The organism is Parasphingomonas frigoris (assembly GCF_036663815.1).
Classification (GTDB): Bacteria; Pseudomonadota; Alphaproteobacteria; order Sphingomonadales; family Sphingomonadaceae; genus Sphingomonas.
On the sequence record NZ_JAXOJQ010000001.1, the window covers coordinates 399,686 to 455,508 of the forward strand.

Here is a 55,823-nt window from a genome sequence, read left to right on the forward strand (position 1 = left end):
CGCAGCAGCCCGCCGATCCCGCGATAGCGCACCGTCAGCGGCTCGACATCGGCGACGGGCAGCGCGAAGCCGGCGCGCATCAGCAGATCGCCGGCCGAGCGCACATCGACCTGCGGGTGGATCCGCGCCGCCGGCCGGTCGCCCTCTGCCTCGCGCAGCACGGCGCGCAGCGTCGACAGCGTCCCCATCCCGCAGAAGGCCGCTAGGAACAGTCCGTCGGGCCGCAGCGCGCGCCGCGCCAGCGTCAGCGCGCCGGGCAGGTCGTTGACGCTGTCGAGCACCCCCGCCGATATCACCAGATCGAAGCTTTCGGGCGCGAAGGGCAGGCGGTCCTCGTCGGCCTGCACCCCGCCTGCCTGCGCCGCGAACAGCGCGCCCGGGTCGCAGCGCGTGACACGCGCGCCGACGGGGACCGGCAAGGCCGCGTCGAAGCAGCCGAGGTCGAGCATGTCGCCGAAACGATGCGTGACGCTCGCCAGGCGCTCGGCGATCCCCTCGAGCATCGCGGCGCGCAGGAAATCATAGGCGGCGAAGTCGGGGGCGGCGCGGTCGCGGCGCTGGCGGCGCGCTTCGCGGTCGAAGATGTCGGGGACGCTCATGGCATGGGCTTGTGCCGCCGGGGCGCGCGCGCGACAAGGGTTGACGTGTCCGCCTGGCTCGCCCCGCTGCGCTATATCGCCGATGTCGCGCTGCCGCCGCGCTGTCCGGGGTGTGGCGCGGTGATCGGGGCGGACCACCGTTTTTGTGCCGGCTGCTGGGGGGCGCTGCGCTTTCTCGCGCCGCCGTGGTGCGCCGGGTGCAATGTGCCGTTCGCCTTCGATCGCGGGGCCGACGCGCGCTGCGCCGCCTGCCTCGCCGATCCGCCGCGCCATGCCGGGGTGCGCGCGGCGGTCGCCTATGGCGATGTCGCGCGCACCGTTGCGCTGCGGCTCAAATATGGTGGGCGGACCGCCTTTGCCGAGACGGTCGGACGGCAGATGGTGCGCTTGCTGCCCGAGGGCGCCGATCTGCTCGTTCCGGTGCCGCTGCATCGCTGGCGGCTATGGTCGCGCGGCTTCAACCAGGCGGCGCTGATCGCGGCATCGCTGACCCGCGCGAGCGGGGTGCCGGGCGATCCGTTGCTGTTGCGCCGGATCAAGCCGACGCCGCCGCTGCGATCGATGGGGGCGCTGGCGCGTGCGCGCACCGTCGCCGGGGCGTTCCGCGTGGTCGACCCGCAGCGGCGCCTGCATGGCAAATCGGTGGTGCTGGTCGACGACATCCATACCAGCGGCGCGACCACCGACGGGTGCACGCGCGTGCTGCTCCGCGCAGGGGCGGCGAAGGTCACCATCCTGTGCTGGGCGCGCGTGCTGGGCGACAGCGATTGAGCCCGCCAAGATTGACAAGCCGCATCCCCGCCCACATCTCTGCAGAATGCCAAAGATCGAAATCTACACCAAAGCCTTCTGTCCCTATTGTGCGCGTGCGATGAAGTTGCTCGCGGCGAAGGGCGCCACCCCCGAGGAATTCGACATCACGATGGGCGGGCCCAAGCGCGCCGAGATGATCGAGCGCGCGAACGGTGGCACCACCGTCCCGCAGATCTTCATCGACGGCAAGCATGTCGGCGGTTCGGATGATCTCGCCGCGCTCGAGCGGGCCGGCAAGCTGGACGCATTGCTCGCGGCATGAAGATCGCGCTGGCGCAATTGACGAGCGGGATCGATCCCGTCGCCAACGCCGGCACGATCGTGGCGGCGATTGCCGAGGCCGCCGCGGGCGGCGCGGCGATGCTGTTCACGCCCGAAATGTCGGGGCTGGTCGACCGGGATCGCGCGCGGGCCGCCGGGGTGCTGCGGAGCGAGGACGACGATGTCGTGCTCGGCGCGGCGCGGGCGGCTGCGGCCGAGCATCGCATCTGGGTATATCTCGGCTCGCTGGCGGTGCTCGGGCCCGACGGGCGGCTCGCCAATCGCGCCTTCGTCATCGATGATAGCGGCGTGATCCGGGCACGCTACGATAAGCTCCATCTGTTCGATGTCGATCTGCCAAGCGGCGAGAGCTGGCGAGAATCCGCCAGCTATGCACCGGGCGAGGGCGCGGTTGTGGTCGAGACTCCGGCCGGCGCCGTCGGCTTGTCGATCTGTTACGACCTGCGTTTCGCTAATCTCTACCGCGCGCTGAGCGATGCCGGTGCGAGCGTGCTCGCAGTGCCAGCCGCCTTTACTCAGCCGACCGGCGCGGCACACTGGCACGTGTTGCTGCGCGCCCGCGCGATCGAGGCGGGCGCCTATGTCGTCGCCGCCGCGCAGTCCGGGACGCATGAGGACGGTCGCGCGACTTATGGGCACTCGCTGGTGGTCGACCCGTGGGGCGAGGTCGTGCTCGACATGGGCGAGGCGGCGGGTGTTGGTTTCGCCGAAATCGACCCGGCGCGCGTCGCCGACGTCCGCGCGCGGATCCCGGTGCTCGCGCATCGGCGGGCGATCCCGGAGGTGATCACGGCGTGATCGTGTTCGATCTGCGCTGTGCACAGGCGCATGTCTTCGAGGCATGGTTCGGCTCGAGTGGTGCCTATGAGGAGCAGCGCGAGGGCGGTCTGCTGGCTTGCCCGGTCTGTGGAGACAGCGATATCGGCAAGGCCGTGATGGCGCCCAATGTCGGCACCAAGGGCAACAGCCGCAACCAGCCCGTTGCGCACGCCGCGTCCGACGCGCCGCCGAGCCCGCAGGCGATCAAGGCGGCGCTCCGGGCGCTCGCGACGGCGCAGGCGAAAGCGCTCGAAACGTCGCAATGGGTCGGCCGTGGCTTCGCCGATCAGGCGCGCGCGATGCATCTCGGCGAAACCGCCACGACGCCGATCCACGGCGAGACGACGCTTTCGGAGGCAAAGGCGCTCGTCGAGGAAGGCGTACCGATCCTGCCGCTGCCGCTGCCGGTGGTGCCGGCCGACACGATCAATTGAACAGGCCGAAGAGGTACTATCGTGCGTGATCCCTACGGCAAAGGGCGCGCGGCTCCGGTTGCCGATTGACCTCGGCGCCACACAAACCTAGGGAGACCACCGGAGCCCCCGTAGCTCAGGTGGATAGAGCGACGGTTTCCTAAACCGCAGGCCGGTGGTTCGAATCCACTCGGGGGCACCATCGTCATCCGGACGGATGTTGGAAGGTGCCGCCTCTGCCGACCGCTTGCCACACTCCTGTTCGAGCCTCACTCCAATGAGACGGGCGGATCGCCGCCTGCGGAATCGTAATATCCTATGACACCTAGCGAAACATACCGCGCCAACGCCGCTGCTCAGCGCGAAGCAGCGCAAAAGACCACGCTCGCCAATCGTCGCGAGATGCACGAGCGCTCTGCTTATGCGTGGGAAGCCATGGCGGAAGCGAATGAGGCGACCGCAGCGCGTGCGGTGGTCAACGCGGCGGCAAAGCTCGCCGGCTGAAGTGCTGCCGCATAGCGGCAGTCATCGGAGACGCGTCGGCTGCGGCCGGTAGCGCGATGCCGCGCGCCGAAGGCAGCGCTATGCTGCCTTTCACACGCATCAGCGGAATCGGGAGCAGTGCAGAATACAAGACACCGACGATCCGCGAGGATCGTCGGTGTCGTGGTGCAACTCTGTCCGGAACGGATCAGGCCTTCATGTGGCCTGCAAGATGCTTGTTCATTTCGAACATCGTGACCTTGTCCTTGCCGAAAATCTTCTTCAGCTTCTCGTCGGCGACGATCTCGCGCTTGTTCTCCGGGTTCTGGAGATCATGCTGCTTGATGTACGCCCAGACCTTGCTGATCACTTCGCTACGCGGCAGCTTGTCGGCACCAACGATTGCGGCGAGATCGGCCGAAGGGGTGATGGGCGCAAAGATGCCACCGGTCTTGGGGGCGTCGCTCTTTGCGGTGGGTGTCTTGGCCATGTGTAGTCCTTCCTGATGTGCCGTTAAAACCGACATCGGTTTCACGCCTTCGTTAGCGCTGCGCTCTTGTGCGCTGCCTTTCCACCATTGTCACTCCTAACAATGAATTCGGGATTCTCGGTTGACGCCGCGACCTTATGCCCCTTGATCGTGGTCGGGCTGGTCTGCTTTTTCTCGACCACGCCGTGGGCCGTGCCGCCGTGCGACTTCCAGCTGACATGATCGCCTTTCTTGGGTTCGGTCATCGCTATCCTCCTTGTCGATGGAGGAGGAGCGCATGGCGGGGGCATTCGGTTGCATCGCGCGGGTCCGGCCGCCCGGCCCGCGCGATACGATCAAAACGACTTGCGCAGCGTCAGGCCGTAGGTGCGCGGCTGATTGGGATAGCCGCTATAGCTGCCGTCCTGCGCCACCGTCGGGAAGGCCGCGATCAACTGGTCGTCCTGCGTCAGGTTGCGCACCCACAGCATCACGTCGAGCTTCGCCCGGTCGAAGGTGACGCCGAGGCTCGCATTGACGTTGTTCTGGCCATAGGTGTTGAGCGCCGGCGGGACGACATCGGTCAGCTGGACGTCGCTGGTGTAATCATATTCGCCGCGCAGATAAGCGCTGACGCTCGGGCTGAAGCTGTGCGAGATCACCGCCGAGACCGACGAGCTCCACTCGGGGATCCCGGCGGGCTTGGTGCCGCTGAGATTGCGGAAGTTGGGGATCAGCCCGGTCAACGGATTGATCGGGCATCGCGTGGTATCGTAGGAAACGCACGGCGCGCCGGTGAAGCTGTCATATTTCGGATCGAGATAGGTCACCGCCCCGTTGAGCGCGAGCCACGGCAGCGGGCGATAGGCCGCGTCGATCTCGAAGCCGCGGACCGACTGCTGGCCGGCGTTGACCAGACTGTAGCCAAGCCCGGTGAAGGCGTTCGACTGGAAGCCCTTGATCGTCTGCTTGAACACCGCGAGGTTGAAATAGCCGCCCTTGAATTTGGTCTTCAGGCCAGCCTCGTAGACCGTCACATTCTCGGGCGCGGCGGTGCGGCCGACGCCGTTGAGCGGCGGGCGGCTGTCCGACGACAGGTTGAACGCACCGGCCTTCCACCCGGTCGAGTAGCTGACATAGGCGTTGACCGGGCCGAAGTCGTAAGCGGCACGAGCCGCATAGGTGACCTTGTCGCCCTTCAGGATGCCCGATTCAGACGCATTCGGGAAATTTACCGGCGCGTGGTTGGCGGTGTTGCCATAGAAGAATTGCAGCGCGTTCAGGCCGAACGGATTGACCCCGGCGGGCGAGGCCGGGCACGGCGCGCTGCCCGGGCCGGGGAGCGACGATCCGAGCGAGGCGCCGAACAGGTTGACCGGCGCGCGTCCCCCCGTCGTCGCGGGATTGAACCCTTTCTGCAACAGGCAGCCCGAAAGCGATGCCGGCAGCGCCGCGAACGGCAATACGCCGAGTCCTGCGACATTTTCGAGGTTGAGCAGCGAGAAACGATCGTTGAGCTCGACATTCGAGGCTGCCGCCTTGCGATCGCTGAGATAGGCGAGGCCACCGGTGATCGTCAGCCGATCGGTGATTTTATAGTCGGCCTGGCCGAAGATCGAATAGCTGTCCTGCTTGAGCGAATAGCGGTCCGAAATTCCCTGGCCCTGCGTGAAATAATAGCTACCCGGAGTGATCGCGGGATTTGTGACGCGCTGCAGCGATTCCAGCGCGAAGATCAGCCCCTGCGGGCCGCCGGTCAGCCCGTTGACGAAGGTGCGGATGTCCTTGCCGAAGCGGATGTCGCGCCCGGTATCGACATTCTCATGCTGATAGAAGCCACCGAGCAGCCAGCTGAACGGACCTTCGCCGTTCGACGCGAGCCGGACCTCCTGGGTGAAGGTCTTGATCTTGTTGGCGGTGATGTTGTTCGAAACGTCGGCCCCGGTGAAATCGATGTCCTGGTTCGATTGATTGACCTGTTCGCGATAGGCAGTGATCGAGGTAAGCTTGGCAAAGCCGACGTTCCAGTCGATTTCACCGGATATTCCCTTGCCTTGCAGGCGGTTCTTGGGGTCGGTGTTGAAGATCACGTTGCGATCGAAGATCTTCGTCGTGTCGGAGATCGCAAACCCCGCCGCGCCGATCGCCAGCGTGCGCGGGCCGTTGAAGATCGAGGTGACGCCGCAGCACACTTCCTTGATCAGATTGTAATCGCCGATCACGCGCACCGAGAAATCGGACGACGGCTCGTACAGGATGTCGGCGCGCAGCGAGACGCGGTTGCGGTCGTTGATCTTCGCACCGGTCGTCAGGTTGCGGAAATAGCCGTCGCGCTGGTTGACCGAGCCAGACAGGCGGAAGGCGAGCGTGTCGGTGATCGGCCCGGTGATCGTCCCCTTGGGATTGATCAGCCCGTAATTGCCGAGGCTGACCTCGGCCTTGCCGCCCCAGTCGAACGACGGGCGCTTGGTGGTGATGCTGATCGCGCCGGCCGACACGTTCTTGCCGAACAGCGTCGATTGCGGGCCGCGCAGCACTTCGATCCGCTCGATCTCGGGCAGATCGTCGAGCGTCGAGGAAGTGCGCGAGCGATACACGCCGTCGATGAACACGCCGACCGAACTCTCGATCCCGTCATTGCCGTTGCCGTTGCCGAAGCCGCGGATGATAAAGTTGGTCTGGCCTGTGGCGTTGAGCTGCGGCACCTTGAGCGAGGGGACGACCGACTGGAGGTCGATCAGATCCTTGATCTGCGCGCGTTCGATCGTCGCGGCGCTGGTCACCGAAACCGAGATCGGCACGTCCTGCAGCGATTGCTCGCGCTTGGCCGCGGTGACGATGATGTCGTCGCTGTCCGACGGGCGGGCGCTGTCCGATTGCCGTGAGGCCGTCGTGCTTTGCGGAGCCGGCGCTGCCGCGCTAGTGTCTTGCGCTACGGCCGGGCAAGCGTAGAGCGAGACCAACGCCGACGCAGCGAGCAATTCGAATTTCTTCATGATGGCATCCCCTGTCTCCGCCGCCTCCAGTCTGTGCCGGATGACGGTTTTCGAAGATCAGGTTCGGCAAATGCCGGGGCATAGTCAATGGCCTAAATCACGTAGATCAGCCGGATTGCCGGTGCGGGACGACAATTAACAGTTGCAAATTAGGACCAATTCCATGTTGCAGTACGGCGAAATTCGAGTGCCGTAACGTCAGATGTGGGTTGTGGTATAAAGGATCCGATGTGGAATTTGAAAAAGACCAGGCAGCGCCGGCCGCGTCGAGCGCCGCCCCTGCCAAGCCGCCAGTGCCCGAAGACGTCGCAGAGGCGGTGCGCACGCTGATTCGCTGGGCGGGAGACGACCCCGCCCGTGAGGGGTTGCTCGATACGCCGGCGCGAGTCGCGCGCGCGTGGAAAGAATATTGCGCGGGGTATCGCGAAGATCCGGCACTCCATCTGTCGCGCGTGTTCGAGGAAGTCGGCGGGTATGACGAGATCGTGCTGCTCAAGGATATCCCGTTCCAGTCGCATTGCGAGCATCATATGGCGCCGATCATCGGCAAGGCGCATATTGCCTATCTGCCGGACAATATGGTCGTCGGCATCTCCAAATTGGCACGCGTGCTCCATGCCTACGCACGGCGGCTGCAGGTCCAGGAGCGGCTGACCGCGGAGGTCGCCGACTGCATCTGGAACAATCTCAAGCCGCTTGGCGTGGCGGTTGTGATCGAGGCGAGCCACGCCTGCATGACGGCACGCGGCGTGCGGACGCCCGGCGTCACGATGGTGACGAGCCGGATGATGGGCGTATTCCGCGACGATGAGCGCAGCCGCAAGGAAGTGCTCGCGCTGATCGGGCACAGATGAGCGCGGCGCGTACCGTTCTGGTTACCGGCGCGGCGCGGCGGCTCGGCGCGACGATCGCACGGCAGCTGGCGGCGGACGGGTGGCGGGTGGCGATCCACCACCACCATTCGGCCGAGGATGCCGAGGCGCTCGCGGCCGAATTGCCGGGCGCGATCGTCCTGTCGGGTGATCTGGCCGATCCCGGGACGCCGCAGGCGTTGCTCGCCGCGGCGCGGGCGGGGTTCGGTGCGCCGCTGATGGCGCTGGTCAACAGCGCCTCGCTGTTCGACTATGACACGCCTCCGCGGATCAATGCCGCCGGGCTGAAGGCGCATGCGGCGGTCAATCTCGATGCGCCGGTGCTGCTCGCCAGCGCGCTTGCCGCGCAGGACGACCTTTCGCGCGGTGCGGTGGTCAATATCCTCGACCAGAAGGTCGCCAACCTCAATCCCGATTTCTTCTCGTACAGTTGCGGCAAGATCGCGCTGACCGGCGCGACCGCGATGCTCGCTCAGGCGCTCGGCCCGCGCATCCGCGTCAACGCGGTGTCGCCGGGGCTCTCGCTGCCAAGCGCCGACCAGACCGAGGCGGAGTTCGTCGCGGCGGCTTCGAAGAACCTGCTGCAACGTCCTGTTGACCCAAGCGATATTGCCGGCGCTGTCGCGTACCTGTTGGGCGCCGCGGGCGTGCAGGGACAGAATATCTTCGTCGATTGCGGCCAGCATTTCCTGCCGCGGACCCGCGACGTGATGTTCGAGGGGCGGGCATGAGCGTGCGCTTCACCACTTTGCTCGACGGGCTCGAAGTGGTGATGGGGCTCGGCATCCATCCGCACGAACTGGCGGCGCGGCAGCGCGTGATCGTCTCGGTGCGGATGGAGGTGGTCTATCCCGCGCCGCCGGCCGACGACCGGATCGACGCGGTCCTCGACTATGATTTCGTGCGATCCGGCGTCCAGGCGCTGGTCGCCGAGCGCCATTTTCACCTGCAGGAAACGCTATGCGAGGCGATCGCGGCGCTGTGCCTCGGCGATCCGCGGGTGGAACGGGTGACGGTGCGGACGTCGAAGCCCGACGTCTATCCCGATGCGGCGGTCGGCTGCGAGATCGTTCGGGAGCGGAGAGAGGCCTAATCCCCCCGGCACGGGGAGGTGGCTCCAAAGGCGACGGAGGGGGCATGCCACGAACGCTGCGCCCGCGGTGGCCCTCTCCGTAACGCTTCGCGTCCCACCTCCCAGTTCCGGGGAGAATCTCTAAGCCCGGTTCGCCGCGCTGAGCACCGCACGCACCGACGCGGTCGCGATGTCGGCGTCGATCCCCACGCCGAAGATCGTCCGCCCATCGGCGGTGCGGCATTCGACATAGGCGGCGGCCTGCGCATCGGCGCCGTGGCCGATCGCATGCTCGCTATAATCGACCACGTCGAGCTGCGGCCCGGTCGTATCGCCAAGCGCGGCGATGACGCCCGAGATCAGGCCGTTGCCGCGGCCCGAGATCGAGCGCTCCTCGCCATCGACCGCGACATGGCCGACGAACAGCCGATCGCCAACGCTGCCGCTCTCGTTGTAATCGAGCAGCCGGAAGCGATCCTCGCCGCGCGCGAGATAGGTTGCCTCGAACAGGCCCCAGATGTCGCTGGCATTCATCTCTCGGCTGGTTTCGTCGGCGAGTCGCTGGACGTGGCGGCTGAAGTCGGCCTGCAGTCGCTTGGGCAGCTTGAGCCCCTTGTCCTGCTCTATCACCCAGGCGACGCCACCCTTGCCCGACTGCGAGTTGACGCGGATCACCGCCTCGTAGCTGCGCCCGAGGTCGGCCGGGTCGATTGGCAGATAGGGCACTTCCCACAGTGGGTCGTTCTTGGCTTCCTGCGCGGCGAAGCCCTTCTTGATCGCGTCCTGGTGGCTGCCCGAGAAAGCGGTGAAGACGAGATCGCCGGCATAAGGCGTGCGCGGGTGGACCGGCAGCTGGGTGCAATAGTTCACCGTATTGACGATCTCGTCGATGTCCGAGAAATCGAGTTTCGGATCAAGGCCTTGCGTGTACATATTGAGCGCGACTGTCACCAGGTCGCAATTGCCGGTACGCTCGCCATTGCCGAGCAGGCAGCCCTCGACGCGGTCGGCGCCGGCCATCAGGCCGAGCTCGGCGGCAGCGACGCCGGTTCCGCGGTCGTTGTGCGGATGCAGGCTGAGCGCGACCGTATCGCGGTTGCGGATATTGCGGCTGAACCATTCGATCTGGTCGGCATAGACGTTGGGCGTCGCGCACTCGACCGTCGCGGGCAGGTTGAGGATCAATTTGTGGTCGGCAGTCGGGCGCAGCACGTCCATCACCGCCTCGCAAACCTCGAGGCTGAAATCGAGCTCGGCGGTCGAGAAGGTCTCGGGGCTGTATTCGAAATACCAGTCGGTGTCGGGCTGGGCGGCGGCCTGGTCGCGCAGGATCATCGCGCCGTCGATGGCGATCTGCTTCACCTGCGCCTGGCTCATGCCGAACACGATCTTGCGCCACGCCGGGCTGACCGCATTGTAGAGATGGACGATCGCCTTGGGTGCGCCCCGCAGCGAGGCGAAGCTCGTCTCGATCAGGTCGCGGCGCGACTGGGTGAGCACCTGGATCATCGTGTCGTCGGGGATGCGGCCATCGCGCACCAGGCCGGAGATGAAATCGAATTCGGTCGCGCCAGCGGCGGGGAAGCCGACTTCGATCTCCTTGATCCCGACCTTGACGATCAGGTCGAACATCCGGGTCTTCTTCTCGGCGTCCATCGGGTCGATCAGCGCCTGGTTGCCGTCGCGTAGATCGGTCGACAGCCAGCGCGGCGCGCGCGTGATCGTCTGCGACGGCCAGCGGCGGTCGGGCAGGTCGATCGTCGGGAAGGGACGGTATTTGGTCGATGGGTCTCGCAGCATGATGGATCTCGCAAAGCAGTCGCGGTCGAGGAGAGGCGGGGGATCCTTAGGCGAGCCGCGCTGCGATCATCCGCGCACGGCAGTGTACACGCCTAAGGGCGCGTAAGTCGAAGCGAGCTAAGGTCGACGGCATCCAACATGGGGCTGCGATAGCGCTTGGCGCACCACCCTGTCCAGTCCTCGCGACGGACTTGATCTATATCAATCAGAATAAGCAGAATGTGCTGTACGCGATGCCGATGCGACAACTCATCTACCGGAGCATCACGACCGCAGCGAGCGGCCGTGCGGACGACGATTCGATTGCCATCTTGCGCGCGGCAGCGTCGCGCAACGGCATCGATGGGATCACCGGGCTGCTCTATACCGAGGGTCCGGCATTTCTGCAGGCGCTCGAGGGCCCCGACGAAAGCGTCGCCGATCTCCTCGCCAGCCTGCTCGCCGATCCCCGCCACCGCGACGTGCATGTGCTGAGCGACCGGCAGGTCGAGGAGCGCGAATTTGGCGACTGGATGATGGTGCACCGTGATCGGCGCGAGGCGATCGACGCGTTCGACCAGCGGTTGCGGACGCTGTTGCTCGGCGTTTCGCGCGAGACGGCCGACTATTTCCGCGCGCTGGCGCCGGCGTAACGCCGGGTTTCCCCGCGGCGCGCCGATGGCGGCCGCCGCGGGAAGGGCAGGGCTTACTGCAGTTCGAACGCGGCGTTGATCACGAGCACGGTCTCGTCCGAGACGACGGGCACATATTTGGTCACGCCGAACTCGGAACGCTTGATCACCATCCGGCCGAGGAAGCCGAGCGACGCCTTCTTGCTCATCGGGTTGGTGGCCGCACCGAACAGCTTGGCGCGGAACGAGACGGGCTTGGTCACGCCGTGAAGCGTGAGCGTGCCGTCGACCTGGACCGCATCGGCGCCGAGCGCGGCGATCTTGGTCGAATGGAAGGTCGCAGTCGGGAATTTGGCGGCGTCGAACCAGTCGGCGCTCTTGAGCTCGCCGGTCAGCACGCTGCTGGTGGTCTGCACGCTGGCGATCGGGATCGTCACGTCGAGCTTGGTCGCAGCGGGCTTGGCAGGATCGAGCGTCAGCGTGCCCGATGCGTCGGAGAAGGTCCCGGCAAATGGCGAGATGCCGAAATGGCTGACGCTGAACGTGACCTGGGTGTGGTTCGGTTCGACCTTGTAGGTACCGGCCTTGACGTCGGCGACGGTGCCGGCGCCGCGCAGCATCTCGGGCGGGGTGGTCTGGGCAAGCGCGGGCGCGCCGAGCAGCAAGGCGGCGGCGGTAGCAGCGTAAAGGTGGGTAAGGCGCATGGGGACACTCCTGTTAAGTGTCCTCCAGATGCGGTGTCGCCAGCGAAGCGTCAAACCCCGTTTCGGCAACGAACCGTTTCGGGGGCGGGCAAAGCCCCTCCCCTTCAGGGGAGGGGCTTAAGGCAAGATCAGTTCTTGGTCTGGTCGACCAGCTTGTTCGCGCCGATCCACGGCATCATGGCGCGCAGTTCCGTGCCGACCTTTTCGATCGGATGCGCCTCGGCCTGTTTGCGCGCCGCCTTGAGCTCGGGCTGCCCGGCGCGGTTGTCGAGCACGAAATTCTTGACGAAGCGGCCCGACTGGATGTCGGCGAGGACGCGCTTCATCTCGGCCTTGGTCTCGGGCGTGATGATGCGCGGGCCGGTGGTGATATCGCCATATTCGGCGGTGTTGCTGATCGAATAGCGCATGTTGGCGATGCCGCCCTCATAGAGCAGGTCGACGATCAGCTTGGTCTCGTGAAGGCACTCGAAATAGGCCATTTCGGGGGCGTAGCCGGCCTCGACCAGCGTCTCGAACCCAGCCTGGATAAGATGCGTGATGCCTCCGCACAGCACGGCCTGCTCGCCGAACAGATCGGTCTCGCACTCTTCCTTGAAGTTGGTCTCGATGATGCCGGAACGGCCGCCACCGACGCCCGACGCATAAGCGAGGCCGATGTCGTGCGCGTTGCCGCTCTTGTCCTGGTGGATCGCGATCAGGCAAGGCACGCCGCCGCCGCGGACATATTCGCTGCGCACGGTGTGGCCGGGGCCCTTGGGTGCGATCATGATGACGTCGAGATCGGCGCGCGGCTCGATCAGGCCGAAGTGCACGTTGAGGCCGTGTGCGAAGGCGATCGTCGCGCCCTGCTTGAGATTGGCGTGGAGATCGTCGGCATAGATCGCCGCCTGATGCTCGTCGGGGGCGAGAATCATCGTGATGTCGGCCCAGGCGGCCGCCTCGGCATTGGTCATCACCTTGAAGCCGGCGCCATACGCTTTCTGTGCCGAAGGCGAGCCTTCGCGCAGCGCGATGGCGATGTCGGCGACGCCTGAATCGCGCAGGTTCTGGGCATGGGCATGGCCCTGGCTGCCATAACCGACGATCGCGATCTTCTTCGACGTGATCAGGTTCAGGTCGGCATCGGCATCATAATAAACGCGCATGGTGTTCAGCTCCTAAGGTCGTCACCCCGGCCTCGTGCCGGGGTCCACCGCGCCTCATGCACGGTGGGTGTTGGATAGGTGGACCCCGGCACGAGGCCGGGGTGACGGAAGTTTGGTTAAACTGGCTTGTTCCCGCGGGCCATTGCGACGATGCCGGTGCGGGCCACTTCGCAAAGCCCGACCTCGCGCATCAGCGTGACGAAGGTGTCGATCTTCTCGCGTCCGCCGGTCACCTCGAACACGAAGCTGGTGGTGGTCGCATCGACCACGCGCGCGCGATAGACATCCGCCAGGCGCAGCGCCTCGATCCGGTGATCGCCGACGCCCGACACCTTGAGCAAGGCGAGCTCACGCTCGACATGCGGGCCGAGCGCGGTGAGGTCGGTGACCGAATGCACCGGGATCAGCCGGTCGAGCTGCGCGAGGATCTGCTCCATCGTCGCGTCGCTCGCCGAGGTGACGATCGTGATCCGGCTGACCGCCTTGTCGGCGGTGACGTCGGACACGGTCAGGCTCTCGATATTGTAGCCGCGCGCGGTGAACAGGCCGGCGATCCGGGCGAGAATGCCGGGCTCGTTGTCGACCATCACCGCCAGAGTGTGGCGCGACGCTTTTTCCTTGGTGATATGCATTAAACCAGCGCCTTCGCTTCGTCGTCCATTTCACCCGAGACTTCGCTCGCCTGGAGCATCATCTCGGTGTGCGCTGCGCCGCTTGGAATCATCGGGAAGCAGTTCGCCAGCTTGGCGACGCGGCAATCGACGATCACGGGGCCATCATGGTCGAGCATCGCGGCAATCCCGTCATCGAGCTGGCCGAGCCCTTCGATGCGGATGCCCTTCCAGCCATAGGCCTCGCCGAGCTTGACGAAGTCCGGCAGGGAATCGCTGTAACTCTCGGAATACCGGCTCGAATAGGTCAGTTCCTGCCACTGACGGACCATCCCCATATATTCGTTGTTGAGGATGAAGATCTTGACCGGCAGCCGGTACTGGCTCGCCGTCGCCAGTTCCTGGATGTTCATCTGGATCGAGGCTTCGCCGGCAATGTCGATCACCAGCGCCTTGGGATTGCCGAGCTGCGCGCCGATCGCGGCGGGCAGGCCATAGCCCATCGTGCCGAGACCACCGCTGGTCAGCCATTTGTTGGGCGCGTCGAAGCCGAAATGCTGCGCCGCCCACATCTGATGCTGGCCGACCTCGGTGGTGATGATCGGGGCGCGCGCGTGCGTCGCCTCCCACAGCGCACGGATCGCCCGCTGGGGCATGATGTCGGCGTCGGTTTCCGGGAAATCGAGGCTTTTCTTCGCGCGCCACTCGCCGATCATCCGCCACCAGGCAGCGAGGTCGGGCTTGGGATGGCGCCGCGCCTTGAACACGCGGACCATGTCCTCGAGCGCATGGCCGACATCGGCGACGATCGGGAGATCGACGCGCACATTCTTGTTGATCGACGAGCGATCGATATCGACGTGGATCTTGCGCGAGAACGGGCTGAACGCGTCGAGCCGCCCGGTCACGCGATCATCGAAGCGCGCGCCCAGGCAAACGACCAGGTCGGCCTTGTTCATTGCCAGATTGGCTTCGTACGTGCCGTGCATCCCGAGCATGCCGAGCCATTGCTCGCCACTTGCCGGATAGGCGCCGAGCCCCATCAGCGTCGAGGTGACCGGCGCACCGCTGATCCGCGCGAGTTCGCGCAGCAGCTGGCTCGCCGCCGGACCGGCATTGATGATGCCGCCGCCGGTGTAGAGGATCGGGCGCTCGGCCGCGGCAAGCATGTCGACCGCCTGCGCGATCGCGGTCTGGTCGGCCTTGATCTGCGGACGATAGGTCTTGTGGCGGATCGGGCCGGGCTTGGAGTAGCGCGCGGTCGCGACCTGGACGTCCTTGGGGATGTCGATCACCACCGGGCCGGGGCGGCCCGAGGTGGCGATGTAGAACGCCTCGTGGATCGTGTCGCCGAGCCTGGCCGGGTCCTTCACCAGATAATTGTGCTTTGTGCAGTGGCGTGTGATCCCCACCGTGTCGGCTTCCTGGAAGGCATCGGTGCCGATCAGCGTGGTCGGGACCTGGCCGGTGATCACCACCATCGGGATCGAATCCATCAGCGCGTCGGTGATGCCGGTGACCGCATTGGTCGCGCCGGGACCCGAGGTGACGAGCACCACGCCGGGCTTCCCGGTCGAGCGGGCATAGCCCTCGGCGGCGTGCGTCGCGGCCTGTTCGTGCCGCACCAGGGTGTGCTTGATCCGGCCCGAACGAAACAGCGCGTCGTAGATCGGCAACACGGCTCCGCCGGGATAGCCGAAGATGACCTCCACGCCGAGATCGCACAGCGCCTCGATCAGGATGTCTGCTCCGCTCTTCTCGGTCACGTCGTGTCTCCCTCAGCGCTGCTGGTCTTAGCAACGTTGGAGCGGCGCTGCTAGGGAAACGAAATGTGCGTGTCAACCGTTATCGACGTAATAATATGTCGATTCGAGAGGCTCTGGAATCGTTTTCTAACGCTGGTTCGCGATGCCAGCTTGGCGGCGGCTGGTTACGAAACCAAGTATACTGTCGCTTGGCATATTGCCGCGTCGCCAAGATGATTCGCTCAAGCGCTTGATTCATCGACGTCTCTCCGGTGAATAGCGCGCTGAGCTCGGCGACACCGATCGCGCGGCGGATCGACGCGTCGGTCGCGATGTCGGTGCGCTTCAGCAATTCAGCGACCTCCTCGACCGCGCCACCGGCGATCATCGCGGCGGCGCGCGCATCACAGCGCGCCATCAGCCAGTCGCGATCGGGCAGCAGCACCATTGCCGCGAGCGCGACGCGGTCACCGATCCCGCCGCTGCGCTGCGCCTGCCACACCGCCAGCGGCGTGCCTGTCGAGCGCACGACTTCGAGCGCGCGCGCGACGCGCGTCGTATCGGCCGGCGCGAGCCGCGCCGCCGCGACCGGGTCGAGCGTCGCCAGTGTGCGATGCGCCGCCGCGACGGGCAGGGCGCGCACTTCGGCGCGGACGGCAGGGTCGATCTCGGGCACCGGTGCGATCCCGTCGAGCAAGGTGCGCAGATAGAGGCCGGTGCCGCCGACCAGGACCGGCAGCTTGCCCGCCACGTGCGCCCGGTCGATCGCGGCCCGCGCTTCCGCCGCCCATCGCGCGGCCGAATAGCTGTCGGCGCCGTCGACATGGCCGAACAGCGCGTGCGGCACCTGCGCCATCTCGGCATCGGTCGGGCGCGCGGTGAGGATGCGCAGGTCGCGATAGACCTGGGCGGAATCGGCGTTGATGACGATGCCGTCGTGCCGCTGCGCGATTGTGATGGCCAGCGCGGACTTGCCGCTGGCGGTCGGCCCTGCGATGAGCGCGACCTGCGGGAGAATGTGTGTGTTCATTGCGACCTTGATAGCATCGGAAACGCTGGCTGCGGGCGATCTTTCTGCCGCGCTCGATCGTCTAGCGGCGGCGGGGTGCGCGCCGGCGACCTCGGCGTGGCTCGAGCCGGACACGGCAGTCGACATCCTGTTCGGCGTGGCGCCGGACGCCGCGCGGGCCGCGCTCGAAGGCGTCTTCCCCGGCGTCGATATCGTCGTGCAGCGGGCCGAGGGGCGCGAGAAACGGCTGATCGTCGCCGACATGGATTCGACGATGATCACGGTCGAATGCATCGACGAGCTCGCCGATTATGCCGGGATCAAGCCGCAGATCGCCGCGATCACCGAGGCGGCGATGCGCGGCGAGCTCGATTTCGAAGGGGCGCTCGATGCGCGCGTGGCGCTGCTCGCCGGGCTCGACGAGGCGGTGATCGCGCGGTGCCTCGCCGAGCGGGTGACGATCATGCCGGGCGCCATTGCGCTGGTCGGCACGATGCGCGCGCGTGGCGCGACCGCGATTCTCGTCTCGGGCGGTTTCACGCGCTTTGCCGAGCCGGTCGCGGCGCAGATTGGTTTCCACCGCGCGATCGCCAACCGGCTCGAGCTCGGCGGCGGCGTGCTGACCGGGCGGGTGACCAAGCCGATCGTCGGATCGGACACCAAGCTGCAGACCTTGCGCGCGGCCACCGCCGAGCTCGGCCTGCTGCCCGAACAGACACTCGCGGTCGGTGATGGCGCGAACGACCTGGCGATGATCCGCGCAGCGGGGCTCGGGGTGGCGTATCACGCCAAGCCGGTCGTCTCGGCAGCAGCGGCGGCGCGGATCGACCATGGCGATCTCAGCGCCTTGCTCTACGCCCAAGGCATTGCGCGCGCACAGTGGGTCGAACCCTGATCTCCCGCTAGCGGTCAGGGCGCGACCGGGACGCAGGGTTTGACCGGGCCACAGGCTGCTGCCGCCGCGGCACGCGATCCATATGGTCCCACCAGCACGCGCGTCATCGTGCCGCTTTTCACGTAGCGCACCTCGGCGCCGGCAAAGCGTCCGCCGATCTGTGCGCCGAGCTTGCGCGCATTGGCCGCGTCGCCAAATGCGCCGAGCTGGAGGTTCCAGCCGCGTCCGCTTGCCACCGGGCGCGGGGCTGCGGCCGCTTTCGCGACGGCTGGCGCAGCCGGGGGCGGCGCGGACGGGCGCGGTCGCGCAGGTGTCGGGCGGCTTGGCGAGCGTGGGGGCGTCATCGCGACGATCGCGGGCTTCTGCGCGACGGCAGGATCGTAGGACGAGGGTGGCAGGTCGGTGGCGCGGATCGCGGCGGCGCTGCTCTTGCCGGTGATCTCGGGCGGCAGGTCGGGGCGCTGGGCCTCGGCCTCATATTGCCGTGCCAGCACCAGCCCCTGCTGGCGCTCGTCGGTCGGGATGGTCTTGTCCATCTGCGCCTGCACTTCGGAGGCATGCGGCGTGTTGGCCGCCGCGGCGCGCACGAGAAAGGCATAAGCCCGCGGCCAGTTCTTCGGCGCACCATCGCCATTGTAGAGCATCGTGCCATAGACGAGCTGCGCGCGGGGCTCGCCGCGCAGCGCGGCCTTTTCGAGCCAGGGGGCGGCGTCGCCGTGGCGGTTCTGGTCGAACAGCACGAGCCCGTACTTCGCCTGCGCCGCGACATGGCCCTGCACTGCGGCCTTGCGGAACCAGCTTTCGGCCATCGGGATATCGGTCGGCACGCCGCGGCCGAGCGTGTAGGCCTGGGCAAGATTGAATTGCGCGTCGGCGTCGCCGGCATTGGCGGCGGGGCGCCATTCGTCGACCGCTTTCTTATAGTCGCCGCGGCCCCACGCATCGACGCCGTCGCGGACGTCGGCCTGCGCTGGCGCCAGCGTCGGCCCGACTGCCAGCAGCGCGCCGGCCAGCCCGATCCATAATTTGTACCGCATCATCCAGATCCCGTCTCGCTTGCCGCGTGGTGCCAGACATGCCGCAAATCTCCGAAACGGCAAAGATCTGATTGGGATGGGATCGCCGTCCAGTGCCCCGATGCGCGGCGTGGGCCTTCATTAACCCTTCCTTGACCCCTGTCATTGCATTGAGTGGGCTCGATTACAGGGGTGAAAGGGGCTCATGCGCGTTCTCGCGATGGCATCTCAAAAAGGCGGTTCGGGCAAGACAACCTTGTCCGGGCATTTGGCGGTCCAGGCGCAGCTCGCAGGAGCGGGGCCGGTCGTGCTGATCGACATCGATCCGCAAGGGTCGTTGTCGGATTGGTGGAACGAGCGTCACAGCGAGTTCCCCGCGTTCGCCCAGACCACGGTCGCGCGACTCGGCGCCGATCTCGAGATCCTGCGCCAGCAGGGCTTCAAGCTGGCGATGATCGACACGCCACCGGCGATCACCATGGCGATCCAGAGCGTGATCGCGGTGGCCGAGCTGATCGTCATCCCGACGCGCCCGAGCCCGCACGATCTGCGCGCGGTCGGCGCTACGGTCGATCTGTGCGAGCGGGCGGGCAAGCCCCTCCTCTTCGTCGTCAACGGCGCGACGCCCAAGGCACGGATCACCTCGGAGGCTGCGGTCGCGCTGTCGCAGCACGGCACCGTCGCGCCGATCACGGTCCATCACCGCACCGATTTCGCGGCCTCGATGATCGATGGCCGCACCGTCATGGAAGTCGACCCCAAGAGCCGCTCTGCCCAGGAAGTGCGCGACCTGTGGAGCTATATCTCGGATCGGCTCGAAAAGAACTTCCGCCGCACCGTGTTCGCCACGCCGACCGCCGTCCACGGCTTCGGCGCACCGCGCCCGGCAGCAGGAGGCGGTTTCGGCCGCCGCGTGGTGAGCTAAGATGAGCATGTTCGGAAACCCCAAGCCGACCGCCTCGCTCTCGTCGACGCTGCTCGCGCGCAAGGGCACTGCCCGGCCGGCGATGCGCCCGCAGGGCTTTGGTGGCTTCGGCGCCATGCCTGGTCAGCAGGATGATCTCGGCTGGAACGACATGGGGGGCGATCCCGCTCCCGTTCAGGCCCCGATCGAGCCGCCCGCGCCCATCGCGTCGGTGCCGCCGGTGCTCGTTCAGCGCGAGGTGCTGCGCGAAGAGTTCGAACAGCCCGCACCCGCACCAGAACCGATCGCACCGCCGCCGGAGGCCTTGGCCGAGCCGTCGGCGCGCGCACCGATCAAGCCCGTATCGCTCGCCACCGCGACGCGGATCGAGCGCGAGACCGGCAAGAAGCACAAGAAGAGCAGCCCGAAATCGGCCTTCACGCTGCGGCTCGACCAGGACCGGCATCTCCGGCTCCGGCTCGCCAGCGCGCTGTACAATGCGTCGGCCCAGACGCTGGTGACCGAGGCGCTCGATCAATTCCTGAAAACCCTGCCCGAAGTCGACGATCTGGTCCGCCAGCTCCCGCTTCGAGCCTCGCGCTAAGACCCCCGAGGAGGGCATTACGATGAAGACCCGGTCCGCCATCACCTTCGGCCCGCTCACGGTCGGGCTTTCGCTCCTGATGCTGGGCGGCACGGTTGCCGCCGTGTCGCTGTCGAGCATCGCTGCCGCCAGCGCGCGCGAGCAGTCGCGCGCCGAGAAAGAGGGGCGGAGCGAGGCGAGCGCAGCGCAGCAGGCCTTGCGCGGCGGCGACCTCGCCGCGGCGATCCGCCACGCCGAAATCGCGGTGGGAGACCAGCCGCAGGCCGCCGACTATCGCATGATCCTCGGTCAGAGCTACCTCAAGGCCGGGCGCTTCGCCTCGGCCCGCGATGCGTTCGGCGATACGCTGGCGCTCGATCCGGCGAACGGCCGGGCGGCGCTGCATTTCGCGCTGACGCAGATCGCGACGGGCGATTGGGCCGGCGCACGCCAGACTCTCGACGCCCACGCCGACACGATCCCGGTCGGCGATCGCGGCCTGGCGATCGCGCTGGCCGGCGACCCGACGACGGCGGTAGACGTGCTGGGTGCCGCGGCACGCGGGCCCGAGGCCGACGCCAAGGTGCGGCAGAATTACGCGCTCGCGCTCGCGCTGGCGGGTCGCTGGCGCGAGGCGCAGACCGTCGTCGCGATCGATGTCGCGCCTGCCGACGTCGCGCGCCGCATCCTCGACTGGTCGACCTTCTCGCGTCCGACCTCGGCGTCGGACCAGGTCGCGACCTTGCTCGGGGTCAAGCCCGCCGTCGATCCCGGGCTTCCGGTCGCGCTGGCGCTGACCACGCGCCCGCACGCCGACGGGGTTGCGATGGCGCAGGCCGCTGCGCCGATCGACAGCTACATGCCCGGTAACGGCACCGCCGCGCCGGTGGCCGAGGCTGCTGCCGCCCCCGTCGCGCCAGCACCAGTCGCAGTCGCGGCGCTCGCGCCGGAAACGCAACCTGCTGCGGTCGGTCCGAGCATCGCCGGGGTCGTGTTCGCCGAGCGCAAGGAAGTCGTCCAGCCACTTCCCGGGTCGCCGCGGATGCGCGCGGTCGCTTCGCGCACCGCCTACGCCAAGTTGGTCGTCGCGCCCGCGCCTGCCGCGCTCCCGAGCGTGCCGTCGCACGCGTTCGCCAAAGGCAACTTCGTCGTCCAGCTCGGCGCGTTCGAGAATGCCGGGGTTGCGCGCGACGCCTGGGGCCGCGCGACGCGCCGCTATGCCGCGTTCGCCGGCCAGACTCCGCAGGGGATGAATGTCACCACGGCGGGCCAGCGTTTCTACCGCCTGTCGGTCGGCGGCTTCGCGCGGGCCGATGCGGTGTCGGTGTGCCAGGCGTATCGCGTCCGCGGCGGGACCTGCTTCGTGCGGGCCGACGCAGGCGATCAGGTCGCCCTTTGGGCGAGCAAGGGACGCGAACTGGCGTCGCGCTGAGCGACGCCAACGGCGTTCAGGCGGGGAGCGGCAACGCGTTCCCGCCCTTGAACAGGCGCAGCACCTTGCCCTGAACCGGCAGCCCGTCGAACGGCGTGTTGCCGGCCTTGGCGTGGAGCCGGTCGCCATCGACCTGCCACGGCGCATCGGGCGCGAGCAGCAGCAGATCGGCCGGCGCGCCGACCTCGAGCGTCCCCGCCGCGATCCCCAGTACCTTCGCCGGATTGGCGGCGAGCAAGGCGAACAGCCGCTCGAGCGAAATCGTCTCGTCGCGCACCAGCCCGAGCCCGAGCGCGAGCAATGTCTCGGCGCCCGCCATGCCCGATGCCGAATCGGCAAACGGCAGGCGTTTTTCCTCGGGACCGTGCGGGTCGTGACCCGAGCACAGCACGTCGATCGTCCCGTCGGCGAGTGCCGCGACGGCCGCCTGGCGGTCGCTCTCGCTGCGCAGTGGCGGCGACAGATGCGAGAAGGTCCGGAAATCGGTCATCGCGATATCGGACAGCAGCAGATGCGCCGGTGTGATCCCGCACGTCACGCGCACGCCGCGGCGCTTGGCCGCGCGGACCAGGTCGAACCCGGCGGCGGTGGTGACCTGGCGCAGATGCAGCGTCGCGCCGGTTTCCTCGGCGAGCATCACGTCGCGCGCTATGGCGAGCGCCTCGGCGATCGCTGGAGCGGCGGGCAGGCCCATCCGCGTCGCGGTCTCGCCTGCGGTCGCGACCGCGCCGGCAGTGACGCCGCCATCCTCGGCATGCGAGACGACGGTGAGTCCGAGATCGCCGGCATACGCGAGCACTTTGCGCATTACGCCCGAATCGGCGATCCAGCGCGCGCCGGTTCCGACCGCGCGGGCGCCGGCGTCGCGGTTGATCGCCATTTCGGCGAGGTCGGTACCGGCCAGGCCGCGCGTCGCCGCGGCGATCGGGTGAATCCACAGCCCCGGCCGCCCGATCAGCGCGGCGCGCTGGACGATGCCGGGGTCGTCGAGCACTGGCGACTGGTCGGGCATCAGCCCGACGCGGACGATCCCGCCGGCATGGAAAGCGGGCAGGTCGATCGCGAACACGCCGAGATCAACGATCGCGGGCGCGAGCGTCTTACCGGCGCAGTCGATCGTCTCGGTACCGGCGGGCACGTCGATCAGGCCGGTCGCGACGATCCGGTCATCCTTGACCAGGAGGCCGCCGGTCGAGACGCCCGCGAGCGGGCACACCAACGTCGCGTTCAGAAATGCGAGCATGCGGCTCATGCCCAGCCCGTCACGCCGCGCGACCGGCGCGTCAATACGTCGAGGCAGGCCATCCGCACTGCGACGCCCATCTCGACCTGCTCGGTGATCGCCGAGCGGACATGGTCGGCGACCGCGGAGTCGATCTCGACCCCGCGGTTCATCGGGCCCGGGTGCATCACCAGCGCATCGGGCGCGGCGCGCTCGAGTCGCTTGAGCGTCAGGCCGTAGCGCAGGTGGAATTCGCGGTTCGACGGGATGAAGCCGCCCGCCATCCGCTCGTTCTGGACGCGCAGCATCATCACCACGTCGGCGCCTTCGAGCGCGGTGTCGAAGTCGGTGAACGGGGTGACGCCCATCCGCTCGATCCCTTCGGGCATCAATGTGGCGGGCGCGCAGACCCGCACCTCGGCAGCCAGCGCGGTCAGCGCGAGGATGTTCGAGCGCGCGACCCGGCTGTGGAGCAGATCGCCGCAGATCACCACGCGCTGCCCGGCGATCGTGCCGCGGCGGCGGCGGATCGTAAGCGCGTCGAGCAGCGCCTGGGTCGGATGTTCGTGCTGCCCGTCGCCGGCGTTGAGCACGGGGCAGTCGACCTTGCCCGCGATCAGCCGCACCGCGCCCGAGCTCATGTGGCGAATGACGATCATGTCGGCGCGCATCGCGTTGAGCGTCATCGCGGTGTCGATCAGCGTCTCGCCTTTCTTCACCGAGCTTTGCGCCGCGTGCATGTTGACGACATCGGCGCCGAGCCGCTTGCCGGCAATCTCGAACGACAGCAGCGTCCGCGTCGAATTTTCGAAGAAGGCGTTGATCAGCGTCATCCCGCCGAGCCGCTTGTCGGCGATCGCGCGCGTGCGGTTGGCGGCGACCCAGCCATCGGCCTCGTCGAGCAGGAACAGGATCTCGTGCGGTTGCAATCCCTCGATTCCGGTGAGGTGCCGGTGCGGAAACACGGCGCGGCCCGGGATGAGCGAGGCGGGGCGGTGATCGGAGAATTGCATCGAGGGTGTCGGGTAGCGGGGGGCGGGGGCGGTGGCAAGATGGGATGCGGCGCGGGGCATGTCGCCCCGGCTCGCGGGTGGCGTTGGCTCAGTGCACCGTCATGATCGGGCTCGGCGCGCCGGGCGCGCGCGAAGCATAGAAAGCCGCGACCGCGTCGATGTCGCGATCTTCCAATTTGTGCGCGATCGCGATCATCGGATTGCCGCCTGCAATCGGGGGGGCAGCCCGCCGGAACTGGCGCAAACGCCCGGCCAGATACAGCCGGTGCTGTCCGTCGATCGTCGGGAAAGCCTTGGCCGCGGCGCGGGTGACGTCATGGCACCCCGAGCAGGCGCCGATGCCGTGGGCCGGGATCCCGACGACCGCGATCCGCTGCCCGAGCGCGAGCTGTTCGGGGGTGCCAGCGGTGCTGTCCGAGCGCTGGCGCGGCTGCGCAGTGTAATACGCTGCCAATTGCGCCATCTGCGTCTCGTCGAGTTGCATGGCGACGGGCTGCATATAGCCGCTATGCCGCGTGCCGTTGGCGAACCGGTTCAGCGCGGTGCGGAAATAGCCTTGGCCAAGGATTGCGATGTTGGGAATCGCGCCACCGTCGGCGCCCGCGCCATTGGTGGTGTGGCAGCGCGCGCAGGTCTTCACCACGTCGCCGGTCATCGAGAAATCGTCGAAGCCGATCGCCGGGTGCATGTAGCTGCTTTCCGGGGGCCATGCGTCGTCATGCGGCAAGCGGTAGCGGCGCGAGACGAAGCGCGCGCCCAGCGGCGAAACCGCGGTCGATGCGGACGCGGCGAGCCCGTCGCCATAGGCGAGCTGGCGATAGCGCGCGGTCGTCATCGTCGGCATTGCGCGCAGGAACGACACGACCGACCAGACTTCATCGTCGCGATCCTGCACCGGGAAGGACGGCATCGCGCTGTATTTCACGCCATGCTTGACGATCCAGAACAGTTGCGACGGGGTGAAGCCGCCGACTTCCTTGAAGAGATATTGCGGCTGCGGTCGCATCGACAGCGCGACCGGGTTCTGGCCGAGATTGGGGCCGCCGTGGCAATGCGCGCAGACCATGCCGTAATAGACCGCACCCTTGGCGACTTCGGCCGGCGTGCCGAGATTGGCGGGGGGCACGATGTCGGCGGCATGATGCGCGGTCGAGCGGCGGAAGGTGTAGTGGAGAAAGCGCGCCCAGCCCGCCGGATGTGGGATCGACGCGGAGAGGTTGAGCACCCCGCTCGTCACGACGAGGACTGCTGCGAGCAGCCCCACGGCTCCGGCGAGCAGGAACGGGCCTGCCCACTGCGTCAGGCGGGCGGGAAAGAGAGTATAGCGCCAGCGAACAGCCATCGGTCACACCACCTCGATCCTTGCCATCGCCCGTGCGACGGATCTCGGAAGCGGCGACGTCCGAAGGCGGCTTCTGGTTCCCTGCTGTCGGCTAGATCGCCACCAACGCGTCGATCGCGCCCTGCAGGATGTAGGCTGCGGCCATCTTGTCGACCAGTTCGGCGCGCTTTGCCCGGCTCGCATCCTGTTCGATCAACGTGCGCGTGACGGCGACGGTCGACCAGCGTTCGTCCTGGAGGAAGATCGGCAAGCCGAGGTCGGCCATGTTGCGCGCGAAAGCGCGGCTCGACTGGCTGCGCGGGCTCTCGCTGCCGTCATGCAGGTTGAGCGGCAGGCCGATGACGATCCCCTTGACCTGCTGCGCCGCGATCATGTCGGCGAGCGCGAGCTTGTCCTTCTGGAACTTGGTGCGGCGGATCAGCAGCGCGGGCGAGGCGAAGCTCCAGCCTGCGTCACACAGCGCGGTGCCGATCGTCTTGGTACCGACGTCGAGCCCGATCAGGCGACCGCCGGCGGGGAGGGCCGCGCGAAACTCGGTGCGGTCGGTGGTGATCATTTCTTGAAGCTCGCCAGCCGCCGCGCGGCATCGGCGCGGACGTTTGCCCAGAACAGGCTGTAATCGTAGACGTGATAGTTGTTGCCGGGCAGCACATAGCCGCCGAGCGCAGGCGGCGCGCCGATCAGCAGCAGGCCGCGGGCGTCGCAACGCGCAGGCACCAGCCCGGGCGCGATCGTCGCGCTGGCGAGGTCGGCCGACGGGACCAGCGTGCCGAGATTGGCGGTGGCGGGCGCGGCGGCGTCGGGCGTTCCGGTGATCGGGTTGGTGCAGATCATCGGCGTGCCGCGGCGCGGCTTGCCGTCGGTGCCGCTGCTCGCGGCATAGGCGTCGAGGACCAGCGCGGGATCGGCCGGCTCGGCGTAGCTCTGCCATGACAGGATGCAGCCGGCCTGGTCGGCACTGCGGCACTCGGGCAGGCCGAGCATCGGCACGTCGACGCTGCGCGACACCGGCCAGCCGACGACATAGGCGGCGACGATGCGTTTCGCGATCGGCTTGCCCGCGACCTTCTCGCGCAGCAGCCGCAGCAGATGGAGCGCACCCTGGCTGTGCCCGGCGAGGATGATCGGGCGGTTGCCGGCCTGCGCGACGAACGCGTCGAAGGCGGTGGCGACGTCGCCATAGGCAAGATCGAGCGCCTGCTGCGCGGCGCCCTGCGTCGTCAGGAACGCGCCGAAGGTCGCCTGGCGATAGCGTGGCGCCCAGATCTGGCCGACCGCGTTGAACGCGCTCGCCTGGCCGCGCAGGAACAGTGCGGCGCGGTCATTGGCCTCGGCGTCGTCGAGCGGCGCGTTCCAGCGCGCGCGGTTGAGGAACGAGGTCGGGTGGATGAAGAACACCGCCGCCGCGCCGTCCGTGGCCGGCGTATAGCCGGGCGGGAGCCACAAAGCGGGATTTCCCGGCTTGTCGGGGCGCGCGAGCCACATGTCGGCGCGGTCATAAGCGGCGGCAGGTTCGCGCGGCTGCGCGACGAACGCGGTTCGCGGCACCATCGCCAGCTTGATTAGCTCGGAGCCCCAGATCGCATAGGCAAAGGCGCCCGCGATCACGAGCACGATCAGGACGGTGAAGATGTAGAGAAACTTGCGCGCCAAGCGGTCCACCTCCCACGAGCATGGCGCGGCAGTGCCCATGCAAGCGTGATGCGATTTCCGTGCAGCAGGACGGCGGCGCTTGCAATCGCCTTGGCGACGGCGTTGGTGCGGCGCGACGGCGGGGGAGCGACGCGATGATCGAATCGACCGGATTTGAACGGGATACGCATGGCTGGACGCTGCGGCCGGTCCTGCTCGCGGTTCTCGGCGCGCTGGCGGCATTGGCGGTCCAGCACTTGCTCGACGTCGGTGGCCCGCGCTTTCCGGCGATCGACCCGGCGGCGTGGCGAATCGCGCTGACCACCGCGATCGGGACGGGCGCCGCCGCCTTCGGCTTTGCGCTCGAGCGGCGGCGCTGGTGGTGGGCGGCGCTGTTCGGCGTCGGGGTCGGCGCGGTCGCCGGGCTGATCGTCTATTGGAATGGCGGCGGCTGGGGCGCGTGGCGCGACTGGCACAGCGCGAGCCTGTTCCTGTCGATCGCGATCGCGGTGCCGCTGTTCCAGACCGCGCGCGACCAGGGCGCGTGGCGCTTCCCCTATGCCGACGTCCACGGCGAGGCGTGGACCAACGTCGTGCTGTGGGGCGCGTGCTGGCTGTTCACCGGGGTCGCCTTCGCGCTGGCATGGTTGCTGTCGGCATTATTCGACCTGATCGGCCTGCATTTCCTGCGCGATCTGCTCAGGCATGATTGGTTCAATGCTCTGCTGTTCGGCGCGAGCTTCGGCGGGGCGCTCGGCCTGCTGCGCGAACGCGACGGCGTGCTGAGGCTGCTCCAGTGCGTAGTGACCGCGGTGCTCGCGGTGCTGGCGCCGGTGCTCGGGGCGGGACTGCTGATCTTCCTGCTCGCGCTGCCGTTCACCGGGCTCGACGCGCTGTGGGAAGCGACGAAGTCGACCACGCCTATCCTGCTGAGCTGCGTGATCGGCGCGCTGATCCTCGCCAATGCGGTGATCGGCAACGGGTCGGACGACGAGGCGACCAACCCGGTGCTGCGCTTCGGCGCGATGGCGCTGGCGCTGTCCGTGCTGCCGCTTGCGGTGATCGCGGCGATCGCGACCGGCTTGCGGATCGGCCAATATGGCCTGACGCCCGACCGTTTGTGGGCGGTGGTGTTCGTCGGGCTCGCGAGCGTCTACGGCGTGGCCTATCTCGTCGCGCTGCTGCGCGGGCGGCTCGGGTCGAGCGCATACGTCCGGCCGAGCAATTTGCGACTGGCCTTCATCGTTACGGGGATCGGGCTGCTCCTCGCCACGCCGCTCGCGCGCTTCAACGCGCTGTCGACCGCCGACCAGGTCGTGCGGCTCGAGAGCGGGCGCGTCCCGGCGGCGAAATTCGACTGGGCGGCACTGGCGTTCGATTTCGGCGATCCCGGCAAGGCGGCGCTCCGGCGACTCGCCCGCTCCAAGACTCCGGCGATCGCGGCGCGCGCCAAGGAGGTGGCGACCAAGACCAATCGCTGGGAGGTCGCGAGCGTCGAACGCACGCAGACCGATGCCGACCTGCTCGTCAAACGCCTTCGCGTCGTGCCGACGGCGGTGCCCGTGCCGCTCGCGCTGCGCCAACGACTGACCGACTGGCAGGCATGTCGGTCCGATCGGGAGAATGGCTGCATCCTGCTCTACCACCCGGAGGCGAGCGAAGCGGTGTCGATATCGCAAAGCTGCATCGACGATCTGGCGCGCGAGCCGCAATCCGCGAATGGCTCGGTGCCGATCGTGACCACCCCGTCGGGCTGCGGCGCCTCGCGCTATCGGCGGACCGGCGACGATTGGGCGCGGCTCGATGAAAATGCCCGTGCGCCCCTCACGTCGCCCGAACGCGCCGCGCTCAAGGCGGGGGCGGCAGCGGGCAAGGTCGAGATCCGCGCCGTACCCGCGCGCCGCGTGTTCGTCGGGGGCGTTCCGGTCGGCGATCCGTTCGAATAGGTTGCGTAACGCTTGGCCGCTCTGCTAGCCGCAGGCCATGCCAGTCACCATCGCCACCGTCAGCAAGATCGCGAGCCTAGCCCGCATTGCGATCACCGAGGAACAAGCCGCGCGCATCGCGCCCGAGCTCGACAACATCATGGGTTGGATCGAGCAACTGGGCGAGGTCGACACCACGGGCGTCGCGCCGATGACCGCGGTGATCCCCAACCACCTCCGGCTGCGCGACGATGTCGTCAATGCCGATCCGCTGACCGGCGGCGGCATCCGTGATGCCGTGCTGGCCAACGCCCCCCAGGCCGAGCACGGCTTTTTCACCGTGCCCAAGGTGATCGAATAATGACCGACCTGACCAATCTCGGCGTAGCCGCCATCCGCGATGGCGTCCGTGCCGGCACCTTTTCCGCGCGCGAAGTCGCCGAAGGGTTCATCGCCAATGTCTCGAAGGCCAAGGCGCTCAACGCCTTCCTGGTCGAGACCCCCGACCATGCGCTGGCCGCCGCCGACGCCGCCGATGCGGCGCGCGCCGCGGGGGAGACGCTCAAGCCGCTCGCCGGTGTGCCGATCGGGATGAAGGACCTGTTCTGCACCGAGGGCGTGCCGACCACCGCGGCGAGCCTGATCCTCGAGGGCTTCACCCCGCAATACGAGTCGACCGTCTCTGCCAATCTGTGGGATGCCGGCGCGGGGATGCTCGGCAAGCTCAACATGGACCAGTTCGCGATGGGCTCGTCGAACGAGACCTCGGCGTTCGGCAACGTGATTTCGCCGTGGCGGCGCAGCGACGGCGGTAACGCCCCGCTCGCGCCCGGCGGCTCGTCGGGCGGTTCGTCGACGGCGGTCGCGGCGCGGCTGTGCCCGGCGGCGACCGGCACCGACACCGGCGGCTCGATCCGCCAGCCCGCCGCCTTCACCGGCATCAGCGGCATCAAGCCGACCTATGGCAGGTGCTCGCGTTGGGGGACGATCGCCTTCGCCTCCTCGCTCGATCAGGCCGGGCCGATGGCGCGCGACGTGCGCGACTGCGCGATCCTGCTCGAGGCGATGAGCGGGTTCGACGCGAAGGATGCGACCTCGCTCGATCTGCCGGTGCCCGCATGGGAAGCCGGATTGTCGGGCGATCTCAAGGGCAAGCGGATCGGTATTCCCAAGGAATATCGCGTCGACAATATGCCCGCCGAGATCGACGCGCTGTGGCAGCAGGGGATCGACTGGCTCAAGGATGCCGGCGCCGAGATCGTCGAGGTCTCGCTCCCGCACACCAAATATGCACTGCCGGCCTATTACATCATCGCGCCGGCGGAAGCCTCGTCCAACCTCGCGCGCTATGACGGCGTGCGCTATGGGCTGCGCGATCTGCCCGAGGGGGCAGGCCTGCAGGACATGTATGCCGCGACGCGCGCCGACGGGTTCGGCGACGAGGTGAAGCGTCGTATCATGATCGGGACTTATGTCCTGTCGGCAGGCTTTTACGATGCATACTTCACACAGGCGTCGAAGGTCCGCACGCTGATCGCGCGCGATTTCGAACAGGCTTGGGCGAAGTGCGACCTGCTGCTCACCCCGACGGCGCCGTCCTCGGCGTTCGCGCTGGGCGAGAAGTCGGCGGATCCGATCGCAATGTATTTGAACGATGTCTTCACCGTGCCGTCTTCGCTGGCGGGTTTGCCGGCGATGTCGGTGCCGGGTGGCCTCGACGGCGCCGGCCTGCCGCTCGGCCTGCAGATCATCGGCAAGCCGCTCGACGAGCAAGGCGTGCTCAATGCCGGGCTCGCGCTCGAGCAGCGCGCCGGGTTCACCGCTCGCGCCGAGGCGTGGTGGTGATCGCTCTCTCCTTCACTTCGGGCAAAGACGGGCAGGGCGTCGACACCCCGAGCCCGAACGGAATTTAGGTCATGACTGACACCAAATACACGATCCGCGGCGAAACCGGCGACTGGGAGGTCGTGGTCGGCCTCGAAGTCCACGCGCAGGTGACCTCGAACGCCAAGCTCTTCTCGGGCGCGGCGACCGCGTTCGGCGCCGAGCCCAACACGCAGGTGTCGCTGGTCGACGCCGCGATGCCCGGCATGCTGCCCGTTCCCAACCGCGAATGCATCCGCCAGGCGGTGCGCACCGGCATGGCGATCGACGCGCAGATCAACAAATGGTCGCGCTTCGACCGCAAGAACTATTTCTACGCCGATCTCCCGCAGGGCTATCAGATCAGCCAGCTCTACCACCCGATCGTCGGCGAGGGCGCGATCGACATCAGCCTCGACGACAAGAACCCCGATGCCGCGGGCAAGCGTATCGGCGTCGAGCGGATCCATGTCGAGCAGGATGCGGGCAAGCTGATGCACGACCAGCATCCGACGCGCTCCTACGTCGACCTCAACCGCTCGGGCGTCGCGCTGATGGAGATCGTGTCGAAGCCCGACATGGCTTCTCCCGCCGAGGCAGGGGCTTACCTCCGCAAGCTCAGATCGATTCTGCGCTATGTGGGCTCGTGCGACGGCAACATGGAAGAAGGCTCGATGCGCGCCGACGTCAACGTCAGCGTCCGCAAGGCCGGAGACGAACTCGGCACGCGCACCGAGACCAAGAACGTCAACTCGGTCCGCTTCGTGATGGCGGTGGTCGAGCAGGAGGCCAAGCGCCAGGTCGAAATGCTCGAGAGCGGCGGCCGGATCGTCCAGGAAACGCGGCTCTATGATCCCGACCGCAACGAGACGCGCTCGATGCGCTCGAAGGAAGACGCGCACGATTATCGCTACTTCCCCGATCCCGATCTGCTCCCGCTCGAGCTCGACGATGCATTCCTCGAAGAATGCCGCGCGTCGCTGCCCGAGCTGCCCGACACCAAGCGCCGCCGCTACGAGGCGCTCGGCATCACGCCCTATGCCGCCGCGGTGATGACCGCCGAGGTCGAGGCGGCGCGCTGGTTCGATGCGCTGCTCGACAAGGGCGTGGCGCCAGTTGCGGCGGCGAACTGGACGACGTCGGAGCTGTTCGGTGCGCTCAACCGCACCGGCCGCGACATCGAGAATTCGCCGGTCAGCCCCGATCAGGCCGCCGAACTGCTCGGCCTGATCGGCGACGGCACGCTGTCGGGCACGCTCGCCAAGCAGGTGTTCGAGATCATGCTCGAAACCGGGCAGGGCGCTGCCGAGATCGTCGAGGAGCGCGGGCTCAAGCAGACCAGCGACACCGGCGAGATCGAGCGCGTCATCGCCGAGGTGATGGCGGCAAACGAGGACAAGGTCGCGGATTATCGCGGCGGCAAGGACAAGCTGTTCGGCTTCTTCGTCGGCCAGACGATGAAGGCGATGGGCGGCAAGGCCAATCCCGGCGTCGTCAACGACGTGCTGAAGAAGGTGCTGGGCTAAGCGACGAGCGGTGCCCGGTTGACCGGGCACCGCTGCCGGGCGCGGTTCAGCCCGTCTTCGTGGACATCGCCTTCCGCGCGTTGTTGGCATATTCCTCGAAATTCTTGTCGAACACCGAAACCAGCTCGTTGAGCGCGGCGGTCGCGTCCTCGCCTTCCTTGGCTGGGAACAGCTTCAAGCCATTGCCACCCCACGCTTTATATTCATAATCAATCGTCTGGTCGTTGCCGAAGTCGCGCAGCATGAACAGCGTGCGCAGCGACCGACCATAGATCGCGGCCTTTTGATAGAAGACGTCGGCGACGATCAATTCCGAATAGCAAGACGCGGTCGAGTCTGACCGGCGGGTCTTGATCTTGTTCATCGTCTTGCGCTCGAGCGGCGTTTCGTGGCGTACGATGACCGTGCCAGGCTGGCGGTTGAGCAACTCGGTCAGCTTAAGCGACTGCAGGGCATCGAGTTGCGACGGGCTGTCGAGCGCGCTGGCCAACTGCGCCTTGTTGCTGGCGTCCTTGCCGCTGTGCAGAGCCGCGTCGAGCAACCCGCCGCCGAGCAAGCCGGTGGTTACCGAGTTCATCCGCTCGGCTGGCCAGATGTGGAGCTCACACCGCGGCGCTTGGGCGCTGGCGGCGCCACCGCTCGCGCACGCGGCGCCCGCGAGGGCAAGTCCCAGGATCCGACGAACTGTGTTGGTCATTACATTCTCCCCCTTAGATTTCGGCCCGTTTTCCGGCCCTCTTTGCAAAACGCTCTCTAGCCAGCCGTCTTCGCCTTGGGCGGCTTCGACAGCGCGGCCGCGAACAGTGAGACGTCATGGGCGAAAGCCGCGCGCAATTCGGCGGCAGCGGCATCCATGTCGGTGCCGGGCTTCGGCGGAAGCAGCGTCAGCTTGGTCTTGGTCCAGGTGCTGAACACGCGGCGCGGCGTCGGGTCGGTCGTGAAGTCGCGGTAGCGAAACAGAATCTTGAGATAGCTTCCATCGACAATGTCTTGCTGGAAGAAGACGCTGTCGACGACGAACTCGGCATAACAGGACGCCGACGATGGCGCGATGCGGGAGATGCTCGTGCGCATGACCCTGCTCGGCAACGCCTCGTCATGGACGATCGGCTGATAGTCGGGGAGGTGAAGCAGGTCGCGCAGAGCCAAGCTCCGGAGCAGCTCGACTTGATTGGCGGTGTCGATCGGCGCAGCAGGCACGATAGGATAGCCATCGCGTCCAGTAACCGCCCCATTGACGATCCCACCGTGGAATCAGCCACTATAGATCGAATTGAGGCCGGCGCCGGGCCAGATGTGGAGCTCGCAACTCGCTGTCGAACTCGGGGACTGGGCCGCGGCTGGACTGAACGCCATCAGTGCGGCTGCCACACTGAGCGAAACCTTACGCAACACCTGATCCCCCCGGATATGTCCGGGGGGATTTATACAGGGATACAGGGTGTTGCAACTAGCGCGGCTTACTGCGCGTCGTCGTCCTGATTCTTCACCACGCCGCCGGTGCCGCCAACACCGTCTTCCATTCCAGGCGACGTAAAGGAATCAGGCTCGCGTCCGCCTTCTCCGCGTTCGACCGCATCCTTGCGAGCGTCGACGGCCTGTTCGATGTGGCTGCGCGTGTCGTTGTCGTTCTTGGGCAGGCTGTCGGGATGCGGGTCACGGTCGCTCACGCGAAATCTCCCGTCAGGCCGGTGTCGGTCGGCTGGATCGGATCGCCCGACGGGTCGCCCGCGGGATCGGGCACGACGATATCGGGCGTCGGGCTCGGCAATTCGGTGGGGACGGAATCGGGCTGGCCGGGATCGCTCGGGATCGGGGGCAGTTCGGTTGGGGGCGTGCTGGCCATATCGTCTCTCCTCTAGAAGGTATCAACGCGCCACCACCTTAGCGGTTGCGCCTCTAGTCTGTGTCGATTGTTTGCCCGCTTGCCCCCGGGCGCATGGCTGGTATAGACGCCCCCCACACCGGCGGTGTCCTTGCGGGCGTGGCGGAACTGGTAGACGCAGCAGGTTTAGGTCCTGCCATCGCAAGATGTGGGGGTTCGAGTCCCTTCGCCCGCACCAGTCTTTCGCGCGATTCGGCGTGGGGGCTGCGAAACAAAATCCTGAAAAGGCGTGAGATCTGAAATGCAGACTGTCGAGACGTTGAACGAAGGCCTCAAGCGCGCCTACACGCTGACGATCACCGCGAAGGATATCGACTCGCGTGTCGATGCCGAGCTGAAGCGCGTCGCGCCGACGGTGAAGATGCCCGGCTTCCGCCCCGGCAAGGTTCCCGCCAACCTCGTGCGGAAAATGCACGGCGAGGCGCTGATGCAGGACGCGCTCAACAGCTCGATCCAGCAGGGCATCCAGACGCTGATCGCCGAGCAGAAGCTGCGCCCCGCGCTGCAGCCCTCGGTCGAGCTCGCCGAAGGCTTCAAGCTGGGTGACGATGCGCAGATCACAGTGACGCTCGAAGTGCTCCCCGATGTGCCGACTCCGGCGATCGAAGGCCTCAAGCTCGAGCGGCTGACCGTTCCGGCCGACGAAGCCGTCGTGCAGGAGCAGCTCCAGAAGTTCGCCGACCAGCAGAAGAAGTGGGACGATGCCGCCGAGGGCCATGAGGCCAAGATGGGCGATCTCGTCGTGATGGACTTCGTCGGCAAGGTCGACGGCGTCGCCTTCGACGGCGGCACGGGCACCGACATGTCGGTCGAGCTCGGCACCGGTCGTCTGATCCCCGGCTTCGAAGAGCAGGTCGTCGGCGTCAAGACCGGCGAAGAGCGCCAGATCAACGTGAATTTCCCCGAGGATTATCAGGCCAAGGAACTGGCCGGCAAGGCCGCGACCTTCGACCTCAGCATCACCGCGGTGAAGACCGCCGGCGAGAGCGTGATCGACGATACGCTCGCGACCTCGCTCGGGCTCGAGAGCCTCGAGCAGCTCACCGGTCTCCTGAAGGGCCAGATCGAGCAGGAGCTCAATGGCCTCACGCGCACCCACATGAAGCGCAAGCTGCTCGACCAGCTCGCCGAGGGTCATGACTTCGAAGTGCCGCCGTCGATGGTCGAAGCCGAATTTGACCAGATCTGGCAGCAGCTCCAGCACGAAGCGACGCATGAGGAAGATCCGGCAGCAGCGCTCGCCGAGATGGAGTCCGAGCGCGACGATTACCGCAAGATCGCCGAGCGCCGCGTGCGCCTTGGTCTGCTCCTGTCGGAAATCGGCCAGGCCAATGGCGTCGAAGTCAGCCAGCAGGAAATGAACCGCCTGATCGCGCAGGCTGCGCAGAACTATAACAACGACGATCGCCAGCGCTTCCTGCAGTACATCCAGCAGGAGCCGATGGCCGCCGCCCAGCTGCGCGCGCCGCTGTACGAGGACAAGGTCGTCGACTTCCTGTTCGAGAAGGCTGAGATTTCGGACCGCGAAGTGACGCGCGAAGAACTCGAAGCGGCGATCGAGAGCGAAGAAGGCTTCTCGAGCGGCACGCACACGCACGATCACGACAACCACAAGCCCAAGGCCAAGAAGGCCGCGACCAAGAAGGCTAAGCCTGCGGCCGACGCCGGGGCGGGTGACGCCAAGAAAATGGAAGCGGCCGACATCGAGCCGGCAGCATCCAGCGACGATCTCGTCGAGGCAGAGCCGGTGAAGAAGGCCGCGACCAAGAAGGCGCCGGCCAAGAAGGCTGCTCCTGCTCCTGCAGAAGACGCCGCTGTGGCTGAAGATGCTGCGCCGGCTCCTGCGAAGAAGCCTGCCGCCAAGAAGAAGGCAGCGGCCGAAAAGGCGGAGTGATCCGCCGGGCGCGAGCCCGAAAGATACGATGACGGCGACGCCCTCCGGATCCAGCATCCGGGGGGCGTCGTCGTTTCGGGCGTGTCGCTAGGCGAACACCGCCTCGAGCCGATCGCCGCGCAGGCCGAGTTGGGCTTTCGCAATGTTCCAGATCAACAGGATCGCGGTGATCGCCAGCGCGATTTCGATCGGTGAGGCCAGCCACAACTCGCCCGTGGCCGAACCCTTGATGCCGGCGAACAGCCGCATGAACGATCGCGCGAAACTGACGAGCAGGTAGCACGCCCACCACAGCGACACGAGCAGGCCGCTTTCGGAGTAAGGATAGCGCTCGTGGCTCGCGTTCCACAACTCGCGCATCCCCTCGAACGGCTTGAACAGATTGGCGACCGGCACCGCGAACCACCAGATTCTTGCGCCGGGCGTGAATTGCAGGTCGTCGAACCCCGCCGCCCGCAAATTCTGCCCCGCCTGATAGATCCAGATCGCGAATAGGATCGTGGTCAGCAGCTTGAAGAGGGTCTGCGCCAGGTCGACCGACTGCGCGATCGGCGTGACGTGCGCGGCGAAGGCGGCGGGCGCGAGCAGCGCGGTGCCGAGCACGAGCGGTGTCCACAGTGCGCCGATCGCCACCATGCCGGCGACCAGCATCGTCAACGGCCGCAAGTCGCGGATCTGCATCTCTTTTCCCCCCAGAAGCGATTGCAAACGTATCGAGGGGTCCGCGCGATGCGTCAAATCACAAAACAGTCGAACCGCAGCCGATTCGCCTCTAAGGCGGCGGCATGACATCCCGTATCGCCGTCCTGCTGCCCTGCTACAACGAAGGCGCTGCCATCGCGCAGACCGTCGCCGGCTTCCGCGCCGCGCTGCCCGAGGCGACGATCTACGTCTATGACAACAATAGCCGCGACGACACGGTGGCGGTGGCGCGCGCGGCAGGCGCGATCGTCCGCACCGAGCGGATGCAGGGCAAGGGCAACGTCGTGCGGCGGATGTTCGCCGACGTCGATGCCGACATTTACGTGATGGCCGATGGCGACGCGACCTACGACGCGACCGCCGCGCCGGCGTTGGTCGCGCGCCTGCTCGACGAGCAGCTCGACATGGTCGTCGGCAGCCGCGTGACGCAGGTCACCGCCGCCTATCGTCGGGGCCATGTGCTCGGCAACAAGGCGATGACGGGGATGCTCGCGCAGCTCTTCGGGCGCAGCTTCACCGACATCTTCTCGGGCTACCGCGTCTTCTCGCGGCGCTTCGTCAAGAGCTTCCCGGTGCTGTCGTCGGGATTCGAGATCGAGACCGAGATCAGCGTCCATGCGCTCGAGCTCAAGATGCCGGTCGGCGAGATCGAGACCGCCTATTTCGCGCGGCCCGAAGGCTCCGAATCGAAGCTCAGCACCTATCGCGACGGCTTCCGCATCGCGCGCACGATCATCACGCTCTACCGGATCGAGCGGCCCTTGCTGTTCTTCGGCATCATCGCGGCGGTGCTGGCGCTCGCGGTGCTGGCGCTCGGCATTCCGCTGATCGTCACCTACATGCACACCCATCTCGTGCCGCGCCTGCCGACCGCGGTGCTGGTCACCGGGCTCACCATTCTCGGGGCGTTGTGCGTCTTTACCGGGCTGATCCTGGATACGGTGGTCCGCGGTCGGCGCGAAGTGCGACGTCTCGCCTATCTGAGCTTTCCGGCAGCGTCCTAGCGCAAGGCGAACCACCGCGGCGTGCGGCGGCGGTCGAGGCCGCAGAGCTGGCCGAGGTGATGCACCTTCGCATAGCGGCGCACGCGCGCCGTATAGTCGGCCGCTTCGGGATGGTCGAATTTCCAGTCGGGCGGATTGAAGGTCGAGACGCCGTTGATCGTCGGACGGTCATAATAAGAGGCGAGCAGCATCGCATCGACATTGTGGCGATAGAGCCCGAGCAGGTCGTTGGGGCGGCTCGCGCCCCACGCGGTGCCGATCTGGTCTGCCTCGGCCTGGAGCGGAGCGTCGGCGGGGCGCGCGGAGACGACGAAGAAGGTGTCGCAGTCCGCGGGCGGCGGACCGATGTCGCGCAGCATCCGCAGCAGCGCTGGCCGGTCGAGCGCCAGCGGCGCCGCAAGCTGGACCTCTTCGAGCAGCAGGAAGGCGATCGCGATCGCGAGCACAGCCGGCGGGAGTCTCCAGCGCTGCAGCGCCATCATCAGCAGCGCGATCATCGGTATGAGCAGGAACAGCAGCAGGCGCGTGATCACGCGCACCGAGCGAACGCCGGGCACGACCTCATACACCAGCCACCAGAGTGACCCCATGATGCTCCAGCGTATCGCGAGCAACGCGAGCACCGTCGTCGTCAGCGCGATCGCGAGCATCAGCGGGGCGGCGCGCTGATGGCGCGCCGACCAGCGGATCGCGATCAGCGTGCCGACCAGCAGGCCGAGCGGGAAGCCGAACCTGTGCTCGCCGGGGCTGAACCGCGCGTTCGGCAGGATTTGCCCCCAGACGAGGTTGCCCGGACCGACGTTGACGAAGGTATCCCGGATCGGGAGGTAGCGCATCACGTCGCGCAGGAAATCATGCCCGCCACTTTCGGCGAGCTTGGGGAGATAGACCAGCAGGAATGGAACGAGCGCTACGATGGTGGCGGCGGCCACGCCGGCGATCCGCCAGCCATGCCGGCGCGCCGCGCGCCACAGCATCGTGCGCGTCGCGGCATCGGCCACGGCCAGCCCGATCGGCACGAACAGCATCGCGAACAGCGCGAAGAACCACACCATGTAGAAGGCGTTGAGCGCCGCCACGCCGAACAGGATCGCAAACGCCAGGCCGTTGCGCCACAGCGCGGGTGGAGCATCGGCGATCGCCGCGCGGACGGTGCCGATCGCGGCGAGCATCAGCCACGGCACGAGGCCGACCGTCAGCAACTGGGCGTGATGCATGTGCAGCAGCGATGCATTGCTGGTGGCGAAGATCGCCGCGCCAGCCAGCGCCAGTGGTGTGCGGATGGCGAGACCGCGGCGCAGCAGGGCGTACATGCCGGCAAACCCAACCACCTTCATCGCGACGTGCGACACGAACGCGGCGAGGAACGGGTCGGCCCCCGCCAGCCGCGCGATCGTGAACGGGATGCCGGGGATTATATCGGTGTCGTTATAACCGATCGTATCGTCCTGCGGCGCGAACCAGCCGGTGAGGTTCCAGCGTGCACCATGGACGAAGACGTTGTACCAGTGATTGAGCAGCGAAACCTCGATCCCGCCGTCGTAACTGTCGCCATAGAGCAAAACGAAGCGCGACAGCAGGGCGTCGCGAAAGAAGACGAGAAGGCACAGCAACAGGATTGCGGCCACGATCGCACGGCGCCACCCGGCATTGCGCTCGAGGAAATCGGCAGCCGCATGGGGTACGCCACCGGTTAGGGTCTTGATCTCCGCTCTCCGCCGCCCGATGTTCGCTCCGTATTCCTAAAAGAAGGCTCCTTCATGCGCAATCCGTTCGACACCGGCGATTTCCTGGCCCCGATCAACGATGGTCTGGTTCCGATCGTCATCGAGCAATCCAACCGCGGCGAGCGCAGCTTCGACATTTATTCGCGGCTGCTGCGCGAACGAATCATCTTCGTGACCGGCGGGGTCGAGGATCATATGGCCTCGGTCATCTCGGCGCAGTTGCTCTTCCTGGAGTCCGAGAACCCCAAGAAGGACATCTTCATGTACATCAACTCGCCGGGCGGCGTCGTCACGGCAGGCATGGCGATCCATGACACGATGCAATATATCCGTCCGCGCGTCGGCACGGTGTGCATGGGGCAGGCCGCCTCGATGGGCAGCTTCCTGCTGGCAGCCGGCGAGCCCGGCATGCGCGTCGCGCTGACCAACGCCCGGATCATGATCCACCAGCCGTCGGGCGGGGCGCAGGGCATGGCCTCGGACATCCAGATTCAGGCCAAGGAAATCCAGCGCATCAAGAACCGGATGAATGCGCTGTACGCGCAGTACACCGGCAAGCCGCTCGAGGAAATCGAGCGGGCGATGGATCGCGATACGTTCCTCGAGGCGCATGAAGCCAAGGATTTCGGCCTGGTCGACCAGGTGTTCGACAAGCGTCCGGCACTGCCCGACGATTCGAGCACGCCGCCCGCGCTGACCTCGGCTTAAGGGAATTTCCAGGGGGTGGGGCGTCGTCTGGCGTCCCATCACCGTATTCATACGACGATTTTGGTGATTGTCGGATTGCGCGAGGGCGGTCTAGGATGGACGCTCCGCATATGTGCGCCCGTTGGTGGCGCCAAGGATGGTTAGAATGACGAAGCTCAGCGGCGGCGACTCGAAGAGCACGCTTTATTGCTCCTTCTGCGGCAAGTCGCAGCATGAGGTGCGCAAGCTCATTGCCGGGCCAACCGTGTTCATCTGCGATGAATGCGTTGAACTGTGCAACGACATCATCCGCGAGGAGACCAAGTCGGCGCTCGTCTCGAAGAAAGACGGCGGCGTGCCCACGCCGCAGGAAATCTGCGACGTGCTCGACGATTATGTGATCGGCCAGAAGCGCGCCAAGCGCGTGCTCTCGGTGGCGGTCCACAACCATTACAAGCGCCTCAACCACGGCCAGAAGGGCGCCGACGTCGAGCTCGCCAAGTCGAACATCCTTCTCGTCGGGCCGACCGGCTGCGGCAAGACGCTGCTCGCCCAGACGCTCGCGCGCATCCTCGACGTGCCGTTCACGATGGCCGATGCGACGACGCTGACCGAAGCCGGCTACGTGGGCGAGGACGTCGAGAACATCATCCTCAAGCTGCTTCAGGCGTCCGATTACAATGTCGAGCGGGCGCAGCGCGGGATCGTCTATATCGACGAGATCGACAAGATCAGCCGCAAGGCCGAGAACCCGTCGATCACGCGCGACGTGTCGGGCGAAGGCGTCCAGCAGGCTCTGCTCAAGCTGATGGAAGGCACCACCGCGAGCGTTCCGCCGCAGGGCGGCCGCAAGCATCCGCAGCAGGAATTCCTGCAGGTCGACACGACCAATATCCTGTTCATCTGCGGCGGCGCGTTCAGCGGCCTCGAGAAGATCATCGGCGACCGCCTGCAGGGCAAGTCGATCGGCTTCGGCGCCTATGTCGCCAGCCCTGAGGAACGCCGCACTGGCGAGACGCTCAAGGCGGTCGAGCCCGAGGATCTGCTCAAGTTCGGCCTGATCCCCGAGTTCGTCGGCCGTCTGCCCGTGATCGCGACGCTCGAGGATCTCGACGTGCCGGCGCTGGTGACGATCCTGACCGAGCCGAAGAACGCTCTGGTCAAGCAGTATCAGAAGCTGTTCGACATGGAGGCGGTCAAGCTCGGCTTCACCGACGAGGCGCTCGTCTCGGTCGCCAAGAAGGCGATCGATCGCAAGACCGGCGCGCGCGGGCTGCGCTCGATCCTCGAGGGAATCCTGCTCGATACGATGTTCGACCTGCCCGGCATGGACAGCGTCGAGGAAGTGATGATCGACAAGGACGTGATCGAGGGCCGCAAGGAGCCGATTCGTGTCTATGGCAAGAAGGAAAAGGCCGGCGCCGGCGCGGCGTAGGTCGGTCAGCCCCGCCCCCTCGCGGGGCGGGGCGCTCCGGCAGGGACGGGAAGAATGATCTTTCCGGATCGCGCCAGCGGGCTTCCCGCGACTACCGTGGATCTGGCCGGTGGCGTGCGGGTGGCCGGAACCGTCGATCGCGCGCGGATCGCCGCGCTGCTGGCGCGGGCCTTCGCGGAGGATCCGGCGATGTCGTACGTCTTTCCCGATCCCGCCGACCGTGCGGTGCGATTGCCGCGGCTGTTTACCCTGCTGTTCGATGCCGAGGTGGCCAACGGCATTCGCCTGGTGACGGCGGGCGGCGAGGCGACGACGCTGTGGCGCGCGCCCGGGCGCGCCGCTGACGGTGTGCTCGACATGCTGCTCCACGCCTGGCCGATGTGGCGCGCACTCGGCGGGGCGATCGGCCGCGCGCTGGCGGTCTCCAGCGCGATCCAGGCGCATTTTCCGGCCGAACCCTGCTGGTATCTGCATATCGCGGGTTGCGATCCGGCGGCGCAGGGGAGGGGATTGGGCGCGGCAGCGGTCCGCGCCGGGCTCGACCGCATCGCCGGCAGCGGCCTGCCAGCCTATCTCGAGACCGCGACCGAACGAAACTTGCCCTTCTACCGCGCGCTCGGTTTCGAGCTCACCGCGGAATGGAGCGTCCCCAAGGGCGGCCCGCGCTTCTGGTCGATGCAGCGACCGGCCGGGTCATAGCACCCCCGGCACGAACCGTTTCACCCGCGCCGCATAGCGATCGAACGCCGGCCCGAACGTCGCCCGCAGCACCGCCTCCTCATGCCGCACGCGCATCCAGGTGCCGAGCGCGAAGATTGGGGCTGCCACCAGCAGGTTGCGCGAATGGCCGTAGGCGATCGCCATCGCGACCATCACCAAGGCGAGCGCGACGTAGATCGGATTGCGGATCCAAGCGAACGGCCCCGATTCGACCAGCTGACCGTCGTCGCGGGTGCGGGCGACGAGCGCCCAGTTGCGTCCCATCGCGCGCGAAGAAGCATCGAACAGCCAGGTTGCGGCGAGCATCAGTGCGAGGATGGCGACAGCTTCGACGATCGCTTTCGCCGAGTCGGCGGGGAGCGCGAAGCGGATCGGTCCGAAACCGGCAATGCCGATGCCGATGCCCTGCACGACGATCCACAGGATCGAGGCATTGCGCCGCGCCGCATCCTCGCTCTTGGGCATCGCCCGTCCGCGGGCGCGGGCGCGCATCAGCGCGACGAACCCGGCGAGCAGGCCGATCGCCAGAGCGGCGATCCCGGGAAAACCAACCGGATCGAGCGGGATGAAAGGCATCGCGGTCTTCCTAACACCAGGGACTGTACTATTATTATAACACGCTCGTCTGTCAATTGGTCGGCTTGGGGCGCTTCGCCGCGGCATCGCGCCACGCCTGATATTGCTCGATCGCGACCGAGCGCCGCAGCAGCTTGGCCTGCGGGTCGATCACCACATGCGCCTGGCGTGGCACAGCGAGGCTGCCGACGCCGCCGGCCATCGCCAGCCGCACGATCCGCCCGTCGACCTGGACGTCGACCGGCATCGGGAAGACGCGCCCGCCCGGCGCCTGCCAGCGCAGCGTGAGATGCGATCCGCTCCGCGTCTCGATCAGCTCGGGGAGCGCCGCCTGGCGCAGATAGACGTCGAAGAACCAGCCATAATCCTTGCCGGTGACGCGCCGCACGACCCGCTCATATTCGGCGCTTGACGAGAAACGCGGGACGAAATTGCCTGGCCGGGGATCGAGCCGCCCGTAGAGCAGCAGGCGCGTGACGTCGCGGAACTTAGCGTCGCCGATCAGCGTGCGCAGGCTGTGGAGCATCCACGAGCCCTTGTAATAGATGTCCTGCCCGGGGCCGCCCTTCGACAGATCGTAGACCTCGCCCTCGTCGCGCTGCTTGCCGGAAACGAGTGGGCGCAGATTGGCGATCTTGCTGCGCTGGTCGGCGAGCATCGTCGCGTAGCGCGCCTCGCCCTCGCGCCAGCGGCCGTAGAGTGGCTGCATGTAGCTGCCGTACCCCTCGTGGATCCAATAATCGTCCCAATTGGCCGCGGTCACCTGATTGCCGAAATATTCGTGGGCGAATTCGTGCTGGCACAGCCAGTCGAACCCCTCGGGCGCCTTGGCATAGCCATTGCCGTAGGCGTTGATCGTCTGATGCTCCATGCCCTTGTGCGGTGTCTCGACCACGCCGACCTTCTCGTCGCCGAACGGGTAGGGGCCGATCTCGCGTTCGAAGAAATCGAGTGTCGGCGCGAACTCGGCGAACAGGCCGCGCGCCTGAACCTCCTCGCCGGGCAGGTACCAATAGGCCAGCGGGATGCTGTTGCCGTAGCGGCTCTTGTAGACCCCGGAGATTTCCTCATACGGCCCGACGTTGAGCGCGATGCCGTAGGTGTTGGGATGCTTGACGCGCCAGTTCCACGTCGTGCGGCCGTCGGCGCGCGTGTCGACGCCGAGCAGCACGCCGTTGGAAGGCGCCTTCAACCCCTTGGGGACGGTGATGTGGAGCGTCACCACGCCGGGTTCGCCGGTCGGAAAATCGAGGCATGGCCAGAACAGGTCGCAGCCCGAGGCCTCGGCGGTGGTCGCGAACCACGGCGCGCCGCTCGGCGTCTTCGACCAGACCATGCCGTCGTCCCACGGCGCGTTGACCGCGATGTGCGGCGTCCCGCCGTAGCTGATCCGCGCCGTGACATGCCCGCCGGTCGGGATCGCGCGGGGCAGCGTGATGACGACCTTGCCCTCGGGGTTGCTCCAGGCCGCGGGCGCGAGCGCGGTCCCGTCGATCGCGATCGCGTCGACCGGCAGGTTGCGGTCGAGATCGACCGTCAGCCGCGTAAGCGGGGCCTTGGCGGTGAAGCGCAGCGTCGCGATCCCGCGCAGTGTCTCGGTCTCGGGTAGCAGCTCGAAGGCGAGGTCGGCGGCATCGAAGCTCAGCCGACTCTGGTCGGGGTCGATCGCCCCGCCCGATTTCTGCGTCTGCGCGGTCAGCGCGGGCTCGCCCTTGCCGGGCAGGGGGCCGGGCAAGGCTCCGGGCAGGCTTTGGGGCGGGCTCGCGGCGGTCAGCGCGAGGCAGCCGCACAGCAGGGCGATACGGAAAGCAATCATGCGGCGGTCAGGTCCACGGAGAAATCGGTGATCGTCAGCCGCAGCGACTCGCGGCCATTCTCGGTTACGCTGATTTGCCGGGGATAGCGCACGCCTTGTGCAGCGACGCTGCCGGTGAAGCGGAAATGCTGGCGCACCGCGGCGGCGTCGGGGTCGGGCGCGGCGATCGCATAGTCAGCGGTGGCGATCCGCCCGTCGGCGGCGAGCGTCAGCGCGATCGGCGGATATCCGTCGCGCACCGCATTGAGCCGCTGCGCGCTGCTTGCGCTCACGAAGGCGGGGGCGAGCAGAAGATAGCCGTAGGCGCCGAGCCGCTGACGCTCGAACTGCGCCTGCGCCGGCGGCAACGGCGTCTGCGCGCCGTACTGTACGACGAAGGCACTGTCCCGCTCGACCATCACGCTGCGCGCCGCTTCACGTCCTTCGGTCACCAGCCAGCTGTCCGATCGGGCGCGTGCGAAGGGTTCGATCCGGGTTTCGACCATCAGCTCGACCGGGACGCTGCCGAGCAGCATTCGCGCCCGCCCGCTCCACGACAGCACGCGAACGCGTGTCAGCAGGTCGCGTCCGCCCGCCGCCGCGAGCGCGCGCGAGACTGGCTCGGCGCGGCGCGCGGGTGCCGCCGCGAGCGCGCCCGGCAGCGCACACAGCCCGACAAAGCCACCGAAAAGCCCACGACGATTGATGGATTGGCAATCCGCCCCATATAAGAGATCAAGCACGCGTCCCTGGCGCGACCTCGGAGTATCCATGACCCTAGATTCTTCCACCCCTTCCGTGTCCCCCGCTCAGGCGTATCCGGTCCTGCCGCTGCGCGATATCGTCGTGTTTCCCAACATGATCGTGCCGCTGTTCGTCGGTCGCGACAAGTCGGTCGCAGCCCTGGAAGCCGCGATGGCGGCCGACAAGGAAATTTTCCTGGTGGCGCAGCTCGATCCCAGCGAGGACGACCCCGAGCGCGATGACCTGTACGAGATCGGCGTGACCGCGGTCGTGCTGCAATTGCTCAAGCTGCCCGATGGCACCGTCCGCGTGCTCGTCGAGGGCAAGCATCGCGCCGCGCTGACCACGCTTGTCCAGAACGACGGGTATCTCTCGGCTGAAGTCGAGATGCTCGAAGGCGATGCGGGGGAGGCCGATCTCGCTGCCGCCAGCGCCGAGCTGGGTGAGAGCGTCGGCAATCTCGCCCCCGATGATCTCAGCCCCGATCTCAAGGCGCTGATGCGCTCGGTGATCGATCAGTTCGAGAATTACGCCAAGCTCAACCGCAAGCTGCCCGCCGAGACCGCGGTCCAGCTCGGCGAGATTGAGGACGCCTCGAAGCTCGCCGACGCGGTCGCCGCCAACATCCAGGTCAAGGTCAGCGACAAGCAGGCGCTGCTGATCGAGCGCGATCCGGCCAAGCGGCTCGAGATGGTGTTCGCCTTCATGGAAGGCGAACTCGGCGTCCTGCAGGTCGAGAAGAAGATCAAGTCGCGGGTCAAGCGCCAGATGGAGAAGACCCAGCGCGAATATTATCTCAACGAGCAGTTGAAGGCGATCCAGCGCGAACTCGGCAACGAGAGCGATGACGGCGAAGGCGACGAGATTGCCGAGCTGACGCAGAAGATCGCGACGATGAAGCTGAGCAAGGAGGCGCGCTCCAAGGCGACGTCCGAGCTCAAGAAGCTCAAGACGATGGCGCCGATGAGCGCCGAGGCGACCGTCGTGCGTAACTATCTCGACGTGCTGCTCGGCCTGCCGTGGGGCAAGAAGTCGAAGATCCGCAAGGACATCTCGGCGGCGCAGGCGGTGCTCGACGAGGACCATTATGCGCTCGAGAAGGTCAAAGACCGGATCATCGAATATCTCGCGGTGCAGGCGCGCACCAACAAGCTGAAGGGGCCGATCCTGTGCCTCGTCGGGCCTCCGGGCGTCGGCAAGACCTCGCTCGGCAAGTCGATCGCCAAGGCGACGGGCCGCGAGTTCATTCGCCAATCGCTCGGCGGCGTGCGCGACGAAGCCGAGATTCGCGGGCATCGCCGGACTTACATCGGCTCGCTGCCGGGCAAGATCGTGACCAACCTCAAGAAGGCCGGCACCAGCAATCCGCTGTTCCTGCTCGACGAGATCGATAAGCTCGGCCAGGATTTCCGCGGCGATCCAGCGTCGGCGCTGCTCGAGGTGCTCGACCCCGAACAGAACGGCAAGTTCCAGGATCACTATCTCGAGATCGACGTCGACCTGTCGGACATCATGTTCGTGACGACGGCCAACTCGCTCAACCTGCCGCAGGCGTTGCTCGACCGGATGGAGATCATTCGGCTCGAGGGGTATACCGAGGACGAGAAGGTTGAAATCGCGGAGCGGCACCTCATCGCCAAGCAGATCGAGGCGCATGGTCTGAAGGACGGCGAGTTTACGCTCACCACCGAGGGGCTGCGCGCGCTGATCCAATACTATACGCGCGAAGCCGGTGTCCGCACGCTCGAGCGCGAGATCGCCAAGCTGGCGCGCAAGGCGCTGCGCCAGATCCTCGAGGGCAAGACGACGAGCGTCACCGTGACACCAGACAATCTGTCCGACTTCGCCGGTGTGAAGAAGTATCGTCACGGCCTCGGCGAGGAAGAGAATCAGATCGGCGCGGTCACCGGGCTCGCCTGGACCGAGGTCGGTGGAGAATTGCTGACGATCGAAAGCGTCACCGTGCCCGGGCGCGGCCAGGCCAAGATCACCGGCAAGCTGGGCGACGTGATGAAGGAATCGATCGAGACCGCGTTCAGCTTCATCAAGGCGCGCTCGCCGTCGTACGGGATCAAGCCGAGCATCTTCGCGCGCAAGGACATCCACATCCATCTGCCCGAAGGTGCTGTGCCCAAGGATGGTCCGTCGGCGGGGATCGGCATCGTCACCGCGATCGTCTCGACGCTGACCGGTGTGGCGGTGCGCCGCGACATCGCGATGACCGGCGAAGTCACGCTCCGCGGTCGCGTGCTTCCGATCGGCGGGTTGAAGGAGAAACTGCTCGCGGCGCTGCGCGGTGGCATCACCACGGTGCTGATCCCGCAGGAGAATGAGAAGGATCTGGCGGACATTCCCGCCAACATCCGCGACGGCCTCAAGATCATCCCGGTGGCGCATGTCGACGAGGTGCTGCGCCTGGCGCTGACCGGCCCGTTGACGCCGATCGATTGGACCGAGGCGGACGATCTTGCCGCGCAACCGCCTGCGGGAGTCCCGGCGATCGGTGGCGAATTGCACCACTGATCGCAAAACAGGCTGCAATCGTCGGTTTTCCGCCGCTTTTCCAAGGCGGCGGCGCTGTTTTGCTTTGACAGCCCCGCTTCGAGCCGCCTTACTGCGCCACCGGCTTTGCCCGGGAATCATTTGTACAGAATTCGAAATGTAAACGGGGGTTTGGTGGCGATGAACAAGCAGGAATTGATCGCGACGGTGGCTGACACGTCGGGTCTGACCAAGGGTGATGCGAGCAAAGCCGTCGAGGCCGTGTTCGACGCGGTCTCCGCCGCGCTCAAGAAGGGCGATGAAGTCCGCCTCGTCGGTTTCGGCACCTTCTCGGTGAGCAAGCGCAAGGCCTCGACCGGTCGTAACCCGCGTACTGGCGAGCCGATGACGATCAAGGCTTCGTCGCAGCCGAAGTTCAAGGCCGGCAAGGGCCTCAAGGACTCGGTCAACTGAGATTGGCTGACGAAATTGGCGTGCGGGTGCTGGACAAGCACCACATGCTCGTTTTAAGGGACTGACAGACGGGCGGCGGAAACGCCGCCCTTATCCGTTTCGCATCGCCCCGCTCGCCGGGGCTGCATGCAGCGGGCGCGTAGCTCAGTGGTAGAGCACACCCTTCACACGGGTGGGGTCGCAAGTTCAATCCTTGCCGCGCCCACCATATCCAGGCCGCCGGATCCGCAAGGGTCGGGCGGCTTTTCGCATGTGCCGGCTACGGCCGGGGCGTTCACGAAACCCTTGGGTGATCTCATATCTGGTGCCTGCGCACACTCATCGCGCGCGCGCGCGGTTCGTGGTTCACAGCGACGTCGTCGCCCTGTAACGTCGGCCTTCGAACGGCGATGCGATCGGAGAAGAGTACCACATGCGCTTGGTTTTGGACGCGCGCGCGCGGGCCTTTTTAAGGCGAGTACCCGCGACGACGGTCTATTCGGCGCTCGAGGTGCTGTTGATCGCAGGGCTTGCGGTGCAGAGCGCGCGGCTGGTCTGGGCGGTGTTCACCCCGGTCGGCCCGGTCGGGATCTGGCGGGCCGAGCAAGGCGCGCTTCCGGGCTCGCCCGAGGCGATCCTGCGCGGCTTCGATCCCTTCTATCGGTTGAGCGGCGGCGATGCCGCGGGGCCAGCGGTCGTCACGACCTTGCAGCTGACGCTGTTCGGCATCCGCATTGACGAGGCGCAGGGCGGCGGATCGGCGATCATCGCCGGCCCCGACGGCGTCCAGCAGAGCATCGCGGTCGGGCAGGAGATCCAGCCCGGCGTCCGGCTCAAGGCGGTCGCGTTCGACCATGTCACGATCGATCGCGGCGGCGCGTCCGAAGACCTGTTTCTCGTCCAGAGCGAGCAAGCCCCGGTGGCGCCCGCGCTGCCGGCCGGCCCGACGTTGATCGGCGCCGGCGCTGTCACCCCTGCCACCCTGGCAGGCGCGCCGCCGCCGGGCGGCGCGCGTGGCCTCACTTATGCCCAATTGCGTTCCGACGTCGGCTTCATCCCGCGGATCGACGATGGCCGGGTCAGCGGGCTGACGGTGCGGTCGCAAGGCACCGGCGGGGCCTTTCGCGCGGCGGGCTTGCGCGACGGTGACGTCGTGACGCAGATCGGCGGCAAGCCGGTCGGCAGCCAGGCCGATCTCGACCGGCTCGGTGCACAATATGCAAAGGGCGGCACGCTCGCTATCTCGGTCGAACGCGGCGGCACCATCGTACCACTCGTCATCACGATTGCGGGGCAATGAAAACACCGAAACTGGCGCCGGTTCTGGCCCCCCTCCTGGCGATCACGCTCGCCGCGACCGCGCATGCGCAACAGACGATGAACGTGCGCGATGCCGATATCCGCGCGTTCATCGCCGATGCCGCGCGCGTCACCGGGCGCACCTTCATCATCGACGCGCGGGTCGCGGGCAAGGTGACCGTCGTTACCGACCATCCGGTCAGCAAGTCGCAATATTTCGAGATCTTCCTCTCGACGCTGCGCGCCAACGGCCTCGTCGCGGTACCGACCACCAATGGCGCGTTCCGCATCCAGCCGACCGACACTGCCGCATCGCAACCGAGCCGGCTCGGCACGCGCGGTGCAGCGAGCAACAGCTATGTCACCGAGGTCGTGCGCCTGCGCGCGATCGAGGCATCGACCGCGGTCGACACGGTGCGCGGGTTGATCTCGCCGCAAGGCTCGGTCACCGCCAATCGCGGCGGCAACAGCCTGGTGATCGTCGATTTCGCCGACAATGTCCGCCGCGTGCGCGAAGTGCTGCGCCGGATCGACACCGACAATGCCACGACCCGCATCGTCGCGCTCAAGAATGCCGGCGCGCGCGAGATCGCAACCGCGTTGCAATCGCTGGCCGGCCAGGGCGCAGGCGGCGGCGCGGGGAACGGCGGCACAGCACCCGGCGGGGGGGCGCCAGGTGCGGCGGGCGGCGGCGTCAGCGTCGTCGCGGTGACCAGCTCCAATTCGGTCGCGATCCGCAGCGATGCGGCGTCGGTGTCGCGCCTCGCGGCGGTCGCCGAGGATCTCGACCGTCGCGCCAAGAACGGCACCGAGATCAAGGTGATCTTCCTCGAAAATGCCGATGCCGAGCAGTTGCTGCCCGTGCTGCAGCAGCTCGTCGGCCAGACGCCATCGCCGATCACCAACCAGCAATTGTCGGCGTCGAACTTCGGCAACAACAGCCAGTCGGGCGGAAGCACGGGATCGAACCCGGTATCGCGCCCGGCCAACACCCCGGTGGTGCAGCAGGACAGCGGATCGAGCGGCAACACGCCGTCGCAGACCGCGATCACCGCGGGCGGACGCACCGCCTCGGTGGTAACGCGCTTCGTCGGGGCGAACGCAATCGTCATCGCCGCGCCCGCCGAGGTGCAGCGCCAGCTCGCCGATGTTGTGCGCCAGCTCGATACGCGGCGCGAACAGGTGCTGGTCGAGGCGATCGTCGCCGAAGTGTCGGACCAGACGGCGAGCTCGCTCGGCGCGCAGTTCGCGATCGCCAACATCACCGGCGGGGTGTTCGCCGCGTCGAGCTTCAAGAACAGCGCGCCCAGCCTGCTGACGATCGCCGGCGCGATCGGCGCGCGCCAGCTGTCGACGACGACGACGACGATCAACGGCGCGACCGTCACCACCAGCACCAACAGCGCGGCGAGCGATTCGCTGACGCAAAGCGCGCTATCGTCGATCCTCGGTGCGAGCGGCGGCTTCGGCGGCTGGGCGGGCAAGATCGGCGACACGGTGTTTGGCTCGATCATCAACGCGGTGAAGAGCGACACGACCTCGAACCTGCTGCAGGTGCCGCATCTGGTGATGCTCGACAATCAGGAGGCGCACAGCCTGGTCGGGCAGGAGATCCCGATCACCACCGGCAAGGCGCTGTCGACCAATTTCGACAATGCCTTCCAGACGACGCAGCGCGAGAATGTCGGCATCGAGTTGACGGTACGCCCGCAGGTCAATTCGAGCGGGACGGTCAAGCTCAACCTGCGGCTCGAGGTCAGCTCGATCGCCGGGCCGGTGTCGACCACCAACAGCGACCTCATTCTCAACAAGCGCGAGGTCGAGACGATTCGCACCGTCGACGATGGCGACATCGCGGTGATCAGCGGCTTGCTCGACGATAATGAGCGGCGGACGATCGAGAAGATCCCGCTGCTCGGCGACATTCCGGGGCTGGGCAATCTGTTCCGCTCGAAGGCCAAGTCGCGCACCAAGACCAATCTGATGATCTTCATCCGCCCGACGATCCTGCGCAGCGCGGAGGACAGCCGCAAGCTGACCGAGCAGCGTTATGGCTATCTGCGGCTCCAGCAGGGTCTGGCGATGCCCAATGACGAACCGTCGATCGACCAATTGGTGCGCGATTACATGGGCGCCGCCCCGCCGATCCCGAGCGCGCCGGTGCCCGGAAATATCGAGGATCCGCGGATCATGGTCCCGGTGCAGCGGAGCTCGAGCACGGTGATCCGTACGAAGCGGGACCGGTAATGGCGGGGGACGAGCCCTCCGCTTCCTTCTTATCCCCCTCCCGCTTGCGGGAGGGGCCAGGGGAGGGGCGTGCCTCCATCGTGCCGTCTGTAGCGGTGACAGACCCTCCCCCAACCCCTCCCGCAAGCGGGAGGGGGGAAAGTGGCGCCCCTCCCGCAAGCGGGAGGGGAGTCCTGTCGCCCGAGTTTTTGCCGGCCAGTATCCCCTACGCCTTCGCGCGCCGCTTCGGCGTCGTCCTCGACCCGACCCACGAGCAGCTCACCGTCGCGATGCGCGAAGGCGCCGACCCGAAGGTCCTCCTCGAGCTGCGACGCCACCTAGCGCGCCCGTTCGACGTCGGCTTCGTCACCCCGACCGAATTCGACCGCTTGTTGTCCGAGGCCTATGCGATGGACGGCCAGGCTGCGGCGATGGCGGCAGGCACGCTCGGCCTCGGCGACGAGCTCGACCTGCTCGCCGACCATCTGCCGACCGCTGACGATCTGCTCGACACCGCCGACGATGCCCCCGCGATCCGCCTGATCAACGGCATCATCGCCGATGCCGCGCGAAACGGCGTGTCGGACATCCATATCGAGCCGTACGAGACCGGCCTCGTTGTACGGATGCGAATCGACGGGGTGTTGCGCGAGACGCTGCGGATGCCGCCGCACGTAGCCCCCGTCGTCGTCAGCCGCGTGAAAGTGATGGCACGGCTCGACATTGCCGAGCGGCGCGTGCCGCAGGATGGGCGGATCGGGCTGACGCTCGGCGGCAAGCTGCTCGACGTCCGCGTGTCCACATTGCCGAGCCGCGCGGGCGAGCGCGTGGTGCTGCGTATTCTCGACAAGGAGAATGCCGGGATCACGCTCGACGTGCTCGGCATGACCGCGGCGATCAACCAGTTGCTCAAGGACGCGATCACCGAGCCCAACGGGATCATCCTCGTCACCGGGCCGACCGGCTCGGGCAAGACGACGACGCTCTACGCCTCAATGCGGCTGCTCAACGATGGCAGCCGCAACATCCTGACGGTCGAGGATCCCGTCGAATATGCGATGGAGGGCGTCGGGCAGACGCAGGTCAACGCCAAGGTCGGACTGACCTTTGCCGCGGGGCTGCGCGCGATCCTGCGGCAGGATCCCGATGTCGTGATGGTCGGCGAAATCCGCGACCGCGAGACCGCCGAGATCGCGGTGCAGGCCTCGCTGACCGGGCATCTGGTGCTGTCCACGGTGCACACCAACGACGCGGTCGGCGCGATCACGCGGATGCGCGACATGAAAGTCGAACCGTTCCTGCTGGCATCGACACTGCGCGCGGTGATTGCGCAGCGCTTGGTGCGGCGCTTGTGCGAGGTGTGCCGGCGGCCGGTGGCGGCGGATGCATCGGTGGCGGCGCTGCTCGGCTTCGAGCCGGGCGCGATCGTCTATCAGGCGGTGGGATGCGAGCAGTGCCAGGGGACGGGCTATAAAGGCCGCGTCGGAGTGTATGAGGCGATCCGCATCGACGAGACGGTGCGGCGGCTGATCAACGACGGCGGCGACGAAGCGCTGATCGCGCGGCATGCGTTCCTGCATGCGCCGACCTTGGGGTCGGCGGCGCGGCAGTTGGTGCGCGATGGGGTGACGACGGCGGAGGAAGCGGTACGCGTGTCGCGGCGCGATATGGCCGATGCCGAGGCTCCGATGGTGGTGCCGGAAATTGTACGTGAGTGAGGTCGCTTCTTCCTCCCCTCCCTGGAAGGGAGGGGCCGGGGGTGGGTCGGCCCGCGGCGCGGTCGACGCCTGCAACAGCGGGGATTCGCCCGCCCGTGGAGAGGTGGACGCCCGCCCTAGGCCGACCCACCCCCAACCCCTCCCTTCCAGGGAGGGGAGGCATCATGCCTGACTTCGATTACCTCGCGATCGACACGAAGGGCCGCGAAACACGCGGGGCGATCGCCGCACCTTCCATCGACGCTGCGCGCGTATTGCTCGACCGTCGCCGGCTCTATGTCGTCAAGGTCGAGCCCGGCTCGGGCCGCTCCACCAAGGGCAAGCCGCTCCTCTCCGACTTGCGCCTGGGCTCCAAGAAGATGAGCACCAAGCAGCTCACGCTCTTCACGCGCCAGCTCGCCACGCTCAACCGCGTCTCGCCGCTCGAGGAATCGCTGCGTACGATCTCGCGCCAGACCGAGCAGCCGCATGTCCGCGCGATCGTCGAATCGGTCCATGCCGGCGTCGTCGAGGGGCGCCGCCTGCACGAGGCGATGGCGCGCGAGGGCAAGAGCTTCCCGTCGCTCTACCGCGCGATGGTGTCGGCGGGCGAGAGCTCGGGTTCGCTGCCCGTCATCCTCGAACGCCTCTCGGTGCTGCTCGAGCGCCAGGCCGAGATCAACGGCAAGATCATCACGACACTCGCTTACCCCGCGGTTCTCGCGGTCGTGGCGATGGCGGTGGTCACCGCGCTGATGGTGTTCGTCGTGCCGCAGGTGGTCGAACAGTTCGACACCGTCGGGCAGCAGCTCCCGTTCCTCACGCGCGTCGTGATGGGGCTGTCCAATTTCATGGTCGGCTATTGGTGGGCGATCCTGCTCGTCATCCTGCTCACTGGCTTCGGATCGTGGCGCGCGCTGAAGAACCCGCGGATCAAGCTCGGCTTCGATAGCTGGATCCTCAAACTGCCGATCCTCGGCCGCCTGTTCCGCGATCTCCACGCCGCGCGCATGGCGCGCACGCTCGCGACGATGGTCGCCAGCCGCTTGCCCTTGCTCGAAGGGCTGACGCTGACCGGCAGCACGATCCACAATCTGCGGCTCAAGCAGGCGTCGGACGAGATCATCGAATCGATCCGCGGCGGCGGCAGCCTGTCGGCGGCGATGCGCCGTGCGGGCGTCTTTCCCCCGCTGCTGACGTATCTGGCTGCGTCGGGGGAAACGGCGGGGCAGCTCGACGACATGCTCGAACGCGCCGCCGAATATCTCGAGCGCGAGTTCGATCGCTTCACCACGACCGCGTTGTCGCTGCTCGAGCCGATCATCATCGTCGTGATGGGGGGTGTCGTCGCGACGATCGTGCTATCGATCCTGCTGCCGATCCTGCAGCTCAACACGCTTGCCGGACAATGAGGTCTGTTATGTCTGATACCGCTCCCCGCCCGTCGCGCCGCCCCCGCCGCAAGCAAGAAGATGGCTTCACGCTGATCGAGCTGATGGTGGTGATCGTCATCATCGGCCTGCTCGCCGCGATCGTGACCTACAACGTCCTGCCGCTCGGCGACAAAGGCAAGATCGTGAAGGCCAAGGCCGATATCTCGACGATCGAGGGCGCGCTCGATCTCTACAAATTGCAGAACGATTCCTACCCGTCGACCACCGATGGCCTGCAGGCGCTCGTCTCGGCGCCGGCCGATGCCGATGCGTCGAAGTATCAGCGCGGCGGCTACATCAAGAAGCTGCCGGTCGATCCGTGGGGTAAGCCGTACCTCTACGCGGCACCCGGCGCGCATGGCGAGGCCGATGTCTGGACGCTCGGCGCGGACAAGAAGGAAGGCGGCGAGGGCGTCAATGCCGATATCGGCAGCTGGCAGTAAACGCCGCGAAAGCGAGCGCGGCTTCACGCTGATCGAGCTGATGGTCGTCGTCACGATCATCGGCCTGGCCAGCGCGGCGGTGGTGTTCGCGCTGCCCGATCCGCGCGGCCGCCTCGTCGACGAAGCCACGCGCTTTGCCGCACGGACCAGTGCGGCGCGCGATCTCGCGGTGGTCGGCGCCAAGCCGATCAGCGTGTGGGTGTCGCAAGGCGGCTACGGCTTCGACGAGCGCAGCGGCGGCGCGTGGGTGGCGATGGGCGAGAAGCCGCTACGCGTGACGCAATGGGGCAAGGGCACGCACGCCGTCCCCACCGGCGACGGGACGCGCGACCGCATCCTTTTCGATTCGACCGGCAGCACCGATCGTCCGCTCGACGTGACGCTCGAACGCAGCGGGCAGCGCGTCGTCGTGCATGTCGGCAGCGACGGCAAGGTCCGCGTCGGTGGCTGACAACCGCGGCTTCACGCTGATCGAGATGATGGTCGCGCTGGCGGTGTTCAGCCTGGCGGCGCTTGCGCTGATCCGGCTCGAAGGCGCGACGATCCGCGGCGCCGCGACGCTCGACACGACGCTGCTCGCGCAGACCGTCGCGCGCAACGTCGCGATCGAGGCGATGACCGATGCGCGTGCCCCGACGATCGGCACCGCGACCGGCGCGCAGAGCAATGGCGGCCGCGCCTGGACCTGGACGCGCACGGTGCAGCGCACCGGCGACGCGCGGATCCTGCGGATCGACGTGAGCGTGCAGGACCAGGCCGGGCGCACCGCCGGGCACCTGACGATGGTCCGCGACGGGGTGACCAAATCGTGACGCGGCGCGGG

At 67.0% G+C, this 55,823-nt stretch carries 57 protein-coding genes and 3 tRNA genes (2 of these 60 running past the window's edge); 35 read left to right on the plus strand and 25 right to left on the minus strand.

The annotated features are described in order from the left end of the window. Positions 1 to 599 carry the 5' portion of a class I SAM-dependent methyltransferase gene (locus U1872_RS01845; RefSeq protein ID WP_332791170.1) on the minus strand. The gene continues 250 nt to the left of window position 1, outside the view, so 599 of the gene's 849 nt are visible here — the first part of the coding sequence; the start codon lies at positions 597 to 599; the stop codon falls past the left edge of the window. Between the two features lie 45 nt (positions 600 to 644). Between U1872_RS01845 and U1872_RS01850 the strand changes: the two genes are divergently transcribed. The 6 genes from U1872_RS01850 (at position 645) to U1872_RS01875 (ending at position 3,430) form a co-directional block, all read left to right on the plus strand. After that, on the plus strand, positions 645 to 1,370 hold the full coding sequence (locus tag U1872_RS01850; protein ID WP_332791171.1) for a ComF family protein: 726 nt from the start codon (positions 645 to 647) through the stop codon (positions 1,368 to 1,370). A gap of 46 nt (positions 1,371 to 1,416) precedes the next feature. Beyond that, the gene (grxC, locus tag U1872_RS01855; protein WP_332791172.1) at positions 1,417 to 1,674 is read left to right on the plus strand and encodes a glutaredoxin 3; all 258 of its coding nucleotides are present in this window, start codon (positions 1,417 to 1,419) and stop codon (positions 1,672 to 1,674) included. Beyond that, positions 1,671 to 2,492: a carbon-nitrogen hydrolase family protein gene (locus U1872_RS01860; RefSeq protein WP_332791173.1), complete on the plus strand. Its 822-nt coding sequence runs from the start codon at positions 1,671 to 1,673 to the stop codon at positions 2,490 to 2,492. Before grxC ends, U1872_RS01860 begins: the two co-directional genes overlap by 4 nt. After that, on the plus strand, positions 2,489 to 2,947 hold the full coding sequence (locus tag U1872_RS01865) for a DUF1178 family protein (protein WP_332791174.1): 459 nt from the start codon (positions 2,489 to 2,491) through the stop codon (positions 2,945 to 2,947). The genes U1872_RS01860 and U1872_RS01865 overlap by 4 nt, the downstream gene beginning before the upstream one ends. Positions 2,948 to 3,051: 104 nt before the next feature. Further along, a tRNA-Arg gene (locus U1872_RS01870) sits at positions 3,052 to 3,128 on the plus strand. 116 nt (positions 3,129 to 3,244) lie between these two features. After that, the gene (locus tag U1872_RS01875; protein WP_010186188.1) at positions 3,245 to 3,430 is read left to right on the plus strand and encodes a hypothetical protein; all 186 of its coding nucleotides are present in this window, start codon (positions 3,245 to 3,247) and stop codon (positions 3,428 to 3,430) included. 187 nt (positions 3,431 to 3,617) lie between these two features. Here U1872_RS01875 and U1872_RS01880 read toward each other — a convergent pair whose 3' ends face one another. The 3 genes from U1872_RS01880 to U1872_RS01890 form a co-directional block, all read right to left on the minus strand. Further along, positions 3,618 to 3,899, minus strand: coding sequence for an SWIB/MDM2 domain-containing protein (locus U1872_RS01880; protein ID WP_010186189.1), 282 nt, complete (start codon positions 3,897 to 3,899; stop codon positions 3,618 to 3,620). Positions 3,900 to 3,940: 41 nt separating this feature from the next. After that, positions 3,941 to 4,144: a hypervirulence associated TUDOR domain-containing protein gene (locus tag U1872_RS01885; RefSeq protein WP_332791175.1), complete on the minus strand. Its 204-nt coding sequence runs from the start codon at positions 4,142 to 4,144 to the stop codon at positions 3,941 to 3,943. 90 nt (positions 4,145 to 4,234) lie between these two features. Further along, entirely contained in the window at positions 4,235 to 6,874 is a 2,640-nt protein-coding gene (locus U1872_RS01890; protein WP_332791176.1) for a TonB-dependent receptor, read from the minus strand. A gap of 230 nt (positions 6,875 to 7,104) precedes the next feature. Between U1872_RS01890 and folE the strand changes: the two genes are divergently transcribed. From folE to U1872_RS01905, 3 genes are read left to right on the plus strand one after another with little or no spacing between them, the layout of a single operon-like run. After that, complete coding sequence (gene folE / locus U1872_RS01895; RefSeq protein WP_332791177.1) at positions 7,105 to 7,728, plus strand: GTP cyclohydrolase I FolE; 624 nt, start codon at positions 7,105 to 7,107, stop codon at positions 7,726 to 7,728. Beyond that, positions 7,725 to 8,477, plus strand: a complete 753-nt coding sequence (locus tag U1872_RS01900; protein WP_332791178.1) for an SDR family oxidoreductase — start codon at positions 7,725 to 7,727, stop codon at positions 8,475 to 8,477. The genes folE and U1872_RS01900 overlap by 4 nt, the downstream gene beginning before the upstream one ends. Continuing rightward, positions 8,474 to 8,839 (plus strand): dihydroneopterin aldolase, encoded by a 366-nt coding sequence (locus U1872_RS01905; protein WP_332791179.1) that lies wholly within the window; start codon positions 8,474 to 8,476, stop codon positions 8,837 to 8,839. The genes U1872_RS01900 and U1872_RS01905 overlap by 4 nt, the downstream gene beginning before the upstream one ends. 120 nt (positions 8,840 to 8,959) lie before the next feature. Here the strand turns inward: U1872_RS01905 and leuA are convergent, their stop codons facing one another. Continuing rightward, the gene (gene leuA, locus U1872_RS01910; RefSeq protein ID WP_332791180.1) at positions 8,960 to 10,618 is read right to left on the minus strand and encodes a 2-isopropylmalate synthase; all 1,659 of its coding nucleotides are present in this window, start codon (positions 10,616 to 10,618) and stop codon (positions 8,960 to 8,962) included. A gap of 191 nt (positions 10,619 to 10,809) precedes the next feature. Here leuA and U1872_RS01915 point away from each other — a divergent pair, with 191 nt between their 5' ends. Beyond that, positions 10,810 to 11,250 carry a BLUF domain-containing protein gene (locus U1872_RS01915; RefSeq protein ID WP_332791181.1) on the plus strand — a complete coding sequence of 147 codons (441 nt, stop codon included), beginning with the start codon at positions 10,810 to 10,812 and terminating at the stop codon, positions 11,248 to 11,250. 53 nt (positions 11,251 to 11,303) lie between these two features. Here U1872_RS01915 and U1872_RS01920 read toward each other — a convergent pair whose 3' ends face one another. The 5 genes from U1872_RS01920 to miaA form a co-directional block, all read right to left on the minus strand. Next, entirely contained in the window at positions 11,304 to 11,933 is a 630-nt protein-coding gene (locus U1872_RS01920) for a YceI family protein (protein ID WP_332791182.1), read from the minus strand. A gap of 128 nt (positions 11,934 to 12,061) precedes the next feature. Beyond that, positions 12,062 to 13,081 (minus strand): ketol-acid reductoisomerase, encoded by a 1,020-nt coding sequence (gene ilvC, locus U1872_RS01925; RefSeq protein WP_332791183.1) that lies wholly within the window; start codon positions 13,079 to 13,081, stop codon positions 12,062 to 12,064. A 116-nt stretch (positions 13,082 to 13,197) separates the two neighbouring features. Then, complete coding sequence (gene ilvN / locus U1872_RS01930) at positions 13,198 to 13,713, minus strand: acetolactate synthase small subunit (protein WP_332791184.1); 516 nt, start codon at positions 13,711 to 13,713, stop codon at positions 13,198 to 13,200. Continuing rightward, positions 13,713 to 15,458, minus strand: a complete 1,746-nt coding sequence (locus tag U1872_RS01935; protein WP_332791185.1) for an acetolactate synthase 3 large subunit — start codon at positions 15,456 to 15,458, stop codon at positions 13,713 to 13,715. Before U1872_RS01935 ends, ilvN begins: the two co-directional genes overlap by 1 nt. Before the next feature lie 79 nt (positions 15,459 to 15,537). Further along, entirely contained in the window at positions 15,538 to 16,467 is a 930-nt protein-coding gene (gene miaA / locus U1872_RS01940) for a tRNA (adenosine(37)-N6)-dimethylallyltransferase MiaA (protein WP_332791186.1), read from the minus strand. Between miaA and serB the strand changes: the two genes are divergently transcribed. After that, positions 16,460 to 17,341 carry a phosphoserine phosphatase SerB gene (gene serB, locus U1872_RS01945; protein WP_332791187.1) on the plus strand — a complete coding sequence of 294 codons (882 nt, stop codon included), beginning with the start codon at positions 16,460 to 16,462 and terminating at the stop codon, positions 17,339 to 17,341. The two genes, miaA and serB, sit on opposite strands and share 8 nt — an antisense overlap. Positions 17,342 to 17,355: 14 nt before the next feature. Here the strand turns inward: serB and U1872_RS01950 are convergent, their stop codons facing one another. Then, positions 17,356 to 18,378: an SPOR domain-containing protein gene (locus U1872_RS01950; protein ID WP_332791188.1), complete on the minus strand. Its 1,023-nt coding sequence runs from the start codon at positions 18,376 to 18,378 to the stop codon at positions 17,356 to 17,358. 184 nt (positions 18,379 to 18,562) lie between these two features. Here U1872_RS01950 and U1872_RS01955 point away from each other — a divergent pair, with 184 nt between their 5' ends. The 3 genes from U1872_RS01955 to U1872_RS01965 are packed head-to-tail and all read left to right on the plus strand — an operon-like array spanning position 18,563 to position 21,276. Then, a complete protein-coding gene (locus U1872_RS01955) occupies positions 18,563 to 19,282 on the plus strand; it encodes an AAA family ATPase (protein WP_332791189.1) in 720 nt (239 codons plus the stop codon). Position 19,283: 1 nt separating this feature from the next. Next, positions 19,284 to 19,865, plus strand: a complete 582-nt coding sequence (locus U1872_RS01960) for a hypothetical protein (RefSeq protein WP_332791190.1) — start codon at positions 19,284 to 19,286, stop codon at positions 19,863 to 19,865. A 22-nt stretch (positions 19,866 to 19,887) separates the two neighbouring features. Further along, positions 19,888 to 21,276, plus strand: a complete 1,389-nt coding sequence (locus U1872_RS01965; RefSeq protein ID WP_332791191.1) for an SPOR domain-containing protein — start codon at positions 19,888 to 19,890, stop codon at positions 21,274 to 21,276. 16 nt (positions 21,277 to 21,292) lie between these two features. Here the strand turns inward: U1872_RS01965 and U1872_RS01970 are convergent, their stop codons facing one another. The 5 genes from U1872_RS01970 to U1872_RS01990 form a co-directional block, all read right to left on the minus strand. Beyond that, positions 21,293 to 22,528: a dihydroorotase gene (locus U1872_RS01970; protein WP_332791192.1), complete on the minus strand. Its 1,236-nt coding sequence runs from the start codon at positions 22,526 to 22,528 to the stop codon at positions 21,293 to 21,295. Further along, positions 22,525 to 23,511, minus strand: coding sequence for an aspartate carbamoyltransferase catalytic subunit (locus tag U1872_RS01975; RefSeq protein ID WP_332791193.1), 987 nt, complete (start codon positions 23,509 to 23,511; stop codon positions 22,525 to 22,527). Before U1872_RS01975 ends, U1872_RS01970 begins: the two co-directional genes overlap by 4 nt. An 88-nt stretch (positions 23,512 to 23,599) precedes the next feature. Then, the gene (locus tag U1872_RS01980) at positions 23,600 to 24,853 is read right to left on the minus strand and encodes a c-type cytochrome (protein ID WP_332791194.1); all 1,254 of its coding nucleotides are present in this window, start codon (positions 24,851 to 24,853) and stop codon (positions 23,600 to 23,602) included. Positions 24,854 to 24,944: 91 nt separating this feature from the next. Continuing rightward, positions 24,945 to 25,409, minus strand: a complete 465-nt coding sequence (gene ruvX, locus U1872_RS01985) for a Holliday junction resolvase RuvX (RefSeq protein ID WP_332791195.1) — start codon at positions 25,407 to 25,409, stop codon at positions 24,945 to 24,947. Beyond that, on the minus strand, positions 25,406 to 26,506 hold the full coding sequence (locus U1872_RS01990) for a DUF3089 domain-containing protein (RefSeq protein WP_332791196.1): 1,101 nt from the start codon (positions 26,504 to 26,506) through the stop codon (positions 25,406 to 25,408). The genes ruvX and U1872_RS01990 overlap by 4 nt, the downstream gene beginning before the upstream one ends. Positions 26,507 to 26,640: 134 nt before the next feature. Here U1872_RS01990 and U1872_RS01995 point away from each other — a divergent pair, with 134 nt between their 5' ends. From U1872_RS01995 to gatB, 4 genes are all read left to right on the plus strand, one after another. Next, positions 26,641 to 28,431 (plus strand): DUF4153 domain-containing protein, encoded by a 1,791-nt coding sequence (locus U1872_RS01995; protein WP_332791197.1) that lies wholly within the window; start codon positions 26,641 to 26,643, stop codon positions 28,429 to 28,431. Positions 28,432 to 28,468: 37 nt separating this feature from the next. Next, on the plus strand, positions 28,469 to 28,771 hold the full coding sequence (gatC, locus tag U1872_RS02000; protein WP_140851808.1) for an Asp-tRNA(Asn)/Glu-tRNA(Gln) amidotransferase subunit GatC: 303 nt from the start codon (positions 28,469 to 28,471) through the stop codon (positions 28,769 to 28,771). Beyond that, the gene (gatA, locus tag U1872_RS02005) at positions 28,771 to 30,255 is read left to right on the plus strand and encodes an Asp-tRNA(Asn)/Glu-tRNA(Gln) amidotransferase subunit GatA (protein WP_332791198.1); all 1,485 of its coding nucleotides are present in this window, start codon (positions 28,771 to 28,773) and stop codon (positions 30,253 to 30,255) included. The genes gatC and gatA overlap by 1 nt, the downstream gene beginning before the upstream one ends. Before the next feature lie 71 nt (positions 30,256 to 30,326). Further along, positions 30,327 to 31,799, plus strand: coding sequence for an Asp-tRNA(Asn)/Glu-tRNA(Gln) amidotransferase subunit GatB (gene gatB / locus U1872_RS02010; RefSeq protein ID WP_332791199.1), 1,473 nt, complete (start codon positions 30,327 to 30,329; stop codon positions 31,797 to 31,799). Positions 31,800 to 31,845: 46 nt separating this feature from the next. On the opposite strand, the gene U1872_RS02015 is transcribed toward gatB, so the two are convergent. From U1872_RS02015 to U1872_RS02030, 4 genes are all read right to left on the minus strand, one after another. Beyond that, positions 31,846 to 32,496, minus strand: coding sequence for a hypothetical protein (locus U1872_RS02015; RefSeq protein WP_332791200.1), 651 nt, complete (start codon positions 32,494 to 32,496; stop codon positions 31,846 to 31,848). Between the two features lie 56 nt (positions 32,497 to 32,552). After that, positions 32,553 to 32,999 (minus strand): hypothetical protein, encoded by a 447-nt coding sequence (locus U1872_RS02020; protein WP_332791201.1) that lies wholly within the window; start codon positions 32,997 to 32,999, stop codon positions 32,553 to 32,555. Positions 33,000 to 33,259: 260 nt separating this feature from the next. After that, a complete protein-coding gene (locus U1872_RS02025; RefSeq protein ID WP_332791202.1) occupies positions 33,260 to 33,469 on the minus strand; it encodes a hypothetical protein in 210 nt (69 codons plus the stop codon). Next, on the minus strand, positions 33,466 to 33,645 hold the full coding sequence (locus tag U1872_RS02030; protein WP_332791203.1) for a hypothetical protein: 180 nt from the start codon (positions 33,643 to 33,645) through the stop codon (positions 33,466 to 33,468). Before U1872_RS02030 ends, U1872_RS02025 begins: the two co-directional genes overlap by 4 nt. Positions 33,646 to 33,777: 132 nt before the next feature. On the opposite strand from U1872_RS02030, the gene U1872_RS02035 reads away from it, so the two are divergent. Together U1872_RS02035 and tig are read left to right on the plus strand one after the other, a co-directional pair. Further along, positions 33,778 to 33,862 (plus strand) — tRNA-Leu (locus U1872_RS02035). A 63-nt stretch (positions 33,863 to 33,925) separates the two neighbouring features. Next, positions 33,926 to 35,578 (plus strand): trigger factor, encoded by a 1,653-nt coding sequence (tig, locus tag U1872_RS02040; protein ID WP_332791204.1) that lies wholly within the window; start codon positions 33,926 to 33,928, stop codon positions 35,576 to 35,578. 87 nt (positions 35,579 to 35,665) lie between these two features. On the opposite strand, the gene U1872_RS02045 is transcribed toward tig, so the two are convergent. Further along, complete coding sequence (locus U1872_RS02045; RefSeq protein ID WP_332791205.1) at positions 35,666 to 36,259, minus strand: DUF4328 domain-containing protein; 594 nt, start codon at positions 36,257 to 36,259, stop codon at positions 35,666 to 35,668. Positions 36,260 to 36,363: 104 nt separating this feature from the next. Here U1872_RS02045 and U1872_RS02050 point away from each other — a divergent pair, with 104 nt between their 5' ends. Continuing rightward, positions 36,364 to 37,284, plus strand: a complete 921-nt coding sequence (locus U1872_RS02050) for a glycosyltransferase family 2 protein (protein ID WP_332791206.1) — start codon at positions 36,364 to 36,366, stop codon at positions 37,282 to 37,284. Here U1872_RS02050 and U1872_RS02055 read toward each other — a convergent pair. Continuing rightward, positions 37,281 to 38,912 (minus strand): hypothetical protein, encoded by a 1,632-nt coding sequence (locus tag U1872_RS02055; protein ID WP_332791207.1) that lies wholly within the window; start codon positions 38,910 to 38,912, stop codon positions 37,281 to 37,283. The genes U1872_RS02050 and U1872_RS02055 overlap by 4 nt on opposite strands. 132 nt (positions 38,913 to 39,044) lie before the next feature. Here U1872_RS02055 and U1872_RS02060 point away from each other — a divergent pair, with 132 nt between their 5' ends. The 3 genes from U1872_RS02060 (at position 39,045) to U1872_RS02070 (ending at position 41,832) form a co-directional block, all read left to right on the plus strand. Then, positions 39,045 to 39,719, plus strand: coding sequence for an ATP-dependent Clp protease proteolytic subunit (locus U1872_RS02060; protein WP_133188610.1), 675 nt, complete (start codon positions 39,045 to 39,047; stop codon positions 39,717 to 39,719). Between the two features lie 145 nt (positions 39,720 to 39,864). Continuing rightward, the gene (clpX, locus tag U1872_RS02065) at positions 39,865 to 41,133 is read left to right on the plus strand and encodes an ATP-dependent Clp protease ATP-binding subunit ClpX (protein WP_010186846.1); all 1,269 of its coding nucleotides are present in this window, start codon (positions 39,865 to 39,867) and stop codon (positions 41,131 to 41,133) included. A 54-nt stretch (positions 41,134 to 41,187) separates the two neighbouring features. After that, entirely contained in the window at positions 41,188 to 41,832 is a 645-nt protein-coding gene (locus U1872_RS02070) for a GNAT family N-acetyltransferase (protein WP_332791208.1), read from the plus strand. On the opposite strand, the gene U1872_RS02075 is transcribed toward U1872_RS02070, so the two are convergent. Genes U1872_RS02075 through U1872_RS02085 form a run of 3 tightly spaced genes read right to left on the minus strand, consistent with a single transcriptional unit; the run spans position 41,827 to position 44,967 of the window. Further along, positions 41,827 to 42,429, minus strand: a complete 603-nt coding sequence (locus U1872_RS02075) for a methyltransferase family protein (RefSeq protein WP_332791209.1) — start codon at positions 42,427 to 42,429, stop codon at positions 41,827 to 41,829. The genes U1872_RS02070 and U1872_RS02075 overlap by 6 nt on opposite strands. A gap of 52 nt (positions 42,430 to 42,481) precedes the next feature. Then, entirely contained in the window at positions 42,482 to 44,245 is a 1,764-nt protein-coding gene (locus U1872_RS02080; protein ID WP_332791210.1) for a M1 family metallopeptidase, read from the minus strand. Next, complete coding sequence (locus U1872_RS02085) at positions 44,242 to 44,967, minus strand: hypothetical protein (RefSeq protein WP_332791211.1); 726 nt, start codon at positions 44,965 to 44,967, stop codon at positions 44,242 to 44,244. Before U1872_RS02085 ends, U1872_RS02080 begins: the two co-directional genes overlap by 4 nt. 28 nt (positions 44,968 to 44,995) lie before the next feature. On the opposite strand from U1872_RS02085, the gene lon reads away from it, so the two are divergent. From lon to gspJ, 11 genes are all read left to right on the plus strand, one after another. After that, the gene (lon, locus tag U1872_RS02090) at positions 44,996 to 47,491 is read left to right on the plus strand and encodes an endopeptidase La (RefSeq protein ID WP_332791212.1); all 2,496 of its coding nucleotides are present in this window, start codon (positions 44,996 to 44,998) and stop codon (positions 47,489 to 47,491) included. A 129-nt stretch (positions 47,492 to 47,620) separates the two neighbouring features. Beyond that, entirely contained in the window at positions 47,621 to 47,923 is a 303-nt protein-coding gene (locus U1872_RS02095; RefSeq protein WP_503654088.1) for an HU family DNA-binding protein, read from the plus strand. Between the two features lie 133 nt (positions 47,924 to 48,056). Next, positions 48,057 to 48,131 (plus strand) — tRNA-Val (locus tag U1872_RS02100). 204 nt (positions 48,132 to 48,335) lie between these two features. Next, positions 48,336 to 49,202 (plus strand): type II secretion system protein N, encoded by an 867-nt coding sequence (locus U1872_RS02105; protein WP_332791213.1) that lies wholly within the window; start codon positions 48,336 to 48,338, stop codon positions 49,200 to 49,202. Then, entirely contained in the window at positions 49,199 to 51,448 is a 2,250-nt protein-coding gene (gspD, locus tag U1872_RS02110; protein ID WP_332791214.1) for a type II secretion system secretin GspD, read from the plus strand. Before U1872_RS02105 ends, gspD begins: the two co-directional genes overlap by 4 nt. Positions 51,449 to 51,636: 188 nt before the next feature. Then, positions 51,637 to 53,145, plus strand: a complete 1,509-nt coding sequence (locus tag U1872_RS02115) for a GspE/PulE family protein (protein ID WP_503653894.1) — start codon at positions 51,637 to 51,639, stop codon at positions 53,143 to 53,145. A gap of 164 nt (positions 53,146 to 53,309) precedes the next feature. Further along, entirely contained in the window at positions 53,310 to 54,536 is a 1,227-nt protein-coding gene (gene gspF / locus U1872_RS02120; protein WP_332791215.1) for a type II secretion system inner membrane protein GspF, read from the plus strand. An 8-nt stretch (positions 54,537 to 54,544) separates the two neighbouring features. Next, on the plus strand, positions 54,545 to 55,000 hold the full coding sequence (gspG, locus tag U1872_RS02125; RefSeq protein ID WP_332791216.1) for a type II secretion system major pseudopilin GspG: 456 nt from the start codon (positions 54,545 to 54,547) through the stop codon (positions 54,998 to 55,000). Beyond that, on the plus strand, positions 54,975 to 55,451 hold the full coding sequence (locus U1872_RS02130; RefSeq protein WP_332791217.1) for a GspH/FimT family pseudopilin: 477 nt from the start codon (positions 54,975 to 54,977) through the stop codon (positions 55,449 to 55,451). Before gspG ends, U1872_RS02130 begins: the two co-directional genes overlap by 26 nt. Continuing rightward, a complete protein-coding gene (gspI, locus tag U1872_RS02135; protein ID WP_332791218.1) occupies positions 55,414 to 55,812 on the plus strand; it encodes a type II secretion system minor pseudopilin GspI in 399 nt (132 codons plus the stop codon). The genes U1872_RS02130 and gspI overlap by 38 nt, the downstream gene beginning before the upstream one ends. Beyond that, positions 55,809 to 55,823, plus strand: partial view of a type II secretion system minor pseudopilin GspJ gene (gspJ, locus tag U1872_RS02140; RefSeq protein ID WP_332791219.1) — the 5' end (the start) only. It continues 606 nt past the right edge of the window; the window shows 15 of its 621 coding nt (coding positions 1-15); its start codon is at positions 55,809 to 55,811; its stop codon lies off the right edge, out of view. Before gspI ends, gspJ begins: the two co-directional genes overlap by 4 nt.

Coding starts and splice junctions, on each gene's coding strand:
- U1872_RS02060 (WP_133188610.1), top strand. CDS start 39,045: ATGCGCAATCCGTTCGACACCGGCGATTTCCTGGCCCCGATCAACGAT.
- ruvX (WP_332791195.1), bottom strand. CDS start 25,409: ATGATCACCACCGACCGCACCGAGTTTCGCGCGGCCCTCCCCGCCGGC.
- gatA (WP_332791198.1), top strand. CDS start 28,771: ATGACCGACCTGACCAATCTCGGCGTAGCCGCCATCCGCGATGGCGTC.
- U1872_RS01970 (WP_332791192.1), bottom strand. CDS start 22,528: ATGAGCCGCATGCTCGCATTTCTGAACGCGACGTTGGTGTGCCCGCTC.
- leuA (WP_332791180.1), bottom strand. CDS start 10,618: ATGCTGCGAGACCCATCGACCAAATACCGTCCCTTCCCGACGATCGAC.
- gatC (WP_140851808.1), top strand. CDS start 28,469: ATGCCAGTCACCATCGCCACCGTCAGCAAGATCGCGAGCCTAGCCCGC.
- U1872_RS02075 (WP_332791209.1), bottom strand. CDS start 42,429: ATGCCTTTCATCCCGCTCGATCCGGTTGGTTTTCCCGGGATCGCCGCT.
- U1872_RS01955 (WP_332791189.1), top strand. CDS start 18,563: ATGCGCGTTCTCGCGATGGCATCTCAAAAAGGCGGTTCGGGCAAGACA.
- gspI (WP_332791218.1), top strand. CDS start 55,414: ATGTCGGCAGCGACGGCAAGGTCCGCGTCGGTGGCTGACAACCGCGGC.
- clpX (WP_010186846.1), top strand. CDS start 39,865: ATGACGAAGCTCAGCGGCGGCGACTCGAAGAGCACGCTTTATTGCTCC.
- U1872_RS02070 (WP_332791208.1), top strand. CDS start 41,188: ATGATCTTTCCGGATCGCGCCAGCGGGCTTCCCGCGACTACCGTGGAT.
- U1872_RS02030 (WP_332791203.1), bottom strand. CDS start 33,645: ATGGCCAGCACGCCCCCAACCGAACTGCCCCCGATCCCGAGCGATCCC.
- U1872_RS01950 (WP_332791188.1), bottom strand. CDS start 18,378: ATGCGGTACAAATTATGGATCGGGCTGGCCGGCGCGCTGCTGGCAGTC.
- U1872_RS01995 (WP_332791197.1), top strand. CDS start 26,641: ATGATCGAATCGACCGGATTTGAACGGGATACGCATGGCTGGACGCTG.
- gspG (WP_332791216.1), top strand. CDS start 54,545: ATGTCTGATACCGCTCCCCGCCCGTCGCGCCGCCCCCGCCGCAAGCAA.
- lon (WP_332791212.1), top strand. CDS start 44,996: ATGACCCTAGATTCTTCCACCCCTTCCGTGTCCCCCGCTCAGGCGTAT.
- U1872_RS01860 (WP_332791173.1), top strand. CDS start 1,671: ATGAAGATCGCGCTGGCGCAATTGACGAGCGGGATCGATCCCGTCGCC.
- grxC (WP_332791172.1), top strand. CDS start 1,417: ATGCCAAAGATCGAAATCTACACCAAAGCCTTCTGTCCCTATTGTGCG.
- U1872_RS01975 (WP_332791193.1), bottom strand. CDS start 23,511: ATGCAATTCTCCGATCACCGCCCCGCCTCGCTCATCCCGGGCCGCGCC.
- U1872_RS02015 (WP_332791200.1), bottom strand. CDS start 32,496: ATGACCAACACAGTTCGTCGGATCCTGGGACTTGCCCTCGCGGGCGCC.
- U1872_RS01900 (WP_332791178.1), top strand. CDS start 7,725: ATGAGCGCGGCGCGTACCGTTCTGGTTACCGGCGCGGCGCGGCGGCTC.
- tig (WP_332791204.1), top strand. CDS start 33,926: ATGCAGACTGTCGAGACGTTGAACGAAGGCCTCAAGCGCGCCTACACG.
- U1872_RS01980 (WP_332791194.1), bottom strand. CDS start 24,853: ATGGCTGTTCGCTGGCGCTATACTCTCTTTCCCGCCCGCCTGACGCAG.
- U1872_RS01920 (WP_332791182.1), bottom strand. CDS start 11,933: ATGCGCCTTACCCACCTTTACGCTGCTACCGCCGCCGCCTTGCTGCTC.
- U1872_RS02050 (WP_332791206.1), top strand. CDS start 36,364: ATGACATCCCGTATCGCCGTCCTGCTGCCCTGCTACAACGAAGGCGCT.
- U1872_RS01875 (WP_010186188.1), top strand. CDS start 3,245: ATGACACCTAGCGAAACATACCGCGCCAACGCCGCTGCTCAGCGCGAA.
- U1872_RS02105 (WP_332791213.1), top strand. CDS start 48,336: ATGCGCTTGGTTTTGGACGCGCGCGCGCGGGCCTTTTTAAGGCGAGTA.
- gatB (WP_332791199.1), top strand. CDS start 30,327: ATGACTGACACCAAATACACGATCCGCGGCGAAACCGGCGACTGGGAG.
- U1872_RS01880 (WP_010186189.1), bottom strand. CDS start 3,899: ATGGCCAAGACACCCACCGCAAAGAGCGACGCCCCCAAGACCGGTGGC.
- gspF (WP_332791215.1), top strand. CDS start 53,310: ATGCCTGACTTCGATTACCTCGCGATCGACACGAAGGGCCGCGAAACA.
- U1872_RS01960 (WP_332791190.1), top strand. CDS start 19,284: ATGAGCATGTTCGGAAACCCCAAGCCGACCGCCTCGCTCTCGTCGACG.
- U1872_RS01890 (WP_332791176.1), bottom strand. CDS start 6,874: ATGAAGAAATTCGAATTGCTCGCTGCGTCGGCGTTGGTCTCGCTCTAC.
- U1872_RS01965 (WP_332791191.1), top strand. CDS start 19,888: ATGAAGACCCGGTCCGCCATCACCTTCGGCCCGCTCACGGTCGGGCTT.
- miaA (WP_332791186.1), bottom strand. CDS start 16,467: ATGAACACACACATTCTCCCGCAGGTCGCGCTCATCGCAGGGCCGACC.
- U1872_RS02130 (WP_332791217.1), top strand. CDS start 54,975: ATGCCGATATCGGCAGCTGGCAGTAAACGCCGCGAAAGCGAGCGCGGC.
- ilvC (WP_332791183.1), bottom strand. CDS start 13,081: ATGCGCGTTTATTATGATGCCGATGCCGACCTGAACCTGATCACGTCG.
- gspD (WP_332791214.1), top strand. CDS start 49,199: ATGAAAACACCGAAACTGGCGCCGGTTCTGGCCCCCCTCCTGGCGATC.
- U1872_RS01885 (WP_332791175.1), bottom strand. CDS start 4,144: ATGACCGAACCCAAGAAAGGCGATCATGTCAGCTGGAAGTCGCACGGC.
- U1872_RS01905 (WP_332791179.1), top strand. CDS start 8,474: ATGAGCGTGCGCTTCACCACTTTGCTCGACGGGCTCGAAGTGGTGATG.
- U1872_RS02080 (WP_332791210.1), bottom strand. CDS start 44,245: ATGATTGCTTTCCGTATCGCCCTGCTGTGCGGCTGCCTCGCGCTGACC.
- U1872_RS02045 (WP_332791205.1), bottom strand. CDS start 36,259: ATGCAGATCCGCGACTTGCGGCCGTTGACGATGCTGGTCGCCGGCATG.
- ilvN (WP_332791184.1), bottom strand. CDS start 13,713: ATGCATATCACCAAGGAAAAAGCGTCGCGCCACACTCTGGCGGTGATG.